We start from the raw sequence: 57,671 nt of genomic DNA, 5'->3' as shown, positions 1-57,671 counted from the left end.
GGATTTTCCCAGATTGTGGCCCGCCTTAAGGATGCAAATTTATAATGTAGGCGTATTATCCTTTCTGATAATTGTTGTTTCCGCATTGTTTATTGGAATGGTAGTTGGCTTGCAAGGATATAATACTCTGCAGAAATTTGGTGCCGGAACGCAGTTAGGGCAATTGCTGGCCTTAAGCATCGCCCGTGAATTGGGTCCGGTAATGAGTGCACTGCTTTTCGCAGGAAGAGCAGGGTCAGCTCTGACTGCAGAAATTGGCCTGATGAAAGCGACTGAGCAATTAGCCAGTATGGATATGATGGGAGTGGATCCATTGGGACGAGTGGTATATCCTCGCTTCCTGGCGGGTTTAATCTGTTTACCCGTCCTCGCCATAATATTTTCCGCCACAGCGATTTATGGTGGTTATTTTATTGGGGTGATTTGGTTGGGTATTGATGCGGGTAGTTTCTGGTCGAACATGCAGGCTGCTGTTGATTTTAGAATTGACGTACTGAGTGGAATTATAAAAAGTATTGTATTTGCCTTTGCAGTTGTATGGATTGCTGTGTTCCAGGGCTTTAGCTGTACGCCTACTGCTGAAGGGATTAGTCAAGCCACTACAAGAACTGTAGTCTACGCATCGCTGGCAGTACTGGGGCTTGATTTTCTGTTGACCGCGATAATGATTGGAGGTTGGTAATGAATGCAAAGCAGCGATATGTAGATATCTGCGTCGGGTTGTTTATGGTAGCAGGTATGCTGGCTTTGGTTGTTATGATAATGAGAGTTAGCGGTTTGACTGATTTTGCGGAAAATAAAGGATATCATGTAACCGCAGATTTCGCTGACATCGGCGGTTTGAAAGTGCGTGCTCCTGTCACGATTGCTGGTGTGAAGGTTGGTGAAGTGAGTAAAATTGAATTGCAACCCGGCGAATTAAATGCGAAAGTGACGATGCTCCTTCGAGGCGATAAACAAATTCCCTACGATGACGCTTCTGCAAGAATCCTGACGCAAGGATTGCTAGGTTCTAATTACATCAGTATTGTGCCAGGTTTTGATGATGCCGAGGATAGCAAACATCCTTATCTGAAAGAGGGCGATGTAATTGCCAAAACCCAGGAAGCGATAATTTTGGAAAACCTTATTGGCCAGCTGTTATTTAACATTAATAAAAAATAGGTGACTCATGAAGCTGATAAAATCAATCGTTTTATTATTTGCTTTTCTATTACCACACTGGCTATGGGCACAGGGCTCACCGATTCCTATGCTGGAAGGTACTGCAAACCAGATCCTTTCTACTTTAAAGGAGCATAAAGGAAGTCTTAAAAGTAACCGTCAGCTTATTTTTCAAGCGGTTGAACAGCATTTACTTCCCAATGTGGATGTAAGCGGCATGTCCCGTTCCGTTCTTGGACGGCAAGTGTGGAGCAAGGCGTCAGCCGGTGAGCGGGCTCAATTTTCAAAAGCATTCACGCAGCTGGTTATAAGAACCTATGCAAGTCCTTTAGCAGAGTATACCGATGAAACAATCAAATTCCTGCCAATAAGAGGCTCCGTAGATGGCCGCTTTGTTCGTGTCAATAGCTTGATTATCCGCTCAAACGGCAATAATATTCCGCTGAGTTACAGTTTGGTGGCAAAAAATGGCCAGTGGAAAATTTATGATCTGAGTGTGGAGGGGGTTAGTCTGCTGCAGAGTTTTCGTTCACAGTTTGCTCAGGCTTTGCAAAACTCAAATATACAAGATCTGATTAAACAGATGAATGAAAAAAGTAGAGCCAGTTAATGACTGATTTCGTTTTTGAACCTGCTGAAAGAATGACTTTTGCTACTGTCGATGCTGACAGAAAGCGTCTTAGCAGTTTTTATCGCAGCGCTGCCCAGCAGGGCTCTATTACAATTAATCTTGAAAAAGTACAGCATTGTGATAGTGCCGGGCTGGCCTTGTTAATTGAAGCCAAACGTCTGGCCAGACAATTTAACAGGACTTGCAAAATCACCGGAATGTCCAGGCAATTAGCTGCCTTGGCCGAATTTTGCAGAGTCAGTAATTTATTGGCTAATGATTGAGTTATTTCATTAAATGATTATTCCTTCTGCCGGCAACCATCATGTAATTTTTTTTCATATTCCGATGCAATATATCCGCATTCAAACAATAATTAATAGTAAGGTGAGAGTTGTATGATTAGTAATGAAGCGCTGGAACAGCGCCTTCGCGATACATCAGAAGTTGAATTTGTTAAGGTAGAAGGTGATGGCTATCATTACAATTTGACTATTGTCTCAGAGGCCTTTGTCGGTAAGTCTCTGGTGGCCAGGCAACAATGGGTCTATGCTCAATTGAAGGAATTGATTACATCTGGCACTCTTCATGCTTTAAGTATGAAGACGTGGACGAAAGAAGAATGGGAGAAAAAGCATGGATAAGTTGGTAATCAATGGCGGTAAACCCTTAAACGGTGAAGTCATTATTTCGGGTGCAAAAAATTCCGCTCTGCCCATCCTCGCTGCGACACTGCTTGCAAGCGACAATGTGACGATTGCTAATGTGCCACATTTAAAAGACGTGACCACAATGATGGAGCTGCTGGGGCAGCTCGGCGCACAAATGATCGTGGACGAAAAAATGAATGTTCAGGTCGATGCCAGTAATGTGAACGAGTTCGTCGCTCCCTATGAACTGGTGAAAACAATGCGGGCTTCCATTCTCGTGTTAGGCCCCTTATTGGCCCGTTTCGGAAAAGCTGATGTTTCATTGCCAGGAGGCTGTGCTATTGGCACAAGACCTGTGGATTTGCATTTGAAAGCTTTGAAAAGCATGGGTGCTGAAATTTCAGTAAAAAATGGATATATCAAGGCACGCTGTAAAAGAGGGCGTTTACAGGGAAGACCTTTGTTATTCGATACAGTAACAGTTACTGGTACGGAAAACGTGCTAATGGCTGCTGTGCTTGCTGAAGGGAAAACAGTGATTAAAAATGCTGCGCGCGAGCCTGAAGTAGTTGATCTGGCGAATTTCCTCAATCAAATGGGGGCAAAAATTACTGGCGCAGGCACATCCACAATTGAGATTGAAGGTGTGGAAGCTTTAGGCGGTGGGTCCTACAGCGTAATGCCCGATCGTATCGAAGCCGGAACCTATTTGACGGCCGGAGCAATTACTCGAGGAAAAGTAACCGTTCGCCGCGTCAAACCTGATAATCTGCTTTCAATGCTGTGTAAGTTTGAAGAGGCGGGGGCTGAATTAAGTTTGGGTGAAGACTGGATTACATTAAATATGAATGGCCTGAGACCTCAGGCAATCGATATTTCAACGGCTCCCTATCCTGCATTCCCCACTGATATGCAGGCGCAGTTTATGGCTCTTAACAGTGTATCTGACGGCACGTCGTCAGTCATTGAAACTATTTTTGAAAATCGTTTTATGCACGTTCAGGAATTACAGCGAATGGGGGCGCAGATTCGTTTGAATGGAAATACAGCACTGATCTCTGGCGTCGATCATTTAACCGGCGCTCCGGTGATGGCTACTGACCTTCGCGCTTCCGCCAGCCTCATTCTGGCAGGCTTGACCGCAGAAGGGGAAACAATGGTCGAGCGGGTTTATCATGTGGATCGCGGTTACGAACGCATTGAAGAAAAGTTGTCTATGCTGGGAGCTGATATCAAGAGGGTTTCAGCAAGGTGATAGGACGTAAAAATTTTGTAGAGTATGTAAACAATCTGCTGGCCATTGCATCGTTTAATGATTATACACCCAATGGCCTGCAGGTTGAAGGACGCAGCGAAATAAAACGCATCTGTACTGCAGTTACTGCTTCAGAAGAAGCAATTGAACGAGCCGTACAATTTGGAGCAGATGCCCTTATTGTACACCACGGTTATTTTTGGAGAGGGGAACCTGCGGTTATTACCGGCATCAAATACAAGCGAATTGCAGAGCTCATCAAACACCAGATTAATTTGCTCGCTTATCACCTCCCGCTCGATTGTCATCCGCAGCTGGGTAATAATGCCTGTATCGCCAATTTGCTGCAGTTAGATGAAATTGACCAGCATGCTGCCTCCGGCACACCCGGATTGCTTTGGACAGGCTCTTTTTCATTGCCTAAAACGGTAGAGGAAGTCACTCTCCTGTTAGCTGACAAACTAGGGCGAAAACCTCTTCTGGTGGAGGGAGCCGAACATTCTATCAGCAGGATTGCCTGGTGCAGCGGTGCTGCACAGGATTACATTGAACAAGCCGACGCTCTTGGAGTGGATGCTTATATCAGCGGTGAAATTTCCGAACGAACCTATTATCAGGCCAAAGAGCTTGGCATTCATTATTTCTCTGCCGGGCATCATGCTACTGAACGTTTTGGCATACAGGCTCTTGGCGAACAATTAGCACAGCATTTCAATCTGCAATATCAGTTTATTGACAGTCTTAACCCCGTTTAATGAGTTTTCTATCTATGTCAACGTTAGCCTACGCTTATGGTCAACCTGCTTCTCGCGGTATTTTAAAGCAATATCCTGAAGATTTTATCGTTAATGAAATCCTGGGTTTTGATTTGACCGGTGAAGGAGAGCATTTGTTTCTATTCATTGAAAAACGAACTATTAATACCGAAGATGTCGCCAGGGAAATTGCCCGTGAACTAAAATTATCACCCAGAGCAGTGTCTTATGCCGGGTTAAAAGATAGACAGGCATTAACCAGGCAGTGGTTCAGCATTCATTTGCCTGGAAAAAATAATTTAAACATTGAACTTCCGCAGGGTGAGCAATGGAAAATTCTAAATACCCAGCGGCATAATAAGAAATTAAAAACAGGCGCATTGGATGGAAATCAGTTTCAGCTCATTCTGCGCGATATTCATATCGAAGATAAGATTGAAGAGCGACTGGCCGCTATCGCAGCAAATGGAGTCCCGAATTATTTTGGTGAGCAGCGATTTGGTAATAACGGGCAAAATCTTTATAAGGCTGAACAGTTGCTGTTTGCAGATATGAAAGTCAAAAACCCGTTTTTGAAAGGCATGTATTATTCTGCCGCACGCGCTTATCTTTTTAACCGCATACTTGATTATCGCATTGGCAAGGGTAATTGGAATCAAGCCGTGGCTGGCGATGTGATGCAATTAGCAGGAACTCATAGTGTTTTTCATTGCGACTCACCAGATGAGATAATCCAGCAGCGTATCAAGGCCTTCGATATTTCACCAGCCGGTGCGCTTTGGGGTGGGGGAAATAACCGTGTTACAGACTCAGCACTGGCTCTGCAGCAAGAAGCCCTGGCAGATCTGCTTTCCTGGTGTGAGGCATTGGAGGCCCACAAACTGGAAATTGCATACCGGGCATTTATCCTCCAGGTCAAAGATATGCGATGGGAGTGGTTAAGCGAGAAGGAGTTATTTTTAGAGTTTGCTCTGACTTCCGGCAGCTATGCCACCAGCGTTATCCGTGAATTATTGTTAACTTTAAAAGAGTGAAACAACAACTATCTTTGCAATGGATTGCTTCGCCAAGGCTCGCAAAGACTGTGCTTCAGAAACCCTGTCTTTGCGCACGAATGCGAGGCAATCCAGTCGGATTGTCAAAACTAACCAGGACCCACACTAACCACAGGCGCTGCCTCTTCAAGTTCTGGCGGTTTTTTCTTCCACGAGCCCTCAAAAAAGGTCTGCGTTTTAAGAAATTCTTTCAGTCTTGCCAGATAGATGGGTTTAGGCAACTGTCGCAAATGCTCAGGAATGAGCTCTTCCGGGATATCCAGCTCCTCTTCGGTAAGCCCCTCAGCAACTATCGCTTCTGCCAAATAGGCAGCTTGTGGCGTTTGTGGAGTATATAGTGGAGTATATACAGGTTGCCCCATCACAATTCCATCCTTGATTTGAAACGGCTCCTGAGAAAAAAGACCTCTTTCGCATTCAGGAACAGGAATGCTGCCGGGATCGAATTCGACCACATCATCAAATAAACCGGGCGCAGTCTCTGCTGGTTGACATTTCTGCTCGAGGAATCTGGCAATCGCCTCTTTATGAGGAAATTGATTAAAATCCCGGGGTATAAAGACTTCTTCGTCATTGAGTTTAATGACAAATCCGCTATCAACAACTTTGCATGCAACCTGGAAAGACTGTGACTCGTCAACGGCTGCGGCTATTTCTTTTTCCTGTTCGACAAACTGAACTTCGATTCCATTTAATATTCGCTTACCATCACTGGTAAATCCGGACAATTTCTCATAAGGGCTATTGTCGCCAAAATTGGCAATGTAAGAACAAGCATTCTGAAATGCAATCCATAAAAGATCTACGCTCAAGCCTCCAGCATAACCCACCCCATAGCCAATAGAGCCCATTAAACCACCCATCAGGGTCGCCATTGAAATGCCCCCAGCATTTTCAAACAGCTGCTTGGCAAGCCGCGGTGCAAAAATCATAATCCCCCAACCCGCCACTTTTCCGCCAACCCAGCATAAGCCGCTGCTTAATGCTACTTGGACGGGCAGCCCCACAGCGCTTTCGCTGGCCATTTTTCCGATCATCCATCCGGTCGACATTCCAGCAGCGTAGCAGGGCTGGCTGACCAGGTAACCGGTGACCGATGCGACTGGAAAGCGGTTTGGTTGATATTTCCTCAAATAATCAGACTGTGAAGTTACAAAATCTTTAAAATGACGCCATTCAAGTTCTGTAAATCGACAGGGGGAGTCTTTGCCCATAGAAGCATTCCAGCCTTCTAATGATGAAGTTTCTAAAAAACGCAAAGCCGTCAGAAAGTAATCGGCACTGGTTTGCTTATTCAGCTGATTTTTTCCTACCAGACCAATAGTATTATCTAAAATTTCATATAAATCAGAATTAGATGGAGAGCGCATCCAGTAGGGCAGGCCAATCTGATGTTTGATATAAAAAGCGGTGACGATCAGAATTTTGCAGGCACTCATATGCTCATCAAATGCTTGTGCATCTTTGAATTTCAGATCCGGTTTGAGCCTGGAACGCAAAACCTGAAAAATCTTTTCAGTGAATTCGAGCTGAAAATGCCTGTCTTTAGAGTTTTTTCCACCGAAAAACCGTTCAATGGCAGTATTCTGGTGTTGGGGCTGCGGAGTAGTTTTTGCCTGTTTAATATATAAAGCCCTAAGCTTAGGCCACTCTTCAATTAATGTATCCTTAATTACAAAGCTCATATTGACCTCACATCCTTGGTTAAAAGTCATCCGACAGCTCAATGTCCAATTATCACCATAGCTGCCTTGTAAAAGACGTACTTATTTTATATTACGCATTCATTGATTAAATGCCAATAAATTTGGTTAATATTTATTAATAGATTACGTTATCACAATCTAAAATTTAACCTATTGAAAAACTGATGATATAGTTCAGTTACATGAAATAATACCTGAATGACGGCTGTATAAAATGACATCAATTAAGCAATTTATTTACCTGCTACGATTATCCCATTGGAGTAAAGCGGCATTTGTTTTACTTGGTGTAGTGTACTCTGGCTCTCTGGATTATTTACCGGATGCCTTATTGGCTGCTCTGGCGTTTTGTCTGATAGCCAGTGCAGTGTATATTTATAATGATATTCAGGATAGAGAAAAAGATCGCCTGCATCCTCAAAAATGCCGACGTCCTTTAGCAAGCGGAGAGGTTTCCCTCGATTTCGCGGTGAGCATGCTTGCATTGTTGTTACTGAGCGGCATGTTACTCGCCTGGTCTATATCGACCATTCTGGCAGTCCTGCTTGCTGCCTATCTGCTTATTAATCTGGCTTATAATCATTTGCTGAAAAGCGTGCCTGTTTTGGATGTGGCTTGTATCGCCAGTGGATTCATGTTGCGAGTATTGGCTGGAACTATAGGGATTGGCTTGCCCATTTCCTGGTGGCTTACTATCACCGCAACGCTGGTTAGCCTTCTCATTGCGCTTTGCAAAAGACGCCTGGAAAAGCAATTGGGTTTAAGATATGAGACTCGGCTGGTTTTAAAGCGTTATACTTTACCGGCGCTGGATCGATTAATTGTAGTGACTGCCTGCAGTTGTTTTGTCGCCTATCTTTTTTATACTTTGATTGCCCATGAGGAGTCATCCTATTTTCTGCTGACCTTACCCTTTGCAGCTATCGGCTTATGGCGTTTTGCCCGTTTATCCATGAGAGATGGCAATAATGATGATCCGGTTTCTTTATTTTTCAAAGATAATCTGTCGCGCTTTAACCTGCTTTGTTTTGTAGGATTAACTTTGGTTGCTCTGATGAATGATCTGTAATAAAAAAATCTACTATGCACTTGTAGCCGCAGCGCTGGGCTATCTTGTTGTTTTACAAGTGGCAGCCATCTGGCCTTTTACAATTGATGATATGTATATTTCCCTGCGCTATGCAAGACATCTGGCAGAAGGGAAGGGCTTGCTCTGGAATTTGCGTGAAGCACCAGTGGAAGGATACAGCAATTACAGCTTTGTGCTGCTAGGCGCTTTGGCTATTCACTGGGGACTTGATCCCGTGGTTATTTTGAAAACAGCTGGTGTAATTGGACTGCTGTTAACGATTGCAGGTCTTTATCTTCTGGCGAGACTGGTTTTACCCAAGACCCTGGCTTTATTACCTTCTGTGATACTGCTCCTTTATAAAGGAGAAATAATATGGGCAGCAAGTGGGCTGGAGACCGCCTGCTATCAGGCGATGCTTGTCTATTCCCTTTATTTTCTTTTAAAGGGAAATGGATATCAGACTTATCCAAATGATCATAGAAAAGGGATTATTCCATTTTACTTTATCTGCTTTTCAGTATTAATGAGTATTGCGAGCCTGACACGACCGGAAGCACCGTTTGTGTTTATTTTGTTCAGTCTGCTGCTGGTCATTGATAATCGCAGACCTATGCAATTTTTTGCCACTGATTACTCGCTTTGTCTGCTTATTTTTTTGCTGATTTATCTGCCGTATTTTTTCTGGCGCTGGCATTTTTTTGGGAGTTTATTTCCTAATTCAGTCTATTGCAAAGGATTCGATGGCCATTCTGCATTCAGTCTGGATTGGACTTATCTGAAACTGATCTGGCCTTTTATTCTGGTTTCTTTACCCGTACTTTTTCAGCCAAGAGACAAGCTGTCTCTGTATTTCTGGACACCTTCTTTATTGTATTTAATTTTACTAGTGCAATCGGACTCTGTTGCGGCATTTTATAATCGATTATTTCTTCCTGTGCTGCCTTTTATTTTTATCCTGGCTGTACAAGGTGTTTATAAAATAGTCCGGGATTATTTGGGCAATACTGACGACAAGTTAACACGTCCTGTCTGTATTACCATCGGTTTAAGTGTTTTGTTGGCGGTTTTTGTTATTCCGATATTCAGTTTGTCTGAATATCGTTATTTCAGTCAAATGCCTGTGGAAGGTGAAAAGTTGCGGGATAGGGTGCTGCAATGGTTGGATGTGCATGCCGCACCATCAAGTACCGTGGTTCTCTCAGATAGCGGGCGCATTCCTTTTAAAAGCAATTTGAGGTTTATTGATTCCTATTGTCTTAATAATCGTAAAATGACAGAAGATAAATCAGAGTTTATGTATCAGCGCTTTTGTGCAAATTTGTTTAAAGAAAAACCTGAAATTATTATTCTGACTTCGCTAAAGCAGCAGGGAAAAATTATTTATACACCAGCTGACGCCTGTCTGAAGGAGGCTTTGACTCAACAGAGCCTCTATAAATATAAGGCTGAGTTCAAGACCCCAGATGCTGCCGACATCTACCGATATGAAATTTATTCCTTAAACCATTAAAAACTGTGTAAAATACTCATTTTTGGCTGTGATCCGACAGGACAAAGCATGTTGAAAAGTGGACTCTTACTTAAAATATACAAGCGTTTGCCCGCTCTGGCTTTTGATTTAATTTCAATCCCGCTTGCCTGGTATTTCGCCTACTGGTTGCGTTATAACATGCAGCCTTTTCCAAACACACTGGTGAGTACTTACTCGCTGGAGGCGCTCTTTATTCTCATGACTGCTCAGGTTGGGTGCTATTATTATTTCAAAGTATATCGAGGATTATGGAACTTCTCTTCTATAAATGATCTTTTGCGGATTATCAAAGCAGGACTCAGCGCCACGATAATTGCTATCCCCGCTTTGTATCTAAGCTCTTTATTATCCCATGTTCCTCGCTCGGTACTGCCGTTATACTGTCTCAACCTGGTGACCTTACTGGGCGGTGCCCGGCTGGCGATGCGAATGTTTCGTGATCAGCAGTTGAATAAAAATCTCCCGAGCGATATGAAAAGAGTACTCATCGTCGGTGCCGGTCAGGCCGGAGAAGGCTTGGTCAGAGATTTAAAGCGCACACCGAATTATTGCCCTGTAGGTTTTGTAGATGATAATCCGGCCAAGCGCGGCAAAGAGATTCATGGTATTCGTGTTTTGGGAGCAACCCGCGAGCTGGGGGATATGGTTATCAATCATCAGATTGATTTAATTTTTATAGCGATTCCGTCCGCACGTTCCGCAACCATGCGCCGCATTGTAGAATATTGTGAAAAAACCAGCGTTCCATTCAGAACGCTTCCAGATATCAGCGCTTTAGCCTCAGGGAAAATCGAGATCAATGCCTTGCGTGAGGTCAAGCTTGAGGACTTGCTAGGCCGCGATCAGGTTCAGCTGGAATGGGATCGCATTAGCTCCTATGTACGGAACAAGCGGATTATGATCACCGGCGGCGGGGGAAGTATTGGTTCCGAGTTATGCCGGCAAATACTGGATCTGAACCCTGAAAAATTAATGATCATCGATAGTTCCGAGTTTAATCTGTATCGAATTGAACATGAGTTAAGCGCCTCGCATCCCTCTTTTCACCTGGATTTAATCCTGGCTTCGGTAACGGATGCTGTTGCTATTGACAGTTACTGCAGGCAGTTTAAGCCGCAAATTGTGTTTCATGCAGCCGCTTACAAACATGTTCCTATGCTTGAGGAGCAAATTCGTGCTGCGATTCAAAATAATGTATTGGGTACTCGCATCGTTGCAGAAGCCAGTGTTGCCGCTGGCGCTGAGAAATTCATTCTGATTTCCAGCGATAAAGCAGTTAATCCCTCCAATATTATGGGCATGACCAAGCGGATTGCCGAGATATATTGTCAGAATTTAAACGAACGAGTGCAGACTCAATTCATTACGGTGCGATTTGGCAATGTATTGGGATCGGCAGGCAGTGTGGTACCCTTATTCCAGAAACAAATACAGGCTGGCGGCCCGATTACAGTAACACATCCGGATATTCAGCGTTATTTTATGACTATACCCGAATCTTGCCAGCTCATTCTGCAGGCGATGGTGAATGGTCAGGGCGGAGAGATATTTGTTCTGGATATGGGCGAACCTATAAAAATATCCTATTTGGCGGAGCAAATGATTCGCCTGGCCGGTAAAGAGCCGGGACGTGACATAGAAATCAAATATAGCGGATTGCGTCCTGGTGAAAAGCTCTTTGAAGAGCTTTTCCACGAGTCAGAAGAATTAGCTCATACGGAGCATGAGAAATTATTCAAGGCAAAATTCCGCAAACTGGATTGGCAGGAATTGACCCAGGCGATGCGTTTGTTGAATGGTGCCTGTGATGAGAATAATATTGATGAATTGAAAATATTGGTAAAAAGTTTAGTGCCTGAATTTAAATCAGAGCCTGGGTTGCAGAAAGTTACCATATCATAACCAAATTGTGAGTTCACAGGGATGTTTAATAGAGAAATGGATGAATCAATAAGATTGCTCGCCTGGAAGCGTTATTTCAAAAGTATTTTATTCGCAACCGTCTGCCTTGCCTTGCTTTCTGCTTGTAAGGAGTCGAATACCCAGGCCCCGGCCATCCCAACAGTAGCTGTCACCAAAATTTCAAGTTCACAAATTCCCATCAATAGAAAATACATAGGCATTACCCAATCCATTTCTGCTGCAGGGATTAAAGCGAGAGTAGAGGGCTTTCTGATTAAAATGAATTTTGTTGAAGGGAAGCCCGTTAAAAAGGATCAATTATTGTTTGTCATCGACCCTCGGCCGTTTGAAGCCAAACTTAGTCTGGCGCAAGGGCAGTATGCTAAAAGTGTCGCGGATAAGGAATATCAGGAGATCCAGTACCGCCGCATGAAAGATTTGGTGGTAAAAGGCGATGTATCTCAATCCCACTTCGATGAAGTGAATGCTAAATTTAGCGAGGCTGATGCGCAGGTACAGATTGGAGCTGCTAATGTTGCGGATGCAAAGATTAATCTGAGCTATTGCTATATGTATTCGCCTTTTGACGGCATTATTGGCAAGAAATACGTGGATGTGGGGAATCTGGTAGGCGGGGGTGAGAATACCTTGCTGGCCAATGTGGTTCAGTTAAATCCCATTTATGTGGAATTTAGCCCGAGTGTTGAGGATTTTACCTCCTTTCTTAAGTATCGTGACAACATGCCATTTAAAGTGGAGGTTAGTTTACCTCATGACGGCAATCTGGTATTCAAAGGTAAACTGGATTTAATCAATAATCAGGCCGATATTTCAACATCCACCATCCTCATGCGCGCAGAAATTGAAAATCCAAAACAATTATTGCTTCCCGGTATTTATGTTAGCGTTAAACTGCACCTCAGCAATAATGAAAAAGTGATTCTGGTTCCCAAACAGGCGACGATGGTGACACAGGGGCAGCGGTCTGTGTTTGTTGTTGGTTCCGATAATATTGTCCACTCAAAGAATATAACTACCTCCGGCCAGTATGATAGCTCCTACATAGTAAGTTCGGGATTGAAAGAAGGCGAAGTAGTGGTCAGCAATGGTCTGCAAAAGATTCACGATGGCATGAAGGTTCAACCTGAGAAGAGAAAAGCGCAGGATGCTGCCAAATGATTAAGTTTTTTATACACAGACCTATATTTGCCATTGTCATTGCGATTTTGATGGTGCTTATTGGCGGGATTTGCATTCTGGTTTTGCCGATAGCTCAGTATCCTCAACTGGTACCGCCACAAGTTCAGGTAAGTTCCCAGTATATAGGCGCCAGTTCTTCTGTGGTCGCCGATACAGTCACCACCCCTCTGGAGCGAAATATTAATGGAGTTGAGGGCATGATCTACATGTCCTCTGCCAGTACCAATAATGGCAACTCCATCATCACCATCACCTTTAACGTCGGTTATGATATCGATATTGCCGCTGTGGATACACTGAACGATACCAATACGGCCATGTCAGTTTTACCGCCTGATGTGATTCAGGCAGGGCTGGATATACAGAAAGTGTCAAGCGACATGGTATTGGTTGTCAATCTGAATAATAAAGACGGTACGATGGACGATGCGTTCCTGACTAATTATGCGGATATCAATATAACCCCTGTTCTGTATCGTATTTTCGGCGTGGGTGATATCAATAATTTTGGATTGCTGCAATATTCCATTCGTATCTGGCTTAATCCGGATAAGCTGGCAAGTATGGGGATTTCACCTCAGGAAGTGATTAGCGCAGTACAGGAGCAAAATCAGCAAGCTGCAGCAGGAAGCATAGGGCAGCCGCCAGTTCCCAAAACAATTCCATTTCAGTATCAGATTAATACATTAGGCCAGTTAAGCGAAGTAGAACAATTCGCCGATATCATTGTGCGTACCAAGGAAAATGGTCAGATTGTGCGTATTAAAGATCTTGGGCGCGTCGAAATGGGTGCTGATACTTACGTAACCACTTCGCAATTTAACGGTAAACCGAGCGCAAGTCTGGGAATTTATCAGTTGCCCGGTGCCAATGCGCTCGATATTTCAAATAATGTGCGAAAGGCTATGAAGGAACTTGCAAAAAGTTTTCCTGCAGGTTTGGAGTGGACTATTGCCTATGATACAACCAATTTCGTGAAAGCATCCCTGCGCGAGGTGGTGATAACTTTACTTGAGGCAATAGCTTTGGTTTTCCTGGTGGTTTTCGTTTTTCTTCAGAACTGGCGAACCACATTGATTCCTTGCATAGCTATCCCGGTTTCTCTTGTAGGTACATTTATATTATTCAGCATTTTTGGCTTTTCGATTAATACGCTCAGCTTGCTGGGACTGGTGCTGGCGATAGGGCTTGTAGTAGATGATGCGATAGTCGTTGTCGAAAACGTCGAGAAAAAACTTGAGCAGGGTATTGCCGATATCAAGGAAGCGACTTTACTGGCCACCAAAGAAGTGCAGGGACCTATCCTTGCAACGACATTAATTTTGATGGCGGTATTTATTCCAGTAGCGTTTATCCCGGGAATGACAGGCAGTCTCTATAACCAGTTCGCATTAGCTATCGCTTTTTCGGTGGCTTTATCGGGGATTAACTCATTGAGTCTTAGTCCGGCACTATGCGGTATTTTATTGAAAAGGAAAAAAGAAAAGACAAATAAATTTTTCTTTTTTCGCTGGTTTGAAAAAGGCTACGAGTGGCTTCTAAAGCATTACACAATTGCGGTTCAGCATGTTATCCAGTGGCGCAAACTGGTTTTCTTCGTATTTGCTTTACTGGCGCTTGCTGCTTTTTTTGTATTCAAATCACTTCCGGAAGGGTTTATTCCAGAGGAGGATCAAGGATATTTCATTATTGTGGTAAACGGTCCTGATGGCTCTTCACTTTACCGAACAGAAGAAACGGTTAAAAAAGTGGTTGATTTGCTGCTGAAGACAGAGGGTGTTGCCCATGTAATCAGCATTAATGGATTCAATATTATTGATACAATTGATCAAACCAACAATGCTGCCATTATTGTTACCTTAACACCCTGGTCTGAACGTACAGCACCGGATTTAAGTGTCCAGGCCATTATTAAAAAAACACAGCAGCAATTAAATCTGTTTGATGATGCGGTAATCGAGGCTATTAACGCACCTGCCATTCCTGGTTTAGGTACGGTCGGCGGTTTTCAGCTCGAAGTCGAGGACAGAAACAATCTCGGAGTGCAGGCGCTCGCAAAGGCGGTCAATCAATTGATAGAAGAGGGGAATAAACGCCCGGAATTAAAAGGTCTGATTTCCGATTTAAATGTCAATGTGCCTCAGCTCTATCTTGATATTGATCGCACCAAAGCCAAAGCAATGAATGTTTCAATTACAAATCTGTTCGTGACTCTACAAACTTATCTGGGCGCCTATTATGTGAATAATTTTACAAAATACGGCCAGACGTATCGAGTGATGGTTCAGGCCGAAGGGGATTCTCGTGCTGAAACAGCAGACATCAGCAAATTATATGTTAAAAGTGATAGCGGTCAAATGGTTCCTTTATCCAGCTTGGTTAAAATAAAGTCAATCAACGGGCCTTATAATATCCCTCATTATAATTTATATACTGCGGCAAGTGTTAATGGAGCTCCTGGTCCCGGGTATACTTCTGGTCAGGCGATGGATGCCATTAAAGAAGTAGCCGATAAGGTTTTACCTAAAGGGATTGCCTACGAGTGGACTGGAATCACCTATCAGCAACTTCAGGCTGGTAATGTGGCTTCCCTGATTTTTGCTTTATGCCTTGTTTTTGTGTTTTTATTTCTGGCAGCTCTTTATGAGAGCTGGTCAATGCCATTCATGATTTTACTGGCCGTACCTCTGGCGCTTCTGGGGGCTGGTCTGGCCTTAATGCTCCGCTCGCTTGCGCTTGATGTCTACGCGCAAATCGGTTTGATATTACTGATTGGACTTGCAGCAAAAAATGCTATATTGATCGTGGAGTTTGCCAAAGAGAAACGGGAAGGAGGGGCCAGCATTTATGATGCAGCCATTCAGGCAGCTACCTTGCGAATGAGACCTATTCTGATGACGGCTTTTGCATTTATTTTTGGTGTGCTGCCCTTGGCAACCGCTACAGGAGCAGGCGCCGCCAGCAGACATTCGATAGGTACCACCGTTTTGGGAGGCATGCTGCTTGCCACCATTTTGAGTCTTCTGGTAGTGCCCGTTTTTTATGTAAGCATTCAGGGATTACGCGAACGTTGGTTATCCAGACGAAAAGCAGATAACGGTTAGAATAAAGGAAGAATGATATGAAGGTATTGGTCATTGGAGGATCAGGAGTTTTAGGAAGGGCGGTCGTTGAAGAATTATCCCTGCGCCATGAGATTATACAGGCTAATTATTCCAGTGGAGATATTCGCGTTGATATTACCAGTCAGGATTCAATTCTCGCTTTATTTCAGAAGGTTAACAAAATAGATGCGGTGGTTTTAACGACGGGAAATGTCCATTTTGGAGAGTTTGCCGCAATGACTGCAAAAGAATATGAGATAGGTCTGCGAAGCAAGTTGATGGGGCAGGTGAATACAGTTTTAATTGGCAGAAATTATCTAAATGAGCATGGCTCTTTCACACTCACAAGCGGCATTTTAAGCCATGATCCTATCCAGTATGGAAGCTCTGCTTCTATGGTTAACGGGGCTTTGGAATCCTTTACGATAGCAGCGGCAATCGAAATGCCCCACCGGATAAGAATAAACTGTGTCAGCCCAACAGTTATTACTGAATCAATGGATGCCTATGGTCCTTATTTCAGAGGATATAAATCAGTCAGCAGCGCAGAGGCTGCTCTGGCTTACAGCAAAAGTGTGGAGGGCTTACAAACCGGTCAAATTTATCGGGTTGATTAGGAATGTTGATCACCGACTCCCTGGTCAAAAGATGACCTTCAGAACTGGATGCCTCGGACGAGCCGAGGCACGTAGGCGGTGGGGGAGAGACGCTCTTAAAGTTGTTCTCTTTCGATCGGGCTCTACTGTTCACAAGCTTCAGTTCACCTTTCCACCACTGCAAGCATAATCAGCTCCAGTCGCCTGAGCGCCTCAGTCTTGTCGCCTACGTGCCTCGGCCATATCATTACCCATAAGTATGGCCAAAAGCGCGTGTAAATACTTCACGCGCATTAATACAATTATAAAGATTTCGTAAGCCTTTCCAGATTACCGCAGGGCCGGGCTCCCCATCATGTTTTCGTCCGAGGAAACCGCCCAATTGAGCAATTATTCCCAGCATCTCTTTGAGGGTAGGTGGCTCATGCGGAGGAGGTTTTTCATAAATCATAATGTAGGCTGTTTGCCATTCTATTGTTTCAAATAGGCACTCACTGCTTAAGGAAGGTGAAGCCCGTCCAATCATGGTCATGAATAAAATACGCCAAGCGACAATGAGATAGAGAGCAAGACAAGGGTCAAATCGTTGTTTATTACTTAATTGTAATTTTTCAATAGTACATCCACTTTTCAATATTTTAAAAAAGATTTCTATCTGCCAACGACACAAGTACCAATGAATTACTTTCAAAGCAGCTTCTAAATTAGGGATAGGGATACTTGTTAAAAGAGTCCATTCGATTGCTTTCTCACCAGGTGGAGGATTTGTTTCTGTAGCAATAATTGTAGTGAGTTGTACGGGAGTAAAACCTTCTTTTGCTTTTTCTCGAGGTGGGCGCAAAGTCACCTCTTTTGCATAAATAGTTTGGGTTACTTCTCGTTTTTTTCTACTCCCAAATGAAGAGGTTGTAAACGTTACTTGCCCAACCCCTGTAGAGGCTTTTACACTGGCTTTTAATTTAGTGCTTTTTTTAGGGTGATTCTCATCTAAAATAGCACGGTCAAATGTGGCTCTAATCACCCAGTCTGCAGAGCCTTTTGCAAAAGCAGTATTCGCTTCATGATAAATATCATAAATATCGCCTTCTCTATCCGCTATATAAATAAATTGAGTATCAGGCATAAACTTCGCAAGACAAGAGGCTTTCTTATACCCCCTAACCCAACGATAGCTTTCCTTATCCTTGATTGCTTTGGAGCAGCGCTCCGCTTTTCGCTCTTTGACACTTCGATGCGCCAATGGCTTTCGTGACCATTGTTCATAGTCAATTATCCCTAAACAATCACGATTAGGCGTCACCGCAAGAGTGGGATGAAGAAATAAACCCCGTACATTATCTTGTTGGAGAGGACCTAGGTCTTCTCGTTCTTTTTGACCACTATAATTCAGCGTAGTTGTGTCTTGAAGTAATAAGACTACCGGATGGCCTTTAATTCGATTAAGCGTCGCTTGTCTATGGGGCTTAATAATTTTTTTTGAGGTAACTAAATCATTCTCAAAAAACCGATATGCTGCCTTTGTTTCCTGCCAACCTTTACAGCTTTCAGGAATACTTGCGCTGGGATTAGCCCCCAATCTTTTTAATATCGTTTTTGCTCGTTTATTTAAACGCTCATCACCTATATTCACGCAACCAAGCTCATCTTCTACCCATTCCATGGATGCTACTGCCGTTAAAAGGCTCTATTATCTCAAATGTAAGGAAATTTTAATACAACAACAATCTCCTTACTTATGGGTAATGATATGGCCTCGGCTCGTCCGAGGCATCCAGTGGATGGTTAAATTAAATCTGCACTAATAAACAATTAATGATACCCTTGGACTTGAGTCCAAACTCAATAACAAGGAAGAGAGATGAAATCATTTTATGTTTATATGATGACAAGTAAACGCAATAGCACTCTATATACCGGTTCAACATCCGATCTAATCAGGCGCGTCTGGGAGCATAAAAATCAAGTGATCCCAGGATTTACGGCAAAGTATAATGTGCATTTGCTGGTATATTATGAAATGCATGATACTTATGTGGAAGCTGCCCGCCGTGAGAGACGCTTCAAAAAATGGCCTAGACAATGGAAATTAAATTTGATTGAAAAAATGAATCCTGATTGGGCTGATTTATATGAAGAGATTTGCTCTTGACAGAACATTTTTTGGATGCCTCGGACAAGCCCTGAGAGATGGTCACAAAATTTAACCATCCTATAAGAGCCTACGTACCCCGCTTTATGCGGGGTATCCATAACGATGGTATTGAGTTTTAAAATGCTTTGCCAATCAGACGCATTGCCTGGATACCCCGCATAAAGCGGGGTACGTAGGGATTTAAGATTATAATTATAAATCAATGTGTTATGTTCAAATTTTGTGACCATCTCTCAGGGCTCGTCCGAGGCATCCAGAACGAAAGACTGCCCCTGGTAGGATAATATCATGAAAGCGCTCACTGTCTGTCCGGAAAAATATCCTTAAACTGCAGATGATTATTAATCGACATAGCAATATGACGCTTCTTATAAAAACCACCCAATTTATAAATTATAATGGGTACTACAAAGCTGACAAAACCCATAGCGAAGGCAATTTTATAAGTAGGATCCTGATTCAGTAATAGAAAGATAAGACAGGCAAGCATTAGCACGATGGCTACAATGCCTGTATAAGGGGAGCCGGGCGTTTTATAACCCAAATCTGCTGTGGTGTAACCAGCCTGGTATAAGCGGCGTCTAAAGTTAATTTGTGCCCAGCACAATGAAATCCATGCTAAAGCACCGGTAAATCCGGAGACCAGCAATAATGCGATATACAGCATCGATTGGCCAAAAAAGTAGCCGGCTGCTAATAAAAGCCAAATGGCCGCAAGTGTTACAATGCCTGCGTTTTGCGGTACGGCATTGCGGTTCAGTTTGCTAAGCCGATGAGGAGCCATACCATTTCTAGCCAAAGCGTTTAACGATCGTACAATACCATATACACCCGAATTGGAGCAGGAAAGCGTAGCGGTTAATGTGACGAAACTGGTGGCAGCCCCTGCCCAGCGTAAGCCATAGAAATTGAGTGCATCGGCAAATACCGAGTTGCTCAAACCTGCTTTCTGCCAGGGAAAAATTAATACCAGACAGAACACTGGAATAATATAAATGAATAAAATACGAAATGTCACATTACGAATAGCGCGTGGAATCATGCGGGCAGGATTGACTGATTCGCCAGCGGCCAGGCCGATAATTTCAGAGCCCTGATAGTTAACCAGCAAAAGCACCATAGCAGTAAGAAGAGCCATTCCCCCGTTGGGAAACAATCCTCCCTCATCAAAAATAAATCTGCCGCCTATAATACCTGCGGGTTGTGGGCCATGTATGATGCCGAAAAAGATTAGCAAGGCGAGAATTACAAATCCCATTAAAGCCAGAATTTTAATGAGAGCTAGCCAGAATTCAATTTCACCAAAGGTTCCAACCTTGGCAATGTTTACATAGGTAATAATGAGACCGAAGCATACCGCCCAAATATAGCCGTTAACCCCAGTAAAATGCTGCATAATAATCCCGCCGGCTATACACTCCGCGGGGATATAGGCAACCCAACTAATCCAGTAGGACCATCCGACGCCACAAGCGACTGAAGGAGAAATAAAATCGGCGGTGTAGGTGATGAATGAGCCGGAAATAGGAATGGCAACAGCCAGTTCACCCATACAAAGCATGGTTAAATAGATGATCAAACCACCCAAAATGTAGGCAATGAATACTGAGGGACCAACCTGATTGACCACCGCGCCAGTACCCAGAAAATAACCAGAGCCGATAATGCCGCCGAGGGCAATCAATTGAACGTGGCGATCTTTCAAACCGCGTTTGTAACCGCCATCGTTAATTGGCGCACTTTGATTTTTAATCTCATTAGTCACTGACTGTATGGTCTCTCGAATGTTAAAAAATTAACGAATTGTACAATAGTGCTGTACTTTGTCTACTTTTTTTTAAATTAAATAGCACAAGAAAGAGATTTTTATAAGAAAAATTGAGAGAAGGCAAGTGTTATTTTTCTCTTTAATTATTTAACACAATTTCTTTGAAGAAATAATTTCCTGAAGCATCCTTTCAACACTGGGGTTTTTAAAATGCACATGATCGGTCAGACCTGTTGCAACAAGGGTTGGAGCCAGATTTTTCATCGTTTCCCAAGCATTTTGCCGGGCCAAATCGCTGCTGTCTGGATCTTCAATAATCTGAATATTTGCAAGAAAAGCGGCAACGGTTCCCTTGCGTACAGTGAGGCCTTTAATTACTGTATAATCCACACCATCAGCAAGAATATCTTCAGGTTTGACTGAATGATCAGACATATTTAGCTCCTGCAAAAATCAAGATGATACTTAGATTGTGGATTAAGTTCAATTATTTCAGGTTGAGGAGTTTTTTCATTCCCGAGAATGCGGGAATCCATTCCTCAATTGGCATTATTGTGAGCTCAGAGATGGATCCCCCGCATGCGCGGGGATGACAGGAGAATATAAAATTGAGGTTAAAAATCCGTCTACAAAACATTTTCTTGCTGTGGAGGTGGATAAAAAGCGCTGACCAGATCATCAATGGTTTTGATTGGCTTGTCTCGTTGTAAAAACTCACTAAGGGCGTCCCCTGATTCTTTAATGAACTCGTTAAGACGTTGACCCAGACTGCCTTGTTTAATGATGGCCAGATCATTGGGCGATAAATTATCTCCCCGTGTTATGGTCTCCAAAAAATTCTTAACACTAGCTATTTTTTGAGGTCCACTGTATTGAGAGAAAAATGTTCTATGATAATAGTCTGGTTTGGTGGCTCGATCTGCCTGGTAGGTATTCAGGATGCGCTTAAGTGTTTCAATGGGTTTACGCTTGTTCAAAGTATTTAACAAATCATCGAAAGACTGCAGATCCTGATTTAACTCCTGGCTTATTGCCTGGCGATTATCCTGGAATACGCTGTTGAGTGTTGTATATAAACGACCATTCTTAAGCGCTCCACGATCCTTGGCAGTAATGAAGCCATCTTTATTGCGTATTGCGTCAATAAAATTGTTTGCAGCGCCTAGCTTATCCTCTTCTGTATACTGACCCCATGAAATCCGATGCAGGGTTCTTCCCTTACCTTTACGGTCATCGTGGTATGCTTGTGCTGCTTTTATTAGCAAGTCCAATGCAGAAGAAGGCTGGGATGGAGCTGCATCCTGCTGATTCTGTAAGTCTTCCCCGGTATCTAGCAGTGGATGAATGGCCACGACCTGTGCTTCAGCCACGTTATGAGCGTCACGGGCTGCTTGAGCTTGACGCTGTTCTTCTTCCTGTCGAGCACGTTCTTCTGCTAGACGCTGTTCTACTGCCCGAGCAGCAAGATCGGCTTGTCGACGTCGTTCTGCCTGGCGCTGCTCTTCCTGTTTTGCACGCTCTTCTGCTTCCTGGCGAGCCCGTTCCTGTGCTTCGCGTTGTTCAGCTTCAAGTCTGGCACGTTCTGCTGCTTGCCGTTGTTCTGCTGCCAGACGAGCACGATCCGCTTGTTGACGTCGTTCAGCCTGGCGCTGCTCTTCCTCTTTGGCACGTTCCTGAGCTTCGCGCTCGGCCTGTTCTTTCGCCGCACGTTCCTGAGCTTCGCGTTCGGCCTGTTCTTTCGCCGCACGTTCCTGAGCTTCGCGCTCGGCCTGTTCTTTCGCCGCACGTTCCTGAGCTTCGCGCTCGGCCTGTTCTTTAGCCGCGCGTTCCTGAGCTTCGCGTTCGGCCTGTTCTTTCGCCGCACGTTCCTGAGCTTCGCGCTCGGCCTGTTCTTTCGCCGCGCGTTCCTGAGCTTCGCGTTCGGCCTGTTCTTTCGCCGCACGTTCCTGAGCTTCGCGCTCGGCCTGTTCTTTCGCCGCGCGTTCCTGAGCTTCGCGCTCGGCCTGTTCTTTCGCCGCACGTTCTTGAGCTTCACGTTCGGCCTGTTCTTTAGCGGCCTGTTCTTTAGCTTCGCGCTCGGCCTGTTCTTTCGCCGCGCGTTCCTGAGTCTCGCGTTCGGCCTGTTCTTTCGCCGCGCGTTCCTGAGCCTCGCGTTCGGCCTGTTCTTTAGCGGCCTGTTCTTTGGCTTCGCGTTCGGCCTGCTCTTTAGCCGCCTGTTCTTTGGCTTCACGTTCGGCCTGTTCTTTAGCGGCCTGTTCTTTGGCTTCACGTTCGGCCTGTTCTTTAGCGGCCTGTTCTTTGGCTTCACGTTCGGCCTGTTCTTTAGCCGCCTGTTCTTTAGCTTCGCGTTCGGCCTGTTCTTTCGCCGCGCGTTCCTGAGCCTCGCGCTCGGCCTGTTCTTTAGCGGCCTGTTCTTTAGCTTCACGTTCGGCCTGTTGTCGTGCCTGCTCTATTTTCTCTTCCTGAGCTTTTTGCTGGTCAGCCTGCGGCGCTTGCGTTGTTTTTTGAATAGGTCCGGCCTCTTCGCTGATCACTTTATAAAGATCAGTTAAAAAGCTTAGCATTTGTGGTTCGTTTATTGTCTTCTGCTGATATTTATTGAGCTGTTCAAACAGGGTTTCAATCCATTTTTCTTCGGCAAAATAGGCCGGAATCAATTGTTCATTTTCAAATGTCTGATGAATAACTTCCAATTGCTGCAAGGCGGTTTTGGCATTAAATCCTGCTTTCTGAAAACCTTCCAGATAATCTACGAATGTCCGTGACATCTGATCAATTTTTTGTTTGATTTGCAAAAGATCCTGAATGTTATCCTTGTTATGTTTGGGCAGGTTATCCAGTAGATGATCCAGAAGGGCGCCATCAGTAAAGTAATAACTTGTAAGCTTCCCTTCTTGAAACTCTTTTTTTATAGCGGTTAATTCTTGCAGAGCTTCCATGGGTGCATAATCATTGCTTGAAATGGTCTCCAGAAAATGGTTATAACGAATTTGCAACTTATCAATAGTATTCTTAAATTCGTCCAGACCTACCATAAAGCGAGATACCTTGCTTCGCGTGGCTGAGGGGATGCTGCTCTCGGCCTTAACCATTTCGCCTTCAACGGCATTCAATAAAGTGTTGACCTGTCCATGCTCGCTTTTCAGAATCCATGCGAGCGCTGAATCAGTTTTCTTATCCAGAAGTTGAACCAATTCCATTCGGATGTCTCTGCTGGCATTTTTAAAGCCATTGAGCAGATCCTCGCGATATTTTTCTAATTCGGATATCAGCTCTTTATCAATGGGCGGGGATGAATGCTCAGGAGAGGTATAGGTACAGCTTTGCAGCAGACCAACCAAAGTTCCCCATTCCTCTTTATTCTGTTTGGCTTTCTCCAAAGCTAACCGAATAACGCTATTGGCTTCATAGAAAGAGAATAAATTGGAAATCACTTTGGTCTGACCCGTTTTGGCATATTTTTTAAAAAGTGCCATTACTTCATCATTTAATGAGTTTGAGCGATCATTCACTAATGCTTCGGGCTGCTCAGGTTTAATCTGTTGCATTAACGGCAGCAATTTGTCTTCATTGTCTTCATCCAGGGCACGAAGAATCAGCTTGTTTTCAAGCAAGCTATTGGCTAAGGCTCTTCTTTCATTACGAGCCGGTGCAACATCAGCAAAGCGACGAAGATTTTTCTGACTGGTTCGCAGATTGATAATGACGTCCTCAATCTTGCGATGAGACTCCTCAAATGGTGCATAGTTTTCATTTTTAATCAGGGAATACAGACGACCTAGCTTTTTATCGTACAAAGTGTCGAAAACCTTTCGCCAGTGGTATTTTTTCATCGCCTCATTAATTGGCGTATTATCGTTTGTATCAACGGGAGGATGCCTTGTTACCGGCGGATCAGGTAATTTTCGCTGCTGTGTTTTTGCAGACTCATCTCCAGGATTGACTGGAGCTTGTTTTGCAAGCGGATCTAATGATTTTCTCTGCTGCAGCGGAGGTGGTGTTTTTCCATGGAATTGACCTTGAACCATCATTTTTTGCTGGTCTGGTGACAGTCTTTGAAGTACTGACGGAGTGCGTTTATTAGCCCCTGAAGTGGCATCTCTTTCCTTCGCTTCGATGCTTTCTCTTTCCTGCCTCCGTTGTCTCACCAATTGTGGATTAAAAGGTCTGATTTTTTCTGTTCTATAAGGGGCGTTGAATAAATCATCCAGCCGCTCAAAGAGGGATTCTTTTTCTCTTGCTTTGGGTTGATAGGTTTCAAGAAGCGAATTCACAACGGTAAGACATTGATTACTGCAAGCCTGATCAAATAAGCCATCGATGTTTTTTACATTCTCACCAAAAGCGGAAAATTTAAAACTATCTGGGGTATCTTTGAGGCGTTTGAAATCAAGTTCCGGGAATTTTTTATTAAATTCACCTAGCAACTCAGAATTGCCTTTTTCATAAAGCTTTTCCAGGTGTCTTATTAACTGATTTGAATCAAAGAAGCGGCTTTGAAAATGTTTATCCTCGAAGACCTTGTGGAACAGCTGAATGTCATTTGTCCTGACCAGAGTATCTACAACATCGGAAGCTGTAATGTCTTTAAGCAAGGCTCCATTTTCCAGTAATAAAATAAGCCCTTTGCTATTATGAGCGGCCAATGCTTTATAAACAGGCGTCGCATTGGTTGAATATCCACTATTCACAAATTTCGACAAAGCGACAACAAGCTTTTCATCATGACGTTCAACAGCTCTATTGAGCAGTTGCAGGCGGTAGGAATCATCTTGTAGTTTGTTTTGGCGGATAATTTTGTTTAATAAAGTGAACTGGCCTTGTTCTTCCAGCTGTTTGTAGAGATCAACATTTTCAAGAAGGCTGGAGTGTTCCATAAACAGATGATTTAAACACTCATCATCCCCTAATCGATTAACCTCAAGAAATAAATTATAGAAATAGTTTGGACTTGCAGTGAAGCACTGCGAAAGTGAACTCGCGAACTCAAATTCTTTATTCAAAATTGCCCATCGATAGGCATATTTTGCCGCAGGATATTTTTTATGTTTCACTAGTTTATCTAGTCGTATTAGATCATCCCCACTGGCTGTCTGCATTGCTTTCATCTCTGGATTAAGAGCCGGGATAAGATGGCTTTGATCGAGAAGTCTTGAGTCTCTGAATAAAACAGCGACTTCTTTTAACCCATTGGGAGTATCATGAAAGCTAGCATGATGAATTACCTGGGCTGCATGTCTTGCCAGCGTCTCCTCTTGACCTACAATTAATGTCTTTAATCGATCAAGGAGAAAGTTATACATTTTGTCTTGTCGATTTGGATAATCCGCAATCAGTTTTTCTAGAGTATCAATTTTGAGTGTGGCGCCTGATTGCCGCAATTTTTCGGCAATCTCTACATTCCCTGACTCCACTGCCCAGGATAAAGCTTCATTTTTTGTAAACTGAGGGATCTTTCTAGTCGGCCAATTATCGAGAATTATCTGATTATTGTTGGGGAAGCGGGTTAATACTTTAAATGGGGTATAGGGCTTTCCTGCATCAAAAAGCGAAATGGGCAGTTTCTCACCTTTTTTAAATTTGCCATCCACAGCTTTTTTAAGAAAATGGACCCAGGGATCATTCCCGGATAAAGCGCCTACACAGGTTGCAAAAATAGCGGGTTCTTTTCTATTTAAGGCGGTAGCAAACAGGCTTTGAGGGATTGGAATATTCGCATCGGCCAGCAATTTTAAATTGTCTGGGGTAATTTTTGATATTATCTTCTCATCAAAAATAGAGTCTTTGCTCGCCGAGTTTAGTCTGCTAACTTGCTGTAGTAAAATCTTTAAAGACTTGCTGCTATTATTTTCTGCCGCAACTTTTAATAAATCAGCAATCATTTTTTCATTGATCAGATCAGGGAAATGAAGAAATAAATTTTCCAGTATGCCTGATTTATCTTTTTCAATATTCTTTTTTAAAGCTTCAATAATGGGATTTATATCAAGGGAGCTGCTATCAATCGAATGAGCCTTTAAAAACTGGGCAAGCACTTCTATATTTTTTTTGTCTTTGCCTTTAACCGCAAATTCGAGCAGGCTCGTGACTTTTACAGCGGGATTGCTGTTGTGTACAAATTTCTGCTTAAATGCGTTCGGATCATTGGATTTGGTAGTGAAATAGTTATCCAGCATTTGCTCAAACAAATCGGCGGACCCATGCTCTGACATAAATCTGAGAACTCTTTCTGCCTCATTGACGCTTAAACGTTTAAAAATGTCAAAGGCCAGCTTGTAGCGAGTATGATGTTCAGCACTGACAACATGCGCGGCATTCAGTGGCATGTGCTGAAATAAATGCTGTATAGTCTCAGTGTCATTAGCCCTGATGGCACAGGTCATAGAATCATAGCCGTAACCGTCGGGATGGGTAATACTGCGTGTCAGGGAAGGAGGCGTTGAAAAATGGGTTCGATGAAGATCTGTTTTGGAAGGGTACACGGCTGCTCTTTTTTCATTGGGGTGAGCAAAGACTCTGACCGATATTCCTAAATAATCACGATAAAGATTCGAGGGATTTACATCACCAAAACATTTTTCAATCTCTTCAATTGCCTTAGCTGCGGTATCAAAGCTCTTGGTGTTATTTATTTTTTTATTGTCGTCTTCATCGTAATTAGGATCGTACACGACATAGCGATTATTTGAGAAAGAAATAGCAATCGCATGGTTATTTGACGCGACATAACAGGCGCGTCCTTCGTTTTTAATGGAGCCCAGTATTTCTCCCCATTTGGCTCGGGTGTCCACTAAACCAATATTGTATTCATTGTTTACCGGTTTACCATCAAATTTGAGAATCGCGTTTAAGTCTCCCTGATAGGTACCTTTATGATAAATCTGGCTGTTAAAAGCGATTTCAACATCTTTAATAAAATTATCAAAGTCGGGATCATCACCCATATTGTAATTTTTAGGAGGATTAGCAAGCTTGCGCTCCATCTCAAAAAATTCAGTTTCTTTTCCTTCAAGAAAATATTTGACATAAATACTTGCCAGTCCTCCGCAAACACCGCCAGTATTTAACTTGAGTTCAAATCCTTTTTTCTTTAATAATTCATTCACTGAATCGATGATTTTAGTTTGCACAGGCATTTTTAACTTCTCCTGAAAATCGTAACAAATAGGGATATAAAAGGAATTGGGAGGGGATTGCAGGATTTCGACAAAGCACAGAGAATGAAAAGCGCATTTTTATGCCTGCAAAACAAAATAGAAAATGTACTAATAAATATAGCTCTAAAATTTTAAACTGCCCATTAGCAATTAGGAACGGCAGGAGCGCTCATTATATTAAGGAAATATTAAGACAAGATTAAGAGGAGCAGCTTACGCAAATCTTTTTTGACCAATCCGGGGGAAAATCGGCGTAGCGGGCATTATCCTGTTGTTCTTCATAGGGAAGTTTTAGAAGATTAAACAAGCGATCTATTTCTGAAAAATTTTTATGAGTGTAGGCTTCATCAATCGCTTGTTGTGCCAGATAATTTCGCAAAATATATTTGGGATTTTTCTGCATCATTTTTTCTTTTCGCTCATTTTCAAAGGTTGTTTCCATCGACAATCTTTGTTCATATTGCTCTAACCAGCCGCTCACTTTTCTGATAGAGGAAAATAGCGGCTTGTTTTCTGATCGGTCGCCAAGCCAGCGAAAAAAAATGGTGTAGTCGATTGATTGTTCATGAAGGATGGAGAGCAACTGATTAACCAGAAAATTGTCATGTTCATCTTCCTGAAAAAGCCCTAGCTTGGCACGCATTTCAGTCAGATACATCCTTTGGAAATGAGTCTCAAAAAGGGAAAGAGACTCTTGCAATAAATGGACTGGAATTAATGGGGTTAGCGCTTGAGCCAATGCCTGCAAATTCCAGTAGGCGATAGCAGGTTGTTTATTATAGGCATAACGTCCCAATTCATCAGAACTATTGCAAATATGATTAAAATCAAAGTCATCCAGAAAGCCGAAAGGGCCGTAGTCAATGGTTAATCCAATAATCGACATGTTATCTGTGTTCATTACCCCATGACAAAAACCAACCGCTTGCCACAGGGCCATTAATTCTGCGGTTTTTAATACGGCCTGGCGGAATAACTTCTCATAACCGGATTGATCTTTCGAGTCTTCTGGATAATGTCTTGCTAATACATAATCGGCTAACTGTTTAAGCGCATCCAGTTGATTGGTATAGTAAAAATACTCAAAATGACCAAAGCGAATGAGTGATTCTGATACGCGGGTGAGAATGGCCCCAGGTTCTTCAGTATAGCGATATACCGGCTCGTTGGTCGCGGTGATACAGAGTGCGCGGCTAGTGGGAATCCCCAGAGCATGCATTGCTTCTGAACAAAGATATTCCCGGATGGTGGATTGCAATACCGCTCGACCATCGCCCATTCGTGAGTAGGGCGTTTTACCAGAGCCTTTTAGCTGAAGATCCCAGCGTCGGCGTTGCTTATCCAGTATTTCACCCAAAATGTGCGCGCGTCCATCACCGAGCTGAGATACATAATAACCGAACTGATGGCCAGAGTAGACGCTGGCGATTGACTCGCTCCCAGAAAGCAGTTTATTGCCGGAAAAATAATGAGGGATCTTTTCGACTGCAAGAGTATCCAGCCTCAGCTGATTCGCCAGGGAATTATTAAAATGTACAAGTTCAGGTCGCGCTACCGGTGTTGGTTGCAATCGGCTGTAGAATAAGGGGGGCAGTCTGGCAAAGCTGTTGTCGAAGCGAATAGGCATTAATTTACAATCAGATTCTTATCGTGAAAATTATAGATTTAAAGGCTGAGGAAATAAAGGGAATTTTCGGAGAGAGAGGGATTCGAACCCTCGATACGTTGCCGTATACACACTTTCCAGGCGTGCGCCTTCAACCACTCGGCCACCTCTCCAAGCGCGCAAGAATAGCGGTTTCCTAATAAAAGATCAAGCCTCAAAGAAATTGAGATAATTTCTGATTGCACATCTCTTGCTTAACTGATTAAGGCTTTTTCTTTGTCCCTTTTTTCGTTTTAGCTCCCTTTGGTTTCACTGTATTAGTACTTATCGGGTTTGTGGTTTTTCCCTCGACAAAGTCTGGATTTGTATAATCGGGAAGATTGTTAACAGATAGCCCTCCTGATATATTTTTCAGGTTTTCGTCTGAAATTTTTCTATCTTTTTTATTGGAAATCGTAGATTTACTTGCCATATTCAATTAACTCCAGCGCCGGACAATACTTTGAATATAGTATTTGTTTAAAAATATATCAAATGACTGGGCGCCAGACAGGTCACTGCATACATTTACTTTGTTCCCAATCCATAACTTGTTTTTAGGTCTAAACTTAGATCATTGGATGATAAAGGGAAATTTCATATGATTCGATTATTTTCAGTTCTGGCCGGCCTGCTGATTTATGGCTATTCTTTTGCCTTTACCTGTTTTGCCACCGTGGTTAAAGACAATTGCTGGACGAATTATGATGTAACCGTAGCCATTATGGACGCAACCAGTCATCAGCAGATATTGGCTGTAACCGTTCCTAAAGGACAACAATGGATAAGGCAGGAATTTACCTGTCAACCTGGACAAGCATTTATGTATCAGGCTACATTTACTCCGACTATTTGGGAAGGGGATGAAGGGAAAGTGTATAAAGCATTACGGTTTTGGTTCCTTCCAGCGGCTCCAGCACCTGATCAAACCGCATGGGATGTATCGATTTGCTATTCAAAAGATTTTGCTGAAGTGCCGCTTCCACCCCAGGCTACAGGGGCTTGTACTTGTAATATGAAAGCACCACCCCCAATAGCTCCCATGAAACAACAACCGGCGTCTTAAAATAAGAAAAAGAATATGGCAGGAACCAGTTTATTAACCTTGCTTGATGATATCGCCACAGCACTTGACGATATCGCTTTAATGACTAAAACCGCGACTAAAAAAACGGCGGGCGTATTGGGAGATGATCTTGCTCTGAATGCAGAGCAAGTCATTGGTCTTCATGCGCACCGGGAGCTGCCTGTAGTATGGGCTGTCGCGAAAGGGTCGATAATTAATAAATTGATATTAATCCCTTTAGCGCTTCTCATTAGCTTTGTGATGCCGCCATTGGTGCTCATTCTATTAATGCTGGGTGGATTGTATTTGAGTTTCGAGGGCTTTGAAAAAATCCTGGAAAAATTCCATAAACATGAAAAGCCAAAGCCAGTTAACGAAATACTGGATATTGATAAAGAGCAGTTTGAAAAAGATAAAATACGAAGTGCTGTGCGTACAGACTTTGTACTGTCCGCTGAAATTATTGTAATCACATTAGGTGCTGTGGCTCATTCCTCGTTAATTAATCAGGTGATGGTATTAAGCTTGATTTCAATGATTATGACTGTCGGAGTGTATGGTTTAGTCGCCTTGATAGTAAAGCTCGATGATTTGGGTTTTCTTTTAAGAGAAAAAAGAAAGCCAGCAAAGCAAATTGGTCTTTTCCTGATTGGTTCTGCTCCCATGCTAATGAAGTTTTTAGCAATTGCAGGCACCATTGCCATGTTTTTAGTAGGAGGAAGCATCATTAATCATGGAATACCGGCTCTCCATTTTTATACCCGCAATTTATCATTTCCGCTCTCCTTGGCTGTTGATTTTTTAATCGGGGTTATCAGCGGGGGAATAGTTGCCGCTCTATATACTCTCTTCAAAAAATTGAGGTTAAAGTAGTTATTTTTTTCTCTTCGATTTTAATCTTATCAGGTTTATCATAGCGTGTTTTAAGCGGGAGCCTCTATTGAACTCGATTGGTTGGACAGAAAGACAGAGTCTTTTTCGACTCATTCCTTTGATTATCAGCATTTCATTCGCCATGGATGTTTTCGTGCCGGCGATTCCTTCCATGAGCCGCTTTTTTCATACTGATAATACAATCATGCAGGCAAGCCTGTATGTGTTCATGTTTACCGTGGCTTTGGGGCAATTGATAACCGGGCCTCTGGCGGACAAGGTGGGGCGAAGAAATATAGCCCTTGGCAGTGCAGTGCTATTTTGTATCGGCTCTTTTCTTTCGACCTGGACCAGTTCTGTTCATGGGTTAATCTTCACCCGAATCATTCAGGCTGCCGGTGCCTGTGGCACCTATCTGGTATGTTTTATTATTGTCAGAGATAATTTTTCAACACAGGCTTGCGCCCGATTATTCAGTGTCTTATCGGGAACTAATTCAATTATTGCCAGCAGCGCACCGGTTATTGGCGGCGTATTACTTGACCTGACCCATAATTGGCACAGTGGTTTTTATTTTTTGACCCTTCTCGGATTGCTGATGACGGTCATTGCTTATCGTGGCATTCCAGATTATCAATTTCCAAAACCAAAGATATCGGCAGCCAATGGCTGGGAGGCAATGAGGCCGATGATAAAAAATGCTGATTTTCGGCGATACACGCTGGTCGCCTCTTCCTGTTTACTAGGATTGTACTTGTTTTGCGCTTTATCCCCGGGGATATTAATTACGCAACTTCATTTAAACGGCACAGAATATGGCCTTTGGTTTGGTTTAAACGCCATGACCATGTTTTTTACCAATATGCTTGCAGTGCGATTCACTTATTCTTACCCTCTGGAAGTTATTGTTCGTTGCGGCCTTATTATCATGATTGCCTCCTGTTTAATGATGACCGCGCTCAATTTTGATCAATGCAGTGTGTTACGATTTATGCTGCCTATGATTTGTCTAACGATAGGCATTGGAATGAGTATGGGATCAGCCACGGCACTCGCGTTAAAGGATTTTGAAACACAAGCTGGCACAGCAACTGCCCTGTTAGGCGCCTGCCAGTTTGGCCTCTCTGGGGTTATGGGGGTTATCACAGCCCAGGTAACTCCGGGACCCTGGAGTTTAACGATTCCTGTCTTTTGCTTCAGCACCTTGGGGCTTATTCAATTATCGAGATTTGGAATGCTGGCTAATGCAAATGACTAGTTTTTCTTGTTTTAAGGGTTCGAGCTAAGGATTATAAAGTACACTCAATTTAAAAATTTTAATGTTTCTGATAAAATATTGCCCATTACGTCTATAGCTAACCAATCATTGTGTTCCAATATTTTCAACATTTAATTAGCAGGGCCAATCGATTTCCCTTATCAGAAATAAAGTTCAAACGCCTGACTTCACTGGTGTTACCTTTAGCTACCCAGTTTAAAAGCCAGGCATTGCCTCAAGCCAATTGGTCATTGACAAGGGTATCCAATCAGAATGGGGTGCAACAGCGGCACCTGGTATTGCCGCGTTTTAACCGTGTAAATGAGCGTTGCTATTTGCACGACGATGGTTTGAGTGCAAGCGGAGTTGAGGTAGAGAAGCTTGAAGTTCTTTATCAATGTAAAAATTTAAATCCTGAGTTGGCTGTGGACAGATTATTAATTGGGCTTCACCCTAATCAGGTAGTATCGTTAATGGCACTGCCAAGACCGGGCAACAGTATGAAACTTTGCAAGGCGCTTTCAGGGAATGAATCATTCGTTTCTATTAAAGATTTGCATAATCCAGACCTGGTAAATCAGCATTCCTACCAATTCGCGCCTCGTGCAGGGGCTGATCCAAGAGCGCGGGCCTCTTTGCAGGTTCGTTGTGATAATGAAGCGGATATCAGGCGTTTGCAATGTTTTATGGCGGGTATACAAACCCTGGGTGGTTTTAGTCAGCCAATAACAGCACTTTGGGAAGACATTCGAAAACAGATGGGATCACAAACTTCCTGGGTTGTGCAAGAGAATATTCCGCTGGTTGCTGAGCGGATGTTATTTAACGGTTATCCCAATGGAATAGCCGATTTACAGCGGCAAACAGCCATTTCAAGCTTCCATCCCGATGATGTGCTGAATTATCCGAACACAATTCCGGCAATTCATCTGGCAGTCCTGGCTCAGGATGAGGAAAAAGTGGTGCAGTTATTGAAAAATGATCCGATGCTGGTCTATCAGCGCTGCCCCGAAGGCCGCTTGCCGATTGAACTTGCCGAGTTCTGTCTTAACTCTTCTATAGCGGCCCAAATTTTCAATAGCTGGCAAGCACTCCCAAAATCGAGACAATGGGCTTCACAACGGTTTATTGAGGCCGCGAATAATATGGTTTCCGATGAGCAAAACAACATTCTGGTGTTTGATGAGGAATTCAAACAAAGCAAAGTTCGTCAATATTTCGAGAAAATCCTGCCTTGTTTTGCAGATCCTCTGACTATTTATCAGAGCAATCTATCAGAAGATAGAAGTAAACTGAATGAAGGGTTCGAGCGGGAAACAGCCGATTGGATAGCTATGGAATCGGCTTGTCTGTCAGGGAATTTAGAATTGGCAAAAGCTATTTTTGCGCAAAGATTGCCTCTTGGCCTGACATTATTTAAGGGGATTCTGGTAGGCTATTTTCCGATGATCGAAACTGCCTTAAAGGATAGTTTGTCAGTTACCGACTATGAGATGCAAACCAAGCTTCCAGAACGACTAAGGCATTTATTGCGCATGCAAAATGAAATGGTAAAAGTCCTTAGCGATAATGGCAAACGATATGAACAATGCCGGCGTATTTTTGATAGCGAACTGGAATTATGGACAAATATTCGCGATGCGGTTCGGCAAAGGGATTCCCTGCGCCTTAAAGTTATTAGCCGAAATCATTTTAATGAGAGATCAGGGAGAAGTTTTAAAGCACGCATATTATTTGGAGATAGCGATTGGGATAAAATTGAAGATTATTTAAAGGATGAGGCGCTGCTTTTTGAGCATTTCGATATTTATCTAGCTCTGTATCAAAAGCAAACATCAAAAGCCCTTGCGCTGATCCGTGCCCAATTGCAGGCTATTCGCTCACAGATTGAGCGTATTTCAACTACGAAACCCCAGAAGTCGGAACGCGGATTGCTTCATCATCAGGCAATACTGGGTGTCATTCAGAATTTTGACTCATTTGTTGAAGAAAAGCGTGCATTTGATCAATATAAATTGATAATTAAAGAAATTTTGGGCCGTCAGGCGACTCACCATAAAGAGTACTTGTTATCCGCGCAGCGGCAAATGACCCCGCTTCCTGAACGACTGATTTTTTATATAAATAGTCTGGTAATTGATACGAGCTCTCTGGAAGATCTTGAAGCAGATGTGCAAAAATACTTAAGTCTTGATTCGACAAAAGACAGGGATTTGCTTCAGGCGGCCTGGGTGCCCATTGCGAAACGAAAGAGACTGGATCTTGATGCATTGGCAGAGGCGACAGCAAACTATAAAAGGGTATGTAAAGCCACTGATGAGAACATCTTTCAGTTATTCAGTGCCTGTCTGGTCTGGCAGACAGGTTCACAAGTTTATCTGCAAAATTTGAATGTAGAACGGTCAATTCAGTTTCCTCCGTCTATCCTGGCAAGCAGCGTAAGAAACATCAACGGATACAATCCAGGTCGGCCACTACGTCATTGCTCTGCAAGAGATGATTTTCGCCTTGACTCCATTATAAAAAGCAATTTACTAAGTTATGAAGCTCAGGACTCCTGGGGGTATACGCCGTTATTACTGGCTGTTGCCGCTAACCAGCTTGAAACGGTTAAATCATTTCTTGAAAGAGGAATTGGGGGAGATATCGTAGTTCCATTAAAGAGAACTGATTGTTTATATTATAGTTTACTGGATAATTCCCCCTCACGTGAAATGACTGCTTTATTACTCCACTATTATCTAAAACCGGAATTTATCTTTTCCTGGAAGGAAGGGATGGAGGATAAGTTGCCGATATTACTCATGTACCATCATCATTTAAGCCATGATGCGTTCGGTCAGAGTCTGCTTGATTATATTGCCGCAGGTTATCACTATGATTTGGCATTGCTTGATGTGATATTGGAACATCGGGATAGTTTTGTGCAGGAAGGTCCCTATGATCCCGAAATGCCTGTGGAAGTACAAAAGCGCTTGGAAAAGCATAATGAGGTAATTACTTTTAAAATACAGAGGCTTGCTCAGCGTCAAACGAGCCTGCAAACCTATAGTTTTTTTCAAAAGCGCTTTGCTTCACTGGGTTTTAAAGTGAAAGATGGGGAGGCTCCCGCCAAATCATTTTATTCCTTATTAAAAACAAGCGCTGAATTAAATGCAGAAGAACAGGATGCACTGGCGGGAGTGTTTGCACGTCAGTTTGAGTTACCCGGAGATCTTCAGTCTTTCCAGAAATTGCTGGCATTTTTTAAAGAAAAAGTATTAAGTCAGCCTGCTTATATATTTGACGTATTCTACGATAGCCATCATCTCCCGGTTGCCTTTTGCTGCTTTAAAATAAAGTATGTTGATAATCCTGTTTATGGTCGTTTTAACGTGATATATGCATCTATTGCTGCCTGTGAAACACAGGCAGCCCGATATAATCTTCTGACTTCATCTTTCAAGATGGTATTAGCTGCAAAAAAAATCAGTGATGCTCAAAATCTTCCCTTAAAGTTCTACGGGCGTTTTGGCCGTCCTGGAATTGCTTATCTGCTCATTCCGAAAGAAGCACAGGTTTCTACGAAATATCATCAAACCCGGGGCCTAGTGCGATTCATAGCCGGTTTGTTTGATAATGCCATTGAGATGGATGGATCCTCTTTACCCCCAGTACAATCTAAAGCCGTTCCAGCCGGCAGAAACGCCAGACTTGAGGAATACAATTATTTACTTGATGAGTGTCTTCATGCTCGGTCCGATGCGTCCTTGCCTTTGATTTTCGATATAGACGACATGGTTTATCATAGCTGGTTCAAGAGACTATCCCAAACTTGTGCGGTGACCGAGGCCTATATCGAGGAACTCGCCAGAGATGAGAGACTTGGGCCTCAGCCCGTAGTGAACACACAAACTGAAATCGCTTTTTCAGGCAGAGGTTGTTAAAATGCAGGAGTCACACTCGATGAGGACAGTATGAACCTCAAAAAAATCTATCGTGAACATCCCTGTTTTAGCCACGCTCAAGCATTCAAAGAGCTTTGTGAGCCGCTTAAAACTATGGAAATTACTCATTTTTCTCATGTCAGGGTGAGCAGAGATGGGCGGTTTTCTTTTATATCGCAAAATCCTGATTTTGTATCCCATTATCTTGAAAATACCTACTTCGATTTTGATGTACATCGAATCGTTCCGTCGCGGGATGAGCAATATTTTATCCGGGATTTGCAATGCCTGACTGGGCGTACCAGAGCACTGCAAGACGCATTTAACGAACACGGTTTTGGACATTCTTTTACAATACTTCGCTCGGGAAATGGGGTAGTGGATGCCTATAATTTTGCTACCCGCTTGGGAAATAACGTTATTAATGGCCAGTATCTCGAAAATCTTGATTTTTTGAAGCAGTTTCTGCTTTATTTTCACGATAAAATCGACACGCATTCTGATTTAAAAAAAGCTTATGGACTATCGCTGTCCTTGGAAAAACAAAATGCAGGGTTTCAGGAAGACAGGCCTGTTTGCAAAGATGCTTTAATCTTGCCTTTCCTGGAACGAGTACCTGTTCCAGGAACAGGTGCTTATCTAACCTTTCGTGAATATGAATGTATGTGCTGGCTCGCCAGAGGAAAAACGCAGCAGGAAATTGCTGATATTTTAATGCTCAGTTTACGTACTGTGAAAGCGCATGTCGGACAGGTTCGGAAAAAGATGGGCTGTGAAAATCAGTTTCAGTTAGGGCTTCTGTTATCCAGACTGGAATCATTAATCACAATAACCCTAGATAACGCCAGTATGGGATAGATGCGTAGATAACCGCAATTTTGGCGATGGCCAATAAGGCATTGGTAGTCAATACGGGTTTTAGTTGAAAATTTTGCTGCTGATTGAGCAGTTTTTTAAAACAAAGAAAATAGCTGGATTGATAAGGAAATATCCAGGACTCAGTCGCCATCAGAATCACAAAGGCAATGATCCATTGATTGACGCTTCCACTTGCCAGAACAGGGGCTAGCAAGGTAAACGCAATTCCCGGGGCAATCATAGTGCCAAAAATGATACACAGCAGCCAGCTCAGTGCGAAGAGTAAGAATATGAAAATAAATAGGTTCTGAGAGACGGGGCTTAACCAGTTATGCACTTGGGCAATCCACAAGGGAAGCGTCATTCCACTGATAAATTTCATAATTCCAATCATGGTCGCCAGGTAGCATATAAATTTCCAATTAATATGATTGCTGAAGTCTTTCACTTTTAAAAGACCAAACGAAAGTGGTATGGATGCGGTTAGCAGAGCAATGAACAGTGGATGAACTGGCAGTATTTTTCGTAAAGCCAGGCTTGCGATTAGCACCCCAACAGAAAGCAGGGAGGCATACTCTTTTGCTGATATTGGGCCAAGTTTGTAACAGGTTTTCAATAGACTGAAACGTTGAATCTCGGGAACCTCTGGTGACTTATAGGCGATGGAGTGGATTAGAAAAAAGGCGGCGATTAGTAATATCCCCGGAAAGGCCGCAAACGATAGCCAGACTAGCCAGGCGTTCGAAAGGCTGCTCGTGGACATTGCGCTAAATAGAAGATAATTGCTTGATTTACCTGTTAAAAAAATCGTAGACAATAAAACACAGCCGCTAAAAGCTGCGTTGGCCATCGCATTTGCTGCCTTGCCTTGGGGTTTATAACCGCTAATGGAGACAATATTATCCAGAACCGGCGCCATGATCGCCACTCTCGTGCTTTGTACTGAAAGAATTGGAGTCATCAACAGTCCAATAAAAAATAATAGCTTTTCGAGACAGGCTGGCTTGTGAGCAAATTTTAGTAATAACAGAACAATCATTCTTTGAAAAATTTGTGATTTTTGAATAACACAGGCAACGATAAAAAAAGATAAAACAATATACACATTTTCACTGGTAAAGCCCGACATAATAAGGAGCTGGGATTTATCGGGAATAAGCAAACTGGAAGCGAAGGTGATTGCTGAAAGCGTGTATTCCGAAATTAAGCCTATGCCGGTCAGGAAAAGAGCAACAATAGAAATTGTGAGAAAAAGCTGTTCTTCCATGCCGGAATAAGCAGGTAAAATTTGAATCGATTTGAATGAAACTAAGGAATTAAGAAGGCTTGCAGCAAGACCCAGCGCGAGAAGAGTTTTTACTAATAATCCGTTTGGCAAGTGTTGTAATTTTGAAACAAAAGGCCGCATATCAAATTCCCGCTAAAACTTATTCTTCTTATTAATCTCCCTGATGGTGATTTCATCCTGTGCCTTTGAGTTTAGTTAATAAAAATAAAGACGGATATTGTACTAAAGTGCAATCTAACCATTACGCCGGATCGTGATAAATTAACCGTGGCGAGCAAGAACGTTTGATTTTATAAGACAAAGCTTAAGTTTTTATTAAATGGCATAAATTTGTTTTAAGTAAATGACAGCTGCCTTGCTTCTGGGTAGTATATAATTTAAACAGAACAGCCTTGTTAGCAAGCGTTGGAGTGCATTGTCATTTTACATGGAGGTATATGATGAATGTTGATTTAGGAAGCGCAGACGCGGCGGTGGGTATCGCTTTTAGCGTTATCAGCGATTTTCTTCGCGAGTTAACAAGACTCGGACGATTTCCAGCTCAGCTGGAATTTGATCGCGAGATTGGCGGGCAAGCGTCTCACATAATTGTGTTGCTTGACCCGTTTGAATTTGTAATGATCAAAGAGGAGCCTGATTCTCCACGCAGCATTCTGCGTATTTTAGGTACTATTGAAATACGCCCAATCGACGATCCTGGCGCTCAGCCGCTTATTGTTCCGCTTGAAGCAGCTGTAAGGCTGACCCTTTTTCTAACCGATGCCGAACCCGTTGCCGAAGTTGGATTTCGCTATGATGGCATTGATGGAACGCCATCGCCTGCTGAAATTAGCAGTGAAATTGATAACTTCATGAATAGTGCGGCCATACAGGACATCCTTGCTAATACCAGACTCCCTATTGCTGATAGCCTGGTTCAGGGTTTAAACGAGACAAGGTTTAGCGATCCTGCTACCCGCCCGGATAGCTCAGAATGGAATGTAGAGCTAAGCCTGACTCCTTCCGGTTCAGATACGGTTGATGCCTTCGTGGTCTCTGTCAGCCCGCCAGCGACTAGCGCGGCACTGGGTATCAGTGAGAGTTTTGTCGCAGCCCGCACCGAGCTTGCAATTGCATACAATAGAATTTTTCTGGATATGGTGTTGGGGCGGGGGGCTGAGGCCAGGATCGGTCAGACAATTGATGGTGCAAAGGTGACCTCCTTATCCATGTCGATGGCAGATAACGGGATTCAAATCACAGGTCATGTGGTGAGAGCAATTGATACGCCTCTTATCGATGTGGCCCCCGATGTCGATATTGATTTTAATGGTGTGGCAATACCACAACTTATTCGGGGAACCACGGGGATGACAATGGATACCTCCGGAATTGATGTCGACGTAGACGACAGTGATGAAATCTTCTACGGAGCCTTAAAGTGGATCCTGACTATTGGCGCCTCGGCGCTACTTTTTACCGGGCTGGGAAGCCTGACTGCCCTGGGTATTTTACTGTGGGCCAGCCTGGTGCAAATAGTCTGGAATGGCGCAGCAGAGCTTGATAACGCTCCCCATATTCTTCGAGATAATCTGGGAGCGGGATTGGGTGCCCAACTGAGTCTGCTTGCTGAATCTCTTGATGACACTACACCTGCTGGCGAATTAAGCGTTGATGGTACACCTGACTCACTCCTGGTTGTGGATGGGAATATGGTTTTCTTTGCCCAGGTCATTATTGTTTCAATGATGGCCAGAATGCGCTCCGCTGAATATTCTCAGCGTTTACGCCGCTTTGTCATTTTTGAACTGGACGACAGGCGTAAGTTTCGTGCTCAGGAGCTAGCCAGGTTGATGAAAGCCGGCAAAATCACAGTATCCGGTTTTCATCATGTGAATGGAAAATATGTCAGATCAGATCATGACAATTCAGCAGCAAATAATTTACTCAGACTATTTAAGTCCAATGAAACGAAAGAGGTGGTTGTTAAAAATAAATAAATCCAGGATGTAGATGGTTATTCTTTATAATTAGCGAGCTTTAATACCAATTCAATTTGGCTCGAACATCTCAATTTGTTTTTCATATTCTGGATGTAGAATTCAATAGTACGAACCGATAGTCCCAGCATTCTGGCAATCTCCTTCACTCGCATCCCATTTAACAAAGCAGATGAACATTCAAGTTCCCGTTTTGATAATCGAGGTTGTTGAGCATTGGACAATGATAAACTCTTTGATTTATCGGCTGTCTTGATAACTAGCTTTTCGCGAACAGCTTCTGCAAGCAAACCTGCCGCCTCCTCTTTAAACTGCAAACCGTATTGATGTAAACGATCAAGATTGCTCAGGTAAAATTTGTTAATAATCGACTTGTTATTCGTGTTAGTCGCAAAACAAAAATACTCAATAGAATCTTCCTGTCGTACGGCAATGGAAATCCCATTGGAGGTATCAAAATTAATTGCTGCATCGAGCAGCATTTCCGGGCAATCTTCTGTTAGCCAGATAAAATAATTGACAGGCTCTGTGAGATAGGAGGCGGGAACGGTCAATTTGTTCAGATAATCTTTTTTAAAAAAATGCTCTGTCCAGGCTCTGTCACTGGAGAACCGAATCACTGTTCCATCAAAATACATGCGGTAATAATTAAATGCGGTAATCTCATGCTGTATTAAATGCGGAATCGTGAGTGCATGAACCTCTTCACAGGCACTTAAGGCGATGGGAGTTTGCAAAATGACTGACAGGTTATTGGACCATTCAGCATTATAAACAATTTAGGTCATTGTGATCAAATTCGATTCATTTGCAACGAGTTCTACCGTAGTTTTACAGTATCTCAATATTAGCATTTCTCTTTATAATGAGTCTTTTTTTATCATTGTGACAAAATATAATGAAAGACAAGTTGGGGAATAATTCATCGAGTTCAAATAAAAACAAGGATGGCAATACGATCTTTTGATATCAAAGGGGTCTGGGAAGTCGAAATGGTAGCTGGGAAGTCGCCTTTCTCCTCTTCTTTTGCTGTAAAACAGGACTCTTTTATCCCCAATCCTTCGTATATCCCTCCTGCTTCCACTGGTCAGAAACTTTGGTTTGCAGGGAAAATGCTTGGTCGCACGATGACCGGTGTAGGCATTCTACTCGACGGAGCAAGTCTGGTCAGCGAATTTCAAAAGGGCAGGGAAACAAAAAACTATGATGGGTTTTTTCGTGAGAGTGCTCGTGTCGCGGGAGGCTGGACTGGAGCGGTTGCTTTAGGAACAACGTTTGCAAAAGCAAGTGCTCTAGCATGTTCTCCCTTGACTCCTATAGCTCCCTGGGCTCCGCCACTCTGCGGTTTAGTGGGCGGTGCTGTCGGATCAGTCATAGGATATACAGGTGGCAGCCAAATTGCTACATGGGGTTATGACATTCAAAAAACTCAGCCTAAATCTGTATCGAGTATCATAATAGCTATCAATCTCAAGCCCAGACCAACCTGGTCAGTCTACGCACGCGTGATGGTGCAATGAACTCTTTTTCAATGGTCAAAATTCTACAGTAAACTACAGGATGAAGTTGATAGAACAGATCTTGATGAAGCAAAAGAAAAGATTGATAAACTATCTCTCAAAGCAGAGAGAAAGATATTACAGCTCTTGAATCATCCTGGACAAAATATTCAATCGTATTTGCAAAAAATGCATAGTCATATTGAAAAAGTGAGTGTATTGGCTCCCTCTTGAGAAGGGACCAATGCGCTACACCCAGCAAAGAGTGATAGATAGGATAAAAAAATAGCAATGAGCCCATACCATAAAAAGAATGAACCATATCATTCAGCAAGATTCTGAGCAACATTATTTCTGCTTCTTTTTCTTATTCTTAGCTTTTGTGCTACTGCTGCCCTTGGTGTTCAGGTTTATTTCTGGTGCAGAAGGGGCTTTGTAGCTACCCGCTACTCCTTTGTATAAGGCTTTACCGTCTGTCAGTCCTGTAAAGCCCCCTGATAATTTTTCTAATTCAGTATCTGAAACCTTATCGAAGTGTTTTGAATTGTGTTTTTTAGACATTATCGTCTTCTAAAGATAAATTCTTGTCTTTTTAGAATAGATTTTGCTCATGCACTAATCAAGAGTAATTGTCTAATAATTGCTCTATTATTTGTTGCATCATTATATTAATTTATAAACCAAAAGTGCAGGTAGAATTGTTCACTTCATCAGGCTCATAGCCAGCGACTTCTTTAAGATGATTCGCTTTCAACAGAACGAGCGCATTACCAAGCTCCTGAAATTCCATAAATAACTCAGAATTCAAAAACTGATTTAACCAGGAGTATAAAGAACTAAAATCAGAGAAATTCTTTTTTTCAAAAATCTGCCTTAATTGAAGTGCTCTTAATATCAGTTCTTTGAAGTCACTGAGACTGCGCCCATTCTTGTCTCGCATGGACTGGATTGCAAATTGTAATAAAAAAAGACGCTGCCTGGGTGTTGTAATAATAATTTTGCTAGCCAGCTCAATCTTTTCTTCTTCACTTAAAGAGTCCAGTAGCTTTTGATTTAATAGAAAAGTATCTGGACTGCGGCAAAAGTAATCGGCTGGATGAGTTAATTTCTGGAGATTTTCAAGAGTCAGCACGTCATATCCTGTTATAAAATTTTACAAAGTCCATTATTCCTGTGCCAGGATTATATTCTTTGTGAACTTGAAAGTGTATCGGCGTCAGAACCCTGCTGTCGTGGCATCAGGCCTTGAATGGCTTTGTGGTCTATAATTAGACGATAACTATTTGTTAATTCGTTCTATGAAATTTTATATATGTGCAATAAGACCCTATAAAAATTCACTTAATCCAAGTGATTTCGTTTCGTCTTTAATCAACCTAATTCCCTCTATTACGACTCAAGCTAAAGAAGAACTGGGGGAAGATGTTATTACTGTGATCGCAACTTATGAATACGCAATAGGGGGCAAAAAGGGAATTACTAAACAGGAAAAAACGAACTATTTAGCTAAATTACAGGAAGCAGTAAAAACAGTACCTAATCTACTTGTGATTCCAGGAACAATCGCAACCCTTACTGATATAAGCAGCAATGATATTGAAAGAATTACAAAAAAAGAGCAGAAACTGGCTATTAAATATGATGAAACCAGAAGAAAGTATGAAGCCTTTGAATTTCCTACAGAAGAGGGTTGTTTCTATAAAGAAAGATATAAGTTTCTGAAAAATCAGAATCAACCAGGTGATAAAAAATATCTGGGAAATATTGCTCATGCTTTTGTCGGTAACAAAGAAATTAAACATAAAAAAAATAGGCCTATCTTCGAAACTCGCTTACATCCAGAAAGAATTTATAACCTTGGTAGAGAAGAATACTTCTATGATGTTAACCTGGCTGGCAATAACATGGAAATGGGTATACTGATTTGTGCTGAACAAAATGATAATGATCTTAGAAAATTGATGGAAGAACGTGCTCCTTTTTTAGAGGTAGTCCTGTCAAATGGAACCGGATTTATACCTGACAACATGTTTGGTGCGCTTAATTTACACGTTGATGTGGATACTTCTTGCAGTGGTTGTTGTATTGGTAAAGCTCATCGTTTAGCAAGAAATATTGAAACTGTGGAAGTTCATAACCTGTTTGTAAGTACTAAGGATGCCGTCATTGATGACCATCAATTTCCCGCTTCAATCTGGACCACTGTCGCTTCTATGGAACCAGAAATCATCGTTTATGATGAAAAAAAGCCTGGAATAGTAAATCCTGATTTTCGCGAAGATATTGATAATATCCTGGCCAGGATTACTGACAAACCTTTATTTTTAATTAACAATCCAGGATTGGTAAAGGATGGGGAAGATATATTAATGGCTTTAAAGTACTTGGAGCCACAGGAGCAACTGCTATTCGTTCTGGAACATATCAAGAAAATTCCACCCGCTAAGATTGGCAAGATAATTCAATCATTTCATGGAAATGATCTTAAGAAGCTAATAGATAGCTATATAGCAGAAAACTGTAAAAACAGCGTCATTATCAAACCAATAGTTATGATGAATATCGCCAAGGCATTGCAGCCGTCAGACTGCTTTCAATTTGCACTTAAATACCAGCAACATTTACCTAAACAAACTAAATGGCTGTTAACCATACTAAAACGCATGGATCCGAACGATAGATTTGAACTTTTAAAACAGAGTAGGTATGAAATAAACGATACAGACTCTCTAATACAAATAGGTAAAGAGATCCCGCAACATGCTCGCTTATCAATGCTTCTTGATCATAAAGATCTAGTGGAAAAAGACATTAGTTCTTTTAAGATTTTATTGGATGAAGATCAACTTGGCGAATTGATTTCAGGATTAGATGACACTATAAGATCCGGCTTTGTTTCTGGATACAGATAATGAAGCACACTAACCCTTCCGGGGCAGCATGAAACTTCACTGCCTAGGTGTCACGGCTTGTCTGGGGTATTACCTCCGTCCTTTGAGTAATCTGGATCACCCGAACAAGTCGGGTGACGTGGGGAATGTTCTCATCCCGGGTGACGTGGGGAATGTTCTCATCCTATGTGTCTCGACTTGTCCGAGGCCTCTCACTCCCGCTACGTGCCACGGCTTGTCCGGGGCATCCATGGGATGGCCGAGATAAAAAAGATTTCATGAAAAGACAAGGTGTTTGTGTTCGCAGCTAGTGTTGTGCCAGCTCTTGGAAGGATTGATTCGTCAGTCACTGTGTTCCTCCTCACCCCTTCGGGCGCGCTAAAGCGCGTCCAAAATGCTGCGCCGCGCTTTGCGCTCTTCGCTTCGCATTTTGTCGAACCTCACTCGGTTCAAACCCTTCCGGGCTTGGACGTTAACACAACTGACAACGTGCCACGGCTTGTCCGGGGCATCCATGAGATGGCCGAGATAAAAAAGATTTCATGAAAAGACAAGGTGTTTGTGTTCGCAGCTAGTGTTGTGCCAGCTCTTGGAAGGATTGATTCGTCAGTCACTGTGTTCCCTCCTCACCCCTTCGGGGCGCGCTAAAGCGCGTCCAAAATGCTTCGCCGCGCTTTGCGCTCTTCGCTTCGCATTTTGTCGAACCTCACTCGGTTCAAACCCTTCCGGGCCAAGAACATTTGAGATTTTTTATTGTATTTCGGAGTGATTCTTATTTTTTTGATTTTTACTGGAAATGGCGCGCCCGGAAGGATTCGAACCTCCGACCCCCTGGTTCGTAGCCAGATACTCTATCCAACTGAGCTACGGGCGCGTTGTTCTTGGCGGAGAGAGAGGGATTCGAACCCTCGATGGGATTTTGTCCCATACTCCCTTAGCAGGGGAGCGCCTTCGACCACTCGGCCATCTCTCCGGTCAATGGTTGCGAAGTATAGCAGGAATTTTGTCGAGGTCAACACTTAATGTAAAAGAAATAAAGTTATCTGAAATTCAATAACATAATTTCCAAAAATTTTAATAGCTGGTATCTTTGATATATACTGAACTATTCAAAGTGCTGAATACTCACAAGCCTTACATGTGACGGGATAATCTCTATTATGTCAACAAACATGGTTGGCTGATATCAGGAGGACGAATGAAACACAAGTCTAGTTTAAGCGGCCGCGATGTGTATGTCGTGGACGGACTGAGGACGCCTTTCTTAAAAGCAAAAGATGTGGGTCCTTTTACTGGTTCCGATTTAGCGGTGGCTGCAGGCTTGCCACTCTTAAACCGGCAGCCTTTTTTACCCTCTGATCTGGATGAAGTTATCATTGGTTCTGCAATGCCCGGGCCAGATGAAGCCAATATTGCCCGGGTAGTGGCTTTACGTCTTGGCTGTGGCGATAAGGTTCCTGCATTTACTGTGATGAGAAACTGCGCTTCCGGGATGCAGGCTCTCGATAATGCCGCCATGCAAATTGCTTCTGGGCGCAGCAATCTGGTGCTTGCAGGGGGTACGGATGCAATGAGTCATGCACCGCTGCTTTTTAACCAGAAAATGGCATCCTGGCTTGGAAAATGGTTTGCCGCTAAAAGCGTTGGCCAGCGATTCGCTCTCGCTACGCAATTTCGGCCTGCTTTTCTTGCGCCGGTAATCGCTTTGCTCCGAGGCCTGACTGATCCTATTGTTGGATTAAATATGGGGCAAACCGCTGAGAAAGTAGCCTATCGTTTTAATCTGACCCGTGAGCAAATGGATTCATTTGCCGTGAATAGTCATAAACGCCTGGCTCAGGCTTATGCCGAAAATCGCATGGAAGAAGTGGTGCCGATTATCGACAGCAAGGGTAGAATTTATACTCAGGATGATGGAATTCGACCAGATTCTACTGTAGAAAAATTAGGCCAGCTTAAGCCATTTTTTGATAAGAAATACGGGATGGTTACTGCTGGAAACAGCTCCCAGATTACTGATGGCGCTTGTCTCTTGATTCTGGCCAGTGCCGATGCAGTTAAAAAATATAAGTTACCTGTTTTGGGTAAAATCGTGGACTCACAATGGTCGGCTCTTGATCCTTCTCAAATGGGGCTTGGACCTGTTCATGCAGCAACCCCTATCATGGAAAGGCAGCATGTGAAACCGTCAGAGCTTGATTGCTGGGAAATTAATGAGGCATTTGCTGCCCAGGTTCTTGGATGTCTGGCTGCCTGGGACGATAAAGAGTACTGCCAGAATCAGTTAGGTTTAATGGAGCCAATGGGCGCGCCTTCGCTGGCCCAGTTAAATCAGGATGGCGGTGCTATCGCTGCTGGTCATCCTATTGGGGCTAGTGGAGCAAGAATTGTTCTGCATGTTTTGCAATCCCTGAAACATACAAATGGTAAAAAAGGAATGGCGGCAATCTGTATTGGAGGTGGACAGGGAGGCGCAATGTATTTGGAACGAGTTACAGAGGTGAAAGGATAATGACTAATTACAATCATTGGGAAATCGATACGGATACAGATCGCATACTGTGGCTTGGAATCAACAGAAACGATGCGGCGGTCAACTCTATTAATCAGGACGTATTGGATGAGTTGAATATCATTCTTCAGGATATTGCCAAACAAACCGAACTGGCGGGTTTGGTTATTTATTCGGCAAAGAGTAAAGGATTTATAGCAGGGGCTGATATCAATGCGTTTTCTCAATTTAAAACTCCGGAAGAAGCGGTTAACTTCCTTAGAAAAGGACAAACAGTCTTTTCCCGGCTTGAATCGCTTAAGATACCTACGGTGGCTATGATCGATGGATTTTGCATGGGAGGCGGATTAGAGCTGGCACTGGCCTGTGATTATCGGATTGCAAGCGATGACGAGGGCACGCGGCTTGGGTTGCCGGAGGTCATGCTTGGAATTCATCCTGGCTGGGGAGGAACGGTTCGTTTGCCGCGGCTGGTAGGTGGTTTCGATGCCTTATCCAGAGTTATTCTAACTGGTGCGCCTGTTTCTGCAAAAACAGCAAAACAAATTGGTTTTGTCGATGATGTAGTTCCTGAAAGACAACTGAGAAGAGCAGCCATTTATTTCATCAGAAATAAACCAGGTAAACATAAGCCCCGGTTTTTACAATCGATTACCAATATGGGTTGGATGAGAGCAATTATAGCCCCTGTTCTTCGCTATCAGGTTTCCAAGCGTGTAAGAAAGCAACATTATCCAGCACCCTATGCCATCATTGATCTCTGGGAAAAAGAAGGTGGCGCCGGGGAGAGGGCTTATCTGAAAGAGGCGGACTCTGTAGAAAAACTGATTACTCAGAGTAATACAGCCAGCAATTTGATTCGGGCCTTTCTTTTACGTGAGCGCATGAAGGCTTTTGCCAAACATAGCGACTTTAAGGCGAAACATGTGCATGTAATTGGAGCTGGTGTCATGGGCGGGGACATTGCTGCCTGGTGTGCTCTTAAAGGATTAAAAGTTACTCTGCAGGATCAGAACTATAACAAAATCGCACCTGCAATAGGCCGTGCTCATACACTGTATAAGAAAAAGCTGAAAAAACCCCGATTAATTCAGGCGGCGATGGATCGCCTGATTGCTGATCCGGATGGATTTGGTGTAGCACGGGCTGATGTGATTATTGAGGCTGTTTTCGAGAATCTTGAAGTAAAGCAGCAGATCATGAAAAAGCTGGAAGAAGAAGCCAGAGCGGATGCGATCATTGCAACCAACACCTCAAGTATTCCTTTGGATGAAATTAGTCAGGTTATGAAACATCCCGAACGACTGGTGGGCATTCATTATTTCAATCCTGTTGCCAGAATGGAACTGGTGGAAGTTGTTAGCAGCAATAAGACGATGAAAGAGGTTCGCGATAAATCCTGTGCCTTTGTAAATCAAATCGGACGTCTTCCATTACCCGTGAAATCAAGTCCAGGTTTTCTGGTTAATCGCGTCCTTATGCCTTATTTGATGGAATGCGTTCAATTACTGGAAGAAGGTTATTCCGGAGAGGCTATCGATGAGGCTGCCGAAGCATTCGGGATGTTTATGGGGCCAGTTGAGCTCGCCGACACAGTAGGTATGGATGTATGTCTTGCCGTGGCTGAGAATCTGACCAGGCATTATGGTGGAACTGTTCCTCAGAAATTGCGTGATATGGTCAAAAATGGCAAGTTAGGCCGCAAGACAGGCGAGGGCTTTTATGTCTATAAAAATGGCAAGCCTGTTAAAAAGAAAGTGCAGGCCAAAACTGAAAAAGATATCGCTAATCGCTTAATTTTAAGGATGGTTAATGAGTCAGCTGCCTGTTTACGTGAAGGAGTTGTTGCTGACAGTGATCTGCTTGATGGCGCAATGATCTTTGCCGCTGGATTTGCTCCATTCCGTGGAGGTCCTATGAATTATGCGAAAGATTTTGGCCGCGATAAGCTAAGCCAGCTTTTCAGTACTTTGCAAACTCAATACGGCGAGCGATTCAAGGTCGATGGCAGTTTGTAAATTCCAAACTTAATGGCAGGAGTAATCCTGCCATTACCGAGAATAAATACTATGCGTTTAGCTGTTTTTCTATTATTCCTAACTAAAATATTTTTGGTCCAGGCTGAAACTTTTGTATTACCTGATCAAGGTGATGTGGTCGGAAAAATCGAGTACGTGAATCCCCAGATTGGTGAAACCTTGAGTGAGGTTGGTATTCGTCATGATGTGGGATACTATGAAATGCTGAATGCCAACCCGGGTGTTGATCCCACTCGCCCCTTACCCCCTCAAACCCGACTGGTTATTCCGAGCCAATACATCTTGCCTTCCGGTCCACGCAGTGGATTGGTAATTAATTTGTCAGAGTATCGTTTATATTATTTCCCGCCCAATGATAATGTAGTCATAACCATGCCTGTGGGTATTGGGCGTGAAGGCTGGAATACCCCTGTAGGTCAAACCCGGGTTACCAGCAAGGAGCATGATCCAATATGGCGGCCTACGGCGAACGTCAGGGCTGAAGCAGCAAAACATGGCACACCAATACCCAATGAGTTCCCTCCCGGAGCTGGTAACCCGTTGGGACGTCACGTGTTTCGTTTGGGGTGGCCAACGTATCTTATCCATGGCACTAATCGACGAGATGGCGTTGGATCCAGGGTAAGTGCGGGTTGTATCCGAATGCTTCCTGAAGACATCGAAGTTCTCTTTGATATGGTTGCAGTAGGAACGTCAGTACGGGTAATTAATGAACCAGTCAAAATAGGCCGGCTTAATAATGCTCTGTATATAGAAGTACACACTCCGCTTGAGCAAAATATTAATCTGCCCAAACAATTGAGCGCAGCGCTGGGTAAATACGCCTTGCCCTCATTGAATAAAAGCCAGGTGCAGGAGGAGGGCTTACGGCCATCAGGCATTCCAAGGAAGGTCGCCGGTTAGTTTGGAAGCTGCATATAATGTTTAGCGCGTTTGCAATTTAGGAAAAACGGTGCGCAGTAAAGAGGGTAAATATTTATTACAACTGATATAAAGATAATTTGACAGCCAGATAATTAAAAAAGCCCCCAGGATATCCAGTGGATAATGCCATCCCAGCAGTACGCAGCTTAAAATTAAAAGTGTATTAATGATTAGCAGTAAGCTAAAAGCAATGGGCCAACCGCACATCAATTCAAGACAATACCAGGCCCAGAAGGTGTGAAATGAAGGAAATGCTACCATTCCGCCCTGAATGGTAGTAGGTGGTATGTGCTGATGCAGCTGATTAAATTTAATACCAGTTGCCAGTTGCTCAATGGCAAATTCATCCGTTTGATACATAGTAGCCGGTGCAACCGTGGGGAAAAAATAATAAATTGCAAATCCAATCAATGAGCTAATCAAAAGCAAGCTAAAAAAACGCCTGATTTTTTCAAACTGCCCGGCAACAATGACCAGGAGGGGTAAGAATCCCAGTTGATAGGGTAAAGTATCGTAGCAAAGACCCAGTATATTTTTAAACCAGGGGTGATGATTTGTCCAGGAAACAATTCCAGGGAGAGAAATACCTAATTGGTTTTCAAATGCAATAATATAGCGATCAATGGGAGAAAATGGAGTAAATTGCACCGCGTTAGTTGTAAACGCGATGAGAGACATAATGATATAAAAGAGCAGGATTTCCTGAAGTATTTTTACCAGATGATGATTGTTATTTAACAGTAACCTGCAACCGGCAAGCATTAATAATAAGGAAGTTCCTATGCCGGCAGAGCCTTCAGGGAAATAATTATTACCTGGAAATTGGTAAAAAAAGCAGTTAATAGCAAATGCAATTGAAGCAAAGGAAAATAATGAGAGCAGTTGTAATAGCAAACAGCTGTGGTTGAATATTGTAGTTGGCATTACTTATTCAGTTACGAGTTCGGCTTCTTTCTCTTTTTGCTTGATAGCCTGATGAATTTCTTCACGATGTACTTTAATACTGCGCGGGGCTTCAACTCCAAATTTAATGTTGCCATGTTCCGGGGTTTTGAACGCAACAATCTGAACGATTTCCCCATTGATAGATACGGTCAAAGGCTCTTCAAATGAAAGGGTTATTATTTCCATGTAAAATCTCTTTTTTTTTTAGTATGTTATATATCAATACCACCCTAAAAGCAATGCTACGTTCTGCTTACCGGGACTGCCAGGTCTTTGAGCAACTCTCCAAACCATGTTATTGCCCCAGTTATGCATAATACTGCTATAGTGAGCTATGAGTATATCAATTCATAGTGCAAACGGTTGTGATTTTCACGCTTAAATAATCGAGCATTGCCCGGAGTTTGAAAATGGGTTAAACTTACTCGCTTTTTAAACCTTGCCTCATCCAGTAGGAGAGGCTTTTTCCATAAGGATACACTATGCGACATTATGAAATCGTATTCCTTGTTCATCCTGATCAAAGTGAACAAGTTCCTGCAATGGTCGAGCGTTATGAAGGTATCGTTACCAATAATAACGGTATTATTCACCGCAAAGAAGACTGGGGCCGCAGACAATTGGCATACCCTATTGCTGAAGTGCACAAAGCGCATTACATTTTAATGAACATTGAATGTAATCAGGCGGCGCTTAATGAACTTCTGAACGCATTCAAGTTTAATGATGCAATTATTCGTCACATGGTTATCAAACGTGATGAAGCAATCACTACTGAATCAGTTCAGATGAAAAAAGAAAAAGACACTCGTGCAGCCTAAGGAATTAAACTATGTCAACTACATCCTATTTTCGCAGAAAAAAAATGTGCCGTTTCAGCTCTGAAGGCTCAAACGAAATCGATTATAAAGATATTAATCTGTTAAAAAATTATATCACTGAAACTGGAAAGATTGTGCCTAGCCGAATTACAGGTACTCAAACCAGATTCCAAAGACAATTGGCGCAGGCAATCAAGCGAGCACGCTTCCTAGGCTTGTTACCTTATTGCGATAGCCATAAATAAGATTTAATTGGGTATGAGCACATTACTGTACAAACAGGGAAATCTTCTGCTAAAGAATAAACTCTTTGCCTATTCTTTGGCGGCAGTACTTCCGTTTGTGCCGTTTGCTTCATGGCTATCTCTGGTGATTGTTGCACTGATTACATTGCGTCAGGGAGCCAGAAGCGGCGTGGGCTTGTTATTAACCAGCCTGGTTGCATCCATGCTGGCAGCTAATGCCAGTTATTCAGTACCATACATTGCGGTTAGTATTTTGCTAACCAATATAATTTGCTTTTTTGCTGCAATGGTATTGAGGGCATCTGCAAGCTGGCAATGGGTTGCTTCAGCAACACTGGGTGTAACACTGTTGGTAATAGCTCTGACTTGCAGCATCATACCTGATTACATTATTAACGAATATAACTACATACTGCTGATTTTCAGTAAATTGAATTCAAGTGATTTACTCGAAAATCTGCCGAAGGAGAATTCAGGCGATATCTCATTTTTTGCCAGTTATTTTTTTGGTATTAAAGAAGCTTGTATCGCGATTTCTGCACTTGCTCCTTTATTGTTTGCCCGTTATATCCAGTCAATTCTTTTTTATCCTGGTGGATTCAAAAAAGAATTGATGGCCTTTAGAGCCAGTCGCCCGATTGTCGGGCTTTTTGGAATTGCAATGGTGGGTGCATACCTGAATAATCTGGCAGCAATAAGTTGCTTACCTGTTTTGAGCGTTTATTTAATGATTGCCGGGCTTTGCCTTATGTTCAGTCTAACGCCTAAAAAAGGTCGTGCCATTAGCTTGGCTCTGCTGCTTATTCCGCTTGTTATGAGACCTGATTTAATGTTGCGGGTTTATATATTGTTTGGTTCTCTCGATAGTATGTTTAATTTTAGATTGCGTCTGGCTTCTAAAGCCAGCAATTCAAAAGGGGTTTAGTAATGGAAGTTATTTTATTAGAAAAAGTAAGAAATCTGGGTAATCTCGGCGATAAAGTAAAAGTTAAGCCAGGTTATGGAAGAAATTTCCTGATTCCACAAAGCAAAGCAGTTTTTGCTACAGCAAAAAACATTGAACTTTTTGAACAAAGAAGAGCGGATCTTGAGAAAAAAGCTCAGCAATCATTGAGCAATGCTGAGCAACGCGCGGCCAAGCTGAATGATATCACTGTGGTTATCAATGCAATGGCAAGCGATGAAGGTAAATTGTATGGTTCTGTAGGCGCTAGTGAGATTAAAGATGCTCTGAAAGCGCAGTCAGTTGAAGTGAGTAAACGAGAAATCGTAATGCCTGAAGGTCCTATCCATTCAATTGGTGACTATGTGGTTGAAGTTCACGTTCATAGTGATGTGATTGCCAAACTGCAAGTTCAGGTCGCTTCTTCTAAATAAAACATCAGAGAAAACACCGCTTTATTTGAAATCCCGACTGCTCGCAGCCGGGATTTTTTTTCTGCTGGTAAATCAATTAGTGGTTTTAATCAGTTCTTGCAATGCGGTTCCAGATTGGATCCCAAGCGAGAGCGCGTATTATTTTTCTTGCTTTCAATTGCTCTATGAGTATATCCAGAGCAGGTTTGTCTGCAGCGATAATAATCATATTCATTGATTTCCTGACAGGTAATACCAATGTTGACATGTCGAACTGATGTTTTAGCCATTGAAAAACTGGATATTGTTCCTTGCGATTGGCCAGGTTAACGCTAAGGTAGCCGTTGGCTGAAAGAGCGTTCTGACAGTCACTAAAAAACTGCGGATTATAGCAATTGGGAGGAAAGCGGTGCGCATCAAATAAGTCGACAAGAATGTGTTGGAATTGAGTCTTGTTATTTGTAATAAACGTACTGGCATCCTGGTTGATGATATTAAGATTTTTGAGCCTTTCCGTCATGAAATAAGTTTTCGCCACCTGAATGATTTCTTCATTAATTTCAATGGCTGTCAAACTGAAAGGAGTAAGAACAGGGGACAATGCATGCGCAGCCCCAGCTCCTCCTAATCCTAATAAGCAGCTCGGCCCCGGAAATAATCTGGCAGGAAGAATTAGCGCACTAATATAATTCAGACCAGGCTTTTCTGGCTTATAAACATTAATTAAACTTTGAATCGCCGGACTCCCCATCGAGAGCCAGCGAAAAATAAAATTGTCGTAGACAGAAATGCCGCTTTCACTGTGATACAGGCAGCGGCCAGCGAAGGTTTTCCACATTGGTTGTCAAGCTTGTTGAAAGGGATATACAGGGCCAAGGTCCAAAATCTGCGTCAACTCATCGAGAGCGAGAAGGACTTCATCCACCAGTAAAGGATCCAGGAAATCCTGAGCGTGCAGGCGATCGCGGTAGTGTCTTTGGACCCATCGCTCAAGACTTGTGAGCAGAGATTCATTGATTAGCACGCCCTGATGCATCTCTGCAAGCTCTTCTTCCTGGAGTAAAACCCTTAATCGCAGACAAGCGGGGCCTCCGCCATTTCGCATACTCTGCTTTAAGTCCATGAAGTAGCAATGATTGATTGGGTTATTGGGGGATGACAGGATGTGATTAATTGTTTCATGAACCTGCTGGTTGTTTTGACATTCACTCGGTGCCACAAGGGTCATCGAGCCATCCTCAAGCGTTAGTAGCTGGGAATTAAAAAGGTAACTGGATACTGCGTCATCCATGCTGATTTGCTGGTCATTTATTTCAACAATAGTAAGATCAAAATCAGCTTTGTCTTTAAGTTCCCTGATTACTTCTGCCTGATTGAGAAAGGCCTGCTGATGAATTAACAACACGGATTCGTTGGCAACTGCAATAACATCATTGTGAAAAACCCCCTTATCAATGGCAAGTGGATTCTGGCAGGCATAAACTACTTTTTCAGGATTAAGGTGATGAGCTCTGGCAATCGCACTGGATGCTTCATAGGTTTGTCTAGCTGGAAAACGCAGAGGGGCTTGCGCATAGGACGACCATAGGGCGCGTTTGCCGTAAACGAATAGATGAATGCCTGCCTGATTATGTTTGGCAGCAAGCCGGCTATGATTGGCAGCCCCTTCATCACTAGTTACCAAGCTTGCAGGCAAGGGTGAATGATGCGAGAAATAAGTCTCCGTATTAAAGAGTTTTTTGAGTAAACGAGATGAAAAAGACGCCTCCTGATGCCGGTGCAAATTGGATATCAGATTAGCCGCTGTAAAATGAACGCGCCGATCATTACTATCAATACTTGGAGTCGCTGTAGCCGCATTGGCAGTCCACATACTGGATGCAGAATAAGCGGCTGCCAGAATTTCAGGTGCTTCGCGGCTCGCCTGAGCCAGCATTTGTTCAGTACTGCCATAAAACCCCATTTGCCTGAGCAGGTTTAAATTAGGCCGCTGATGAGGGGGTAACACTGCCTGTTTCAAGCCTAGTTCATGCAGGAAGCGCATCTTGGCCAAACCCTGCAGAGCTGCTGCTCGGGGATTGGCTATTGAGAGGGCATTTGAAGTCGAGGCAATATTGCCCAGGGATAGACCCGCATAATTATGCGTAGGTCCCACCAGCCCATCCATATTCAACTCATAGCTTTTCATAATGTAATCCCGGGTAATAACTGAGTTGGTTTAATGAGTTCAGTGCTTTCCATGCTGGCAACGGGATAAGAACAATAATCCGCTGCAAAATAGGCACTGGGACGGTGATTGCCACTGCATCCAATACCACCGAAGGGAAGGCTGCTGGCCGCTCCAGTGGTGGGTCTGTTCCAGTTTATAAGTCCTGAATTGATCTGCCTGTAAAACAATTGATAATGATCAGGATGATTACTTAAAAGGCCAGCTGCCAGCCCATATTTAGTTTGATTTGCCATTTTAATTGCTTCTTCAAAATCCTGATAACGATGGATCTGCACCAGAGGGGCAAAAATCTCTTCATCAATAACAGAGCGGGCGTCTGACATGTCAATAATACCAGGCGATAAAAATGCGGCATCGTCCTGTAATAATCTCATTTGCAGTAAGGCTTTGCCTCCTGAATCAAGCAGTTTTTGCTGTGATGCGAGGTGTTGGCGGGCATGTTCAAGCCGAATAACCGGACCCATAAAAGGTTCAGGGCGTTGTTTATAATCACCAATAAGCAACGCCTCACAGGCTTCAGTAAACTTATCAAGAAAGGCTTTGCCCTGTGCGTTGTCTTTAATGAAAAGTCTTCTTGCACAGGTACAGCGTTGTCCTGCGGTGATCATTGTAGATAAAAGCGTATGATAAACAGCCGCGTCAATGTCATTTATATCATCCACAATTAAGGGGTTATTTCCACCCATTTCGAGAGCAAGAATGACCTCAGGCCGATCCACAAACTGTTGATTAATTCGTTTGCCAGTTGAATAACTTCCTGTAAAAAATACCCCTTTAATTCTCTGGGATAAAAGCGTCTGAGCTGTTTTGGCATCTCCCTGAATACAATTAATCACGCCCTTAGGTAATTCGCTTTCATGCCAGCATTGCATAATCAAAAGGGCTACTGCGGGACATAGTTCACTAGGCTTATAAATGACGGTATTTCCAGCAAGAAGGGCCGGTACAATATGACCATTACTCAAGTGAGCAGGAAAATTAAAAGCGCCGAGGACAGCTACCACACCATGCGGTTTGTATCGTAAAGATGCAGTTGATTCTGGGCTTTCAGTCGATTTTTCGGCATTGCGCTCATGATAAGCTTGAATCGATATGGCTATTTTAGCAATGACCGAATTAACTTCTGTCAAGGATTCCCACAACGGCTTGCCTGTTTCGAGAGAAATCAGTTCAGCTAACTGTTCCCGTTTTTTTTCAACGGCATTGGCAAAACGCTGCAGACAGGCAATGCGCTCCTCAACGCTTAAATTCATCCAGTGGCCTAAAGCCTTGTTTGCGGCTTCGGCTGCCTGTTTGATTTCAAACTCAGTTGCATGATGTCCTTTCCACACTAGCTGATTATTAGCGGGATTGATGGAGATTAAATCATGGCCTTCCCCTGACAGCCACTGCCCATCAATGTAGTGGCTATAGGAGGTATTTGAAATCGTATTCATCGATGTCCTTCATGTAAATGTTTTTCGGGATGTAAAGGAGAAAGTCTGACAGCGTCTCCCTTTTTTAGTTTTAAGCGCTCAGCTGTTTCTTTGCTCACTATGCAGCTATCGCTTTTGGTAATAATGGCTTGACTAAGAGTTGCCCGGAAATCAGAAGAGGTATTAGCTACCATATAGGATTTACTACTGACCTCATCACTTAT

General features: G+C 42.9%; 47 protein-coding genes and 3 tRNA genes (2 of these 50 running past the window's edge). 30 read left to right on the top strand and 20 right to left on the bottom strand.

The window, feature by feature from the left end:
* The 8 genes from mlaE to truD form a co-directional block, all read left to right on the top strand.
* A protein-coding gene (gene mlaE / locus DYH61_RS09315; RefSeq protein ID WP_058508833.1) for a lipid asymmetry maintenance ABC transporter permease subunit MlaE crosses the window boundary here: on the top strand, positions 1-682 show its 3' portion. Its footprint begins 101 nt before the window's first position; 682 of the gene's 783 nt are visible here — the last part of the coding sequence; the start codon falls outside the window, past its left edge; its stop codon occupies positions 680-682.
* A complete protein-coding gene (gene mlaD / locus DYH61_RS09310; RefSeq protein ID WP_058508834.1) occupies positions 682-1,164 on the top strand; it encodes an outer membrane lipid asymmetry maintenance protein MlaD in 483 nt (160 codons plus the stop codon). Before mlaE ends, mlaD begins: the two co-directional genes overlap by 1 nt.
* 7 nt (positions 1,165-1,171) lie before the next feature.
* Positions 1,172-1,774 (top strand): MlaC/ttg2D family ABC transporter substrate-binding protein, encoded by a 603-nt coding sequence (locus tag DYH61_RS09305; RefSeq protein WP_058508835.1) that lies wholly within the window; start codon positions 1,172-1,174, stop codon positions 1,772-1,774.
* Positions 1,774-2,058, top strand: coding sequence for an STAS domain-containing protein (locus tag DYH61_RS09300; RefSeq protein ID WP_058508836.1), 285 nt, complete (start codon positions 1,774-1,776; stop codon positions 2,056-2,058). The genes DYH61_RS09305 and DYH61_RS09300 overlap by 1 nt, the downstream gene beginning before the upstream one ends.
* Before the next feature lie 114 nt (positions 2,059-2,172).
* A complete protein-coding gene (locus tag DYH61_RS09295; RefSeq protein WP_058508837.1) occupies positions 2,173-2,418 on the top strand; it encodes a BolA family protein in 246 nt (81 codons plus the stop codon).
* The gene (gene murA / locus DYH61_RS09290; protein WP_058508838.1) at positions 2,411-3,679 is read left to right on the top strand and encodes a UDP-N-acetylglucosamine 1-carboxyvinyltransferase; all 1,269 of its coding nucleotides are present in this window, start codon (positions 2,411-2,413) and stop codon (positions 3,677-3,679) included. The genes DYH61_RS09295 and murA overlap by 8 nt, the downstream gene beginning before the upstream one ends.
* The gene (locus DYH61_RS09285) at positions 3,676-4,434 is read left to right on the top strand and encodes a Nif3-like dinuclear metal center hexameric protein (protein ID WP_058508839.1); all 759 of its coding nucleotides are present in this window, start codon (positions 3,676-3,678) and stop codon (positions 4,432-4,434) included. The genes murA and DYH61_RS09285 overlap by 4 nt, the downstream gene beginning before the upstream one ends.
* A 14-nt stretch (positions 4,435-4,448) precedes the next feature.
* Positions 4,449-5,468 (top strand): tRNA pseudouridine(13) synthase TruD, encoded by a 1,020-nt coding sequence (gene truD, locus DYH61_RS09280; protein WP_058508840.1) that lies wholly within the window; start codon positions 4,449-4,451, stop codon positions 5,466-5,468.
* 110 nt (positions 5,469-5,578) lie between these two features.
* On the opposite strand, the gene DYH61_RS09275 is transcribed toward truD, so the two are convergent.
* On the bottom strand, positions 5,579-7,174 hold the full coding sequence (locus DYH61_RS09275; RefSeq protein ID WP_058508841.1) for a hypothetical protein: 1,596 nt from the start codon (positions 7,172-7,174) through the stop codon (positions 5,579-5,581).
* Between the two features lie 235 nt (positions 7,175-7,409).
* Between DYH61_RS09275 and DYH61_RS09270 the strand changes: the two genes are divergently transcribed.
* Genes DYH61_RS09270 through DYH61_RS09245 form a run of 6 tightly spaced genes read left to right on the top strand, consistent with a single transcriptional unit; the run spans position 7,410 to position 16,621 of the window.
* Positions 7,410-8,264: a decaprenyl-phosphate phosphoribosyltransferase gene (locus tag DYH61_RS09270; RefSeq protein ID WP_058508842.1), complete on the top strand. Its 855-nt coding sequence runs from the start codon at positions 7,410-7,412 to the stop codon at positions 8,262-8,264.
* Complete coding sequence (locus DYH61_RS09265; protein ID WP_058508843.1) at positions 8,254-9,777, top strand: glycosyltransferase family protein; 1,524 nt, start codon at positions 8,254-8,256, stop codon at positions 9,775-9,777. Before DYH61_RS09270 ends, DYH61_RS09265 begins: the two co-directional genes overlap by 11 nt.
* A 48-nt stretch (positions 9,778-9,825) precedes the next feature.
* A complete protein-coding gene (locus DYH61_RS09260) occupies positions 9,826-11,700 on the top strand; it encodes a polysaccharide biosynthesis protein (RefSeq protein ID WP_058508844.1) in 1,875 nt (624 codons plus the stop codon).
* Positions 11,701-11,736: 36 nt separating this feature from the next.
* Positions 11,737-12,879, top strand: coding sequence for an efflux RND transporter periplasmic adaptor subunit (locus DYH61_RS09255; RefSeq protein ID WP_058508845.1), 1,143 nt, complete (start codon positions 11,737-11,739; stop codon positions 12,877-12,879).
* Positions 12,876-16,004, top strand: a complete 3,129-nt coding sequence (locus DYH61_RS09250; RefSeq protein WP_058508846.1) for an efflux RND transporter permease subunit — start codon at positions 12,876-12,878, stop codon at positions 16,002-16,004. Before DYH61_RS09255 ends, DYH61_RS09250 begins: the two co-directional genes overlap by 4 nt.
* 17 nt (positions 16,005-16,021) lie before the next feature.
* On the top strand, positions 16,022-16,621 hold the full coding sequence (locus tag DYH61_RS09245; RefSeq protein ID WP_058508847.1) for a short chain dehydrogenase: 600 nt from the start codon (positions 16,022-16,024) through the stop codon (positions 16,619-16,621).
* A gap of 226 nt (positions 16,622-16,847) precedes the next feature.
* Here the strand turns inward: DYH61_RS09245 and DYH61_RS09240 are convergent, their stop codons facing one another.
* Positions 16,848-18,260: an IS4 family transposase gene (locus tag DYH61_RS09240; protein WP_058508923.1), complete on the bottom strand. Its 1,413-nt coding sequence runs from the start codon at positions 18,258-18,260 to the stop codon at positions 16,848-16,850.
* 198 nt (positions 18,261-18,458) lie between these two features.
* Between DYH61_RS09240 and DYH61_RS09235 the strand changes: the two genes are divergently transcribed.
* A complete protein-coding gene (locus DYH61_RS09235) occupies positions 18,459-18,749 on the top strand; it encodes a GIY-YIG nuclease family protein (protein WP_058508924.1) in 291 nt (96 codons plus the stop codon).
* Between the two features lie 301 nt (positions 18,750-19,050).
* Here DYH61_RS09235 and DYH61_RS09230 read toward each other — a convergent pair whose 3' ends face one another.
* The 6 genes from DYH61_RS09230 to DYH61_RS09205 all read right to left on the bottom strand — a co-directional run bounded on the left by DYH61_RS09230 (position 19,051) and on the right by DYH61_RS09205 (position 29,755).
* A complete protein-coding gene (locus DYH61_RS09230; protein ID WP_058508925.1) occupies positions 19,051-20,517 on the bottom strand; it encodes an amino acid permease in 1,467 nt (488 codons plus the stop codon).
* A 150-nt stretch (positions 20,518-20,667) separates the two neighbouring features.
* A complete protein-coding gene (locus DYH61_RS09225; RefSeq protein ID WP_058508926.1) occupies positions 20,668-20,955 on the bottom strand; it encodes a hypothetical protein in 288 nt (95 codons plus the stop codon).
* 191 nt (positions 20,956-21,146) lie between these two features.
* Positions 21,147-27,656: a hypothetical protein gene (locus DYH61_RS09220; RefSeq protein ID WP_115343310.1), complete on the bottom strand. Its 6,510-nt coding sequence runs from the start codon at positions 27,654-27,656 to the stop codon at positions 21,147-21,149.
* A gap of 220 nt (positions 27,657-27,876) precedes the next feature.
* Positions 27,877-29,304 carry a protein adenylyltransferase SelO gene (locus DYH61_RS09215; RefSeq protein WP_058508089.1) on the bottom strand — a complete coding sequence of 476 codons (1,428 nt, stop codon included), beginning with the start codon at positions 29,302-29,304 and terminating at the stop codon, positions 27,877-27,879.
* Between the two features lie 67 nt (positions 29,305-29,371).
* Positions 29,372-29,456, bottom strand: a tRNA-Ser gene (locus tag DYH61_RS09210).
* A gap of 89 nt (positions 29,457-29,545) precedes the next feature.
* A complete protein-coding gene (locus DYH61_RS09205; RefSeq protein WP_058508090.1) occupies positions 29,546-29,755 on the bottom strand; it encodes a hypothetical protein in 210 nt (69 codons plus the stop codon).
* A gap of 168 nt (positions 29,756-29,923) precedes the next feature.
* Here DYH61_RS09205 and DYH61_RS09200 point away from each other — a divergent pair, with 168 nt between their 5' ends.
* The 5 genes from DYH61_RS09200 (at position 29,924) to DYH61_RS09180 (ending at position 37,303) form a co-directional block, all read left to right on the top strand.
* The gene (locus tag DYH61_RS09200) at positions 29,924-30,388 is read left to right on the top strand and encodes a hypothetical protein (RefSeq protein ID WP_058508091.1); all 465 of its coding nucleotides are present in this window, start codon (positions 29,924-29,926) and stop codon (positions 30,386-30,388) included.
* Between the two features lie 15 nt (positions 30,389-30,403).
* Positions 30,404-31,261 (top strand): DUF808 domain-containing protein, encoded by an 858-nt coding sequence (locus DYH61_RS09195; RefSeq protein WP_058508092.1) that lies wholly within the window; start codon positions 30,404-30,406, stop codon positions 31,259-31,261.
* A 67-nt stretch (positions 31,262-31,328) separates the two neighbouring features.
* A complete protein-coding gene (locus DYH61_RS09190; RefSeq protein ID WP_058508093.1) occupies positions 31,329-32,519 on the top strand; it encodes a multidrug effflux MFS transporter in 1,191 nt (396 codons plus the stop codon).
* A gap of 110 nt (positions 32,520-32,629) precedes the next feature.
* Positions 32,630-36,445 (top strand): hypothetical protein, encoded by a 3,816-nt coding sequence (locus DYH61_RS09185; protein ID WP_058508094.1) that lies wholly within the window; start codon positions 32,630-32,632, stop codon positions 36,443-36,445.
* Between the two features lie 30 nt (positions 36,446-36,475).
* Positions 36,476-37,303, top strand: coding sequence for a helix-turn-helix transcriptional regulator (locus tag DYH61_RS09180; protein WP_058508095.1), 828 nt, complete (start codon positions 36,476-36,478; stop codon positions 37,301-37,303).
* Here the strand turns inward: DYH61_RS09180 and DYH61_RS09175 are convergent.
* Positions 37,269-38,711, bottom strand: coding sequence for an SLC13 family permease (locus tag DYH61_RS09175; RefSeq protein ID WP_058508096.1), 1,443 nt, complete (start codon positions 38,709-38,711; stop codon positions 37,269-37,271). The genes DYH61_RS09180 and DYH61_RS09175 overlap by 35 nt on opposite strands.
* A gap of 317 nt (positions 38,712-39,028) precedes the next feature.
* Here DYH61_RS09175 and DYH61_RS09170 point away from each other — a divergent pair, with 317 nt between their 5' ends.
* Positions 39,029-40,570, top strand: coding sequence for a hypothetical protein (locus DYH61_RS09170; RefSeq protein WP_133129106.1), 1,542 nt, complete (start codon positions 39,029-39,031; stop codon positions 40,568-40,570).
* Between the two features lie 17 nt (positions 40,571-40,587).
* Here DYH61_RS09170 and DYH61_RS09165 read toward each other — a convergent pair whose 3' ends face one another.
* Positions 40,588-41,307 carry a helix-turn-helix transcriptional regulator gene (locus DYH61_RS09165; protein ID WP_058508098.1) on the bottom strand — a complete coding sequence of 240 codons (720 nt, stop codon included), beginning with the start codon at positions 41,305-41,307 and terminating at the stop codon, positions 40,588-40,590.
* Between the two features lie 210 nt (positions 41,308-41,517).
* Here DYH61_RS09165 and DYH61_RS09160 point away from each other — a divergent pair, with 210 nt between their 5' ends.
* A complete protein-coding gene (locus DYH61_RS09160) occupies positions 41,518-42,090 on the top strand; it encodes a hypothetical protein (protein WP_058508099.1) in 573 nt (190 codons plus the stop codon).
* Between the two features lie 327 nt (positions 42,091-42,417).
* Here the strand turns inward: DYH61_RS09160 and DYH61_RS09150 are convergent, their stop codons facing one another.
* Positions 42,418-42,630, bottom strand: coding sequence for a hypothetical protein (locus DYH61_RS09150; protein ID WP_058508101.1), 213 nt, complete (start codon positions 42,628-42,630; stop codon positions 42,418-42,420).
* Positions 42,631-42,742: 112 nt separating this feature from the next.
* The gene (locus DYH61_RS09145; protein WP_058508102.1) at positions 42,743-43,201 is read right to left on the bottom strand and encodes a hypothetical protein; all 459 of its coding nucleotides are present in this window, start codon (positions 43,199-43,201) and stop codon (positions 42,743-42,745) included.
* A gap of 166 nt (positions 43,202-43,367) precedes the next feature.
* Between DYH61_RS09145 and DYH61_RS09140 the strand changes: the two genes are divergently transcribed.
* On the top strand, positions 43,368-44,981 hold the full coding sequence (locus tag DYH61_RS09140; RefSeq protein ID WP_058508103.1) for a hypothetical protein: 1,614 nt from the start codon (positions 43,368-43,370) through the stop codon (positions 44,979-44,981).
* A 776-nt stretch (positions 44,982-45,757) separates the two neighbouring features.
* Here DYH61_RS09140 and DYH61_RS09130 read toward each other — a convergent pair.
* Together DYH61_RS09130 and DYH61_RS09125 are read right to left on the bottom strand one after the other, a co-directional pair.
* A tRNA-Arg gene (locus DYH61_RS09130) sits at positions 45,758-45,834 on the bottom strand.
* 8 nt (positions 45,835-45,842) lie between these two features.
* Positions 45,843-45,933, bottom strand: a tRNA-Ser gene (locus DYH61_RS09125).
* A gap of 225 nt (positions 45,934-46,158) precedes the next feature.
* Here DYH61_RS09125 and DYH61_RS09120 point away from each other — a divergent pair.
* The 3 genes from DYH61_RS09120 to DYH61_RS09110 are packed head-to-tail and all read left to right on the top strand — an operon-like array spanning position 46,159 to position 50,414.
* Positions 46,159-47,472, top strand: coding sequence for an acetyl-CoA C-acetyltransferase (locus DYH61_RS09120; RefSeq protein WP_058508104.1), 1,314 nt, complete (start codon positions 46,159-46,161; stop codon positions 47,470-47,472).
* Complete coding sequence (locus DYH61_RS09115) at positions 47,472-49,490, top strand: 3-hydroxyacyl-CoA dehydrogenase NAD-binding domain-containing protein (protein ID WP_058508105.1); 2,019 nt, start codon at positions 47,472-47,474, stop codon at positions 49,488-49,490. The genes DYH61_RS09120 and DYH61_RS09115 overlap by 1 nt, the downstream gene beginning before the upstream one ends.
* 51 nt (positions 49,491-49,541) lie before the next feature.
* Positions 49,542-50,414 carry a L,D-transpeptidase family protein gene (locus DYH61_RS09110; RefSeq protein WP_103989295.1) on the top strand — a complete coding sequence of 291 codons (873 nt, stop codon included), beginning with the start codon at positions 49,542-49,544 and terminating at the stop codon, positions 50,412-50,414.
* A 21-nt stretch (positions 50,415-50,435) separates the two neighbouring features.
* Here DYH61_RS09110 and DYH61_RS09105 read toward each other — a convergent pair whose 3' ends face one another.
* Both DYH61_RS09105 and DYH61_RS09100 read right to left on the bottom strand, forming a co-directional pair.
* Positions 50,436-51,359, bottom strand: a complete 924-nt coding sequence (locus tag DYH61_RS09105) for a phosphatase PAP2 family protein (protein WP_065236170.1) — start codon at positions 51,357-51,359, stop codon at positions 50,436-50,438.
* A 3-nt stretch (positions 51,360-51,362) separates the two neighbouring features.
* Complete coding sequence (locus DYH61_RS09100; protein WP_058508107.1) at positions 51,363-51,566, bottom strand: carbon storage regulator; 204 nt, start codon at positions 51,564-51,566, stop codon at positions 51,363-51,365.
* Between the two features lie 296 nt (positions 51,567-51,862).
* On the opposite strand from DYH61_RS09100, the gene rpsF reads away from it, so the two are divergent.
* The 4 genes from rpsF to rplI are packed head-to-tail and all read left to right on the top strand — an operon-like array spanning position 51,863 to position 53,823.
* Positions 51,863-52,201 (top strand): 30S ribosomal protein S6, encoded by a 339-nt coding sequence (gene rpsF / locus DYH61_RS09095; protein ID WP_058508108.1) that lies wholly within the window; start codon positions 51,863-51,865, stop codon positions 52,199-52,201.
* An 11-nt stretch (positions 52,202-52,212) separates the two neighbouring features.
* A complete protein-coding gene (rpsR, locus tag DYH61_RS09090) occupies positions 52,213-52,446 on the top strand; it encodes a 30S ribosomal protein S18 (protein ID WP_058508109.1) in 234 nt (77 codons plus the stop codon).
* 13 nt (positions 52,447-52,459) lie between these two features.
* A complete protein-coding gene (locus DYH61_RS09085; protein WP_058508110.1) occupies positions 52,460-53,371 on the top strand; it encodes a hypothetical protein in 912 nt (303 codons plus the stop codon).
* A gap of 2 nt (positions 53,372-53,373) precedes the next feature.
* Entirely contained in the window at positions 53,374-53,823 is a 450-nt protein-coding gene (gene rplI, locus DYH61_RS09080; RefSeq protein WP_058508111.1) for a 50S ribosomal protein L9, read from the top strand.
* A gap of 85 nt (positions 53,824-53,908) precedes the next feature.
* Here the strand turns inward: rplI and DYH61_RS09075 are convergent, their stop codons facing one another.
* The 4 genes in view from DYH61_RS09075 to astA are tightly spaced (at most 6 nt apart) and all read right to left on the bottom strand, a layout consistent with a single transcriptional unit that may run on beyond the window.
* On the bottom strand, positions 53,909-54,640 hold the full coding sequence (locus DYH61_RS09075) for a spermidine synthase (protein ID WP_058508112.1): 732 nt from the start codon (positions 54,638-54,640) through the stop codon (positions 53,909-53,911).
* 6 nt (positions 54,641-54,646) lie between these two features.
* Positions 54,647-55,990, bottom strand: a complete 1,344-nt coding sequence (gene astB, locus DYH61_RS09070) for an N-succinylarginine dihydrolase (protein ID WP_058508113.1) — start codon at positions 55,988-55,990, stop codon at positions 54,647-54,649.
* Positions 55,987-57,468 carry a succinylglutamate-semialdehyde dehydrogenase gene (gene astD / locus DYH61_RS09065; protein WP_058508114.1) on the bottom strand — a complete coding sequence of 494 codons (1,482 nt, stop codon included), beginning with the start codon at positions 57,466-57,468 and terminating at the stop codon, positions 55,987-55,989. The genes astB and astD overlap by 4 nt, the downstream gene beginning before the upstream one ends.
* Positions 57,465-57,671: the final stretch of an arginine N-succinyltransferase gene (astA, locus tag DYH61_RS09060; protein ID WP_058508115.1), read on the bottom strand. 840 nt of this gene lie beyond the right edge of the window; only the last 207 of its 1,047 coding nucleotides appear in the window; its start codon lies beyond the right edge, outside the window — the gene reads right to left on this strand; the stop codon is at positions 57,465-57,467. The genes astD and astA overlap by 4 nt, the downstream gene beginning before the upstream one ends.

The organism is Legionella quinlivanii, from assembly GCF_900461555.1.
GTDB classification, from domain to species: Bacteria; Pseudomonadota; Gammaproteobacteria; order Legionellales; family Legionellaceae; genus Legionella_C; species Legionella_C quinlivanii.
Note: the sequence above shows the minus strand (reverse complement) of the source record. Positions and strands in the feature narration are given on the sequence as shown.

Coding starts and splice junctions, on each gene's coding strand:
- mlaD (WP_058508834.1), top strand. CDS start 682: ATGAATGCAAAGCAGCGATATGTAGATATCTGCGTCGGGTTGTTTATG.
- rplI (WP_058508111.1), top strand. CDS start 53,374: ATGGAAGTTATTTTATTAGAAAAAGTAAGAAATCTGGGTAATCTCGGC.
- DYH61_RS09200 (WP_058508091.1), top strand. CDS start 29,924: ATGATTCGATTATTTTCAGTTCTGGCCGGCCTGCTGATTTATGGCTAT.
- DYH61_RS09295 (WP_058508837.1), top strand. CDS start 2,173: ATGATTAGTAATGAAGCGCTGGAACAGCGCCTTCGCGATACATCAGAA.
- DYH61_RS09170 (WP_133129106.1), top strand. CDS start 39,029: ATGATGAATGTTGATTTAGGAAGCGCAGACGCGGCGGTGGGTATCGCT.
- DYH61_RS09250 (WP_058508846.1), top strand. CDS start 12,876: ATGATTAAGTTTTTTATACACAGACCTATATTTGCCATTGTCATTGCG.
- DYH61_RS09245 (WP_058508847.1), top strand. CDS start 16,022: ATGAAGGTATTGGTCATTGGAGGATCAGGAGTTTTAGGAAGGGCGGTC.
- DYH61_RS09255 (WP_058508845.1), top strand. CDS start 11,737: ATGGATGAATCAATAAGATTGCTCGCCTGGAAGCGTTATTTCAAAAGT.
- DYH61_RS09180 (WP_058508095.1), top strand. CDS start 36,476: ATGAACCTCAAAAAAATCTATCGTGAACATCCCTGTTTTAGCCACGCT.
- DYH61_RS09100 (WP_058508107.1), bottom strand. CDS start 51,566: ATGGAAATAATAACCCTTTCATTTGAAGAGCCTTTGACCGTATCTATC.
- DYH61_RS09175 (WP_058508096.1), bottom strand. CDS start 38,711: ATGCGGCCTTTTGTTTCAAAATTACAACACTTGCCAAACGGATTATTA.
- DYH61_RS09275 (WP_058508841.1), bottom strand. CDS start 7,174: ATGAGCTTTGTAATTAAGGATACATTAATTGAAGAGTGGCCTAAGCTT.
- DYH61_RS09150 (WP_058508101.1), bottom strand. CDS start 42,630: ATGTCTAAAAAACACAATTCAAAACACTTCGATAAGGTTTCAGATACT.
- astD (WP_058508114.1), bottom strand. CDS start 57,468: ATGAATACGATTTCAAATACCTCCTATAGCCACTACATTGATGGGCAG.
- DYH61_RS09160 (WP_058508099.1), top strand. CDS start 41,518: ATGGCAATACGATCTTTTGATATCAAAGGGGTCTGGGAAGTCGAAATG.
- DYH61_RS09120 (WP_058508104.1), top strand. CDS start 46,159: ATGAAACACAAGTCTAGTTTAAGCGGCCGCGATGTGTATGTCGTGGAC.
- DYH61_RS09305 (WP_058508835.1), top strand. CDS start 1,172: ATGAAGCTGATAAAATCAATCGTTTTATTATTTGCTTTTCTATTACCA.
- DYH61_RS09075 (WP_058508112.1), bottom strand. CDS start 54,640: ATGTGGAAAACCTTCGCTGGCCGCTGCCTGTATCACAGTGAAAGCGGC.
- DYH61_RS09205 (WP_058508090.1), bottom strand. CDS start 29,755: ATGGCAAGTAAATCTACGATTTCCAATAAAAAAGATAGAAAAATTTCA.
- DYH61_RS09195 (WP_058508092.1), top strand. CDS start 30,404: ATGGCAGGAACCAGTTTATTAACCTTGCTTGATGATATCGCCACAGCA.
- rpsR (WP_058508109.1), top strand. CDS start 52,213: ATGTCAACTACATCCTATTTTCGCAGAAAAAAAATGTGCCGTTTCAGC.
- DYH61_RS09260 (WP_058508844.1), top strand. CDS start 9,826: ATGTTGAAAAGTGGACTCTTACTTAAAATATACAAGCGTTTGCCCGCT.
- truD (WP_058508840.1), top strand. CDS start 4,449: ATGTCAACGTTAGCCTACGCTTATGGTCAACCTGCTTCTCGCGGTATT.
- DYH61_RS09225 (WP_058508926.1), bottom strand. CDS start 20,955: ATGTCTGATCATTCAGTCAAACCTGAAGATATTCTTGCTGATGGTGTG.
- DYH61_RS09215 (WP_058508089.1), bottom strand. CDS start 29,304: ATGCCTATTCGCTTCGACAACAGCTTTGCCAGACTGCCCCCCTTATTC.
- DYH61_RS09240 (WP_058508923.1), bottom strand. CDS start 18,260: ATGGAATGGGTAGAAGATGAGCTTGGTTGCGTGAATATAGGTGATGAG.
- DYH61_RS09105 (WP_065236170.1), bottom strand. CDS start 51,359: ATGCCAACTACAATATTCAACCACAGCTGTTTGCTATTACAACTGCTC.
- astB (WP_058508113.1), bottom strand. CDS start 55,990: ATGAAAAGCTATGAGTTGAATATGGATGGGCTGGTGGGACCTACGCAT.
- DYH61_RS09300 (WP_058508836.1), top strand. CDS start 1,774: ATGACTGATTTCGTTTTTGAACCTGCTGAAAGAATGACTTTTGCTACT.
- DYH61_RS09085 (WP_058508110.1), top strand. CDS start 52,460: ATGAGCACATTACTGTACAAACAGGGAAATCTTCTGCTAAAGAATAAA.
- DYH61_RS09140 (WP_058508103.1), top strand. CDS start 43,368: ATGAAATTTTATATATGTGCAATAAGACCCTATAAAAATTCACTTAAT.
- DYH61_RS09235 (WP_058508924.1), top strand. CDS start 18,459: ATGAAATCATTTTATGTTTATATGATGACAAGTAAACGCAATAGCACT.
- murA (WP_058508838.1), top strand. CDS start 2,411: ATGGATAAGTTGGTAATCAATGGCGGTAAACCCTTAAACGGTGAAGTC.
- DYH61_RS09110 (WP_103989295.1), top strand. CDS start 49,542: ATGCGTTTAGCTGTTTTTCTATTATTCCTAACTAAAATATTTTTGGTC.
- DYH61_RS09270 (WP_058508842.1), top strand. CDS start 7,410: ATGACATCAATTAAGCAATTTATTTACCTGCTACGATTATCCCATTGG.
- rpsF (WP_058508108.1), top strand. CDS start 51,863: ATGCGACATTATGAAATCGTATTCCTTGTTCATCCTGATCAAAGTGAA.
- DYH61_RS09265 (WP_058508843.1), top strand. CDS start 8,254: ATGATCTGTAATAAAAAAATCTACTATGCACTTGTAGCCGCAGCGCTG.
- DYH61_RS09220 (WP_115343310.1), bottom strand. CDS start 27,656: ATGCCTGTGCAAACTAAAATCATCGATTCAGTGAATGAATTATTAAAG.
- DYH61_RS09115 (WP_058508105.1), top strand. CDS start 47,472: ATGACTAATTACAATCATTGGGAAATCGATACGGATACAGATCGCATA.